Source organism: Actinomadura xylanilytica, from assembly GCF_030283145.1.
GTDB lineage: Bacteria > Actinomycetota > Actinomycetes > Streptosporangiales > Streptosporangiaceae > Spirillospora > Spirillospora xylanilytica.
Genome location: NZ_JASNWE010000001.1, coordinates 799,121 through 855,697 on the forward strand (window position 1 = coordinate 799,121; position 56,577 = coordinate 855,697).

A 56,577-nucleotide genomic window follows, 5' to 3' on the forward strand; every position below is an offset into this window, starting at 1 on the left:
CACGTCCAGGTCGTCGCCGCGCGCGGTGAGCAGGATGACCGGCAGCGTGTCGTCGCGGCGGATCCGGCGGCACACCTCGATGCCGTCCATGCCGGGCAGCATCACGTCCAGGATGGCGATCTCCGGGCGGCGGGCGCGCAGCGCGTCGAGGCCGTCCTCGCCGGTCGCCCGCGAGGTCACGCGGTGGCCCTGGCGGGAGAGCGCGAGCTCCAGCGCGGTACGGGCCGAGGGGTCGTCCTCGACGAAGAGAATGCTCGCCACCGCACCAGTATCGGACATTTCGCGATCATGCTCGGCTGTGTCACAGGATCCGGACATTTCCCGGACCGAACCGGCATCGCGCGTCACCACGGTGGACCCATGACGACAGTGATCGCTTCTCCCCGGCGGGCGGCGGTACCGGCTCCCCCGCGCCCCGCCCGGCGGCATCGCGCGCTGCCGTGGCTGCTGGCGGCGGGCTGGCTCGCCCAGGTGCTGGTCCGGCTCTGGTTCGCCCGCGCGCGGACGGGTCCGGTCGCCGACCCCGACGAGACCGGCTACCTCGCCGCGGCACGCTGGCTCGCCGGCGGGCCGGGCGCGGACCTGTCGGGCAACACCTTCTACCAGGGCGGATACCCGCTGCTGCTGACCCCGGCGTACTGGGCGAGCCACGATCCCGCGGTCGTCTACACGCTGGTCATCGTGATCAACGCGCTGATCGGCGCGACGCTGTTCCCGCTCGCCTACGCGGCGGCGCGGCGCCTCGGGCTCGGCCGGCGGGCCGCGCTGCCGTCGGCCTGGGCGGGTTCGCTGCTCCCGGCGGCGACGCTCTTCGGGTCGTTCGCCCTAGCGGACGCGGTGCTGCCGGTGCTGGTGCTCGGATGGCTGCTGGCCCTGGATCGGTTCGTCCGGCGCGGGAGAGCGGCCGACGCGGTCATCGCGAGCCTCGCCGTCACGTACGCGACGGCCGTCCACACGCGGGGCGAGGTGCTGCTCGCCGTGCACGCCGCCACCTTCGCCGCGCTCGCCGCGGTGGGGCCGTGCGCGCGGATGACGCGGCCACTGGCGCAGCGGACCCTCTCCGGAGAGCCGGCAGGACGGCCGGCCAGGCTTCGCGCGCGCTTCGCCGGTACGAGGCGTTCGCTGCCCGGTGCGCGCGCGTGCCTGATCGGGATGGCGGTGACGCTTGCGGGCTACGCGGCGGGATCGGCGCTCAACGACGCGGTGCGGGACGAGCTGTACCCGGGCGGCGTCCGCGATCTGGCGGGCATCCTCGGCGAGCGGCTGACCACGGCGGACGGGCAGCAGTGGGCGCTGTCGGGGGCCGCCGGGCAGATCTGGTACCTGGTCGTGTCGAGCTGGGGCCTGGCGGGCGCCGGGCTGGTGGCCGTGGCGGCCGTCCTGGTGCGGCGCCGGACCCGGGCGGGAACGCGGATCATGGCGGCGGTGCTGCTCGCGTCGACGTTCGGCGTCGCGTACGCCTCGTCCGCCGCGCTCCCCGACGAGCACCGGGTGGGGAACTTCGCCTACGGCCGCTACCTGGCGTGCCTGGCCCTGGCGTACACGCTGGCCGGCGCGGCGGCGCTGCTGCGCGGCGGCCTGCGGGCCGCCGCCGGGTACGCCGCGGGCGCCGCCGCCGTGACCGCCGGGACGGCGCTCTGCGTCACCGGCTACGCGGGCGAGCGGCTGCGCACGCACACGTTCATCGCGTTCGACTTCCCGGAGACCATCTTCCTCACCGGCGACGGGACGGCGCTGCGCCTCACCGTCGCGTCGTGCGCCGCGCTCGGGCTGCTCGCAGGGTTCCTGCTGCTGGGACGCGGCGCGATGGCGCTCGGGTGGACGCGCCGGTACGCGCCGGCCGCCCTCGCCGCCGCGCTGGCCGCGGTCTGCCTGGCGGCGCTCACCTCGGCCGCCGGGCCGTCGCCGCGGCGGGCGAAGCCCGTCTCGCCCCTGGCCGGCGTCCCGGAGCGGGGCGGGGTGGTCACCGACCTCTCGCTCGCCTGGCCGATCCAGGTGTGGATGACGCACCCGGTGTGGTGGACCCGGATCGGGCGGATCGACACCCGCTCGCAGCTCCCGGCGCCGGGCGTGTGCACGGTGGTGGTGAATCTGCCCGCCGAAACCGCGCCCGCCGCGACCTGGCCGCAGCACCCCGCCGGGTGGCTCCCGCGGGCGAGCGGGTCCCGGACGCCGCGCTGGGTCGCGTGGTACGACCCGTCCTGCGCCGCCGGACCCGGCTGACCGGCGCGGCTGACCGGCGCGGCTGACCGGGGCGGCTGACGGGCCTGGCCGACACGTCCGGCGCGGCCGGCTGACCGGGGCCGCGCCCCGGTCCCGGTCAGCCGGCCCGGCATCGGGTCAGAAGCGGGTCACCAAGGCGATCCGGTCGTGGTCGATCAGGAAGCCGTCGGAGACGAAGGTCACCTCGCCGCCGTACTCCAGCGTGGTCTCGATGATGTTGTCGACCACGTCGTCGACGACGTCGGCGCCCTTGAGCACGCCCGGCCTGCCGTCCACCGGGACGAGCTCGCCCTCGGTCCGGACCGCGGGCGCGTAGTAGCCGCGCTCGACCACCAGGTGCTCGCCGCGGCCCTCCTCCACCAGCCCGAGCACCTCGCAGAGGCCGCCCGCGTAGCGCTGGATGCTGCGCGCCGCCTCCAGCTCGGCGAGGACGGCGACCTCCCGCAGGTCCTCGTAGGCGTGCAGGACCGGCCGGGCCAGCTCGGCGAGGGTGCTCGCCGCGGCGCCGTCGTAGCTGCCGTCGATGCGGCCCGCGATGGTCACGTGCGGCCCGGCCAGCTCGTCGAAGAACGCCTGGTGCCGGGTGACGCCCGCGACGATCACCGGCCGCCGGTCCCGGGCCAGCACCCGGTCCAGGGCCGACAGCACCTCGCGCAGGAGCTGGCGGTGCCGCTCGTCGCCGTGCTGGCCGCCGCGCGGGCTGTGCCGGCCCACCCCCTCCTCGTCGATCGGCTCGGGCGCGACCGGGAAGCCCTGGCCGGTGAACTCGGTGAGGTCCTCCCCCCGCCCGTCCCACAGCCGGGTCTGCTGGTCCGACAGCGACAGCAGCCAGAAGCGCGAGGCGCGGGTGTAGGCGGCGACCAGGTCGCGGGTGGCGAAGCTGGTGTCGACGATCACCCGCTCGTCGACCGGCTGGTCGATGGCGAAGGCGTGGTGCTCGCCGCCCGGCGCGGCGAACAGCACCAGGCCGTCGGCGACATGCCGGGGGTCGATCTCCCGCACGGCCTCCTCCAGGCCGCGCACCACCTGGTCGGCGGCGTCCGGCGCCACCCGCGTGTCCTCGTTCAGCCGGCGCCGTGCCTCGGCCAGCAGGTTGCGCAGCCGGATCGGGTCCTGCTTGTTGTCCGGCGCGCGGCGGAAGGTCGGCATCAGCACCGAGACCGCCGGATACGTTCGCGGCTTGCGCAGTTCGGACAGGGTGGTGGCGTCCATGATCCCCCGATCGGTCGACCTGTTTTGCGTGCTGCCTCTTTTGTAACGAACCGCAGGTAAACGAGGTGTAAGTGGGGCTTGAGGATCCGTCCGGCAAAGCCCCGGGCGGACTCCGGCCAAAAGGGCGGCGCACCCGCGTGCCCCGCTGGCAGGGCGGTCCCGGAGCGGGGAGAACGATTTCGGGGGGTGGGCGCTCATGAACATGAGATGCGACACAGGCGTGCGGGCGGGCGCGGCCGGGGCCGCCGGGACGCTGGCACTGGCGCTGGCGCTGGCGGGATGCGGCAACGAGGACACCGGAACCGGCAAGTCGGGCGGATCACCGCCCGTCCGGCCCGCCTCGTCCGCCCCCGCGTCCCCCTCCGCCGCGAGCACCTCGTCCACCTCGTCCGGGCCGGACGCGGCGGCGGCCGGCGAGGTGGAGCAGCAGTTCGAGAAGGTCGTCGACGCCGTGCTGCCCTCGGTGGTGAAGATCCAGACCGATCAGGGCGAGGGCTCGGGGGTGGTGTTCGACGGCGCGGGCCACGTGGTCACCAACGCGCACGTGGTGGCCGGGGCCAAGCGGATCGAGGTGACCGCGGCCAGCGGCGGGGCTCCGCTCAAGGCCGCGCTGGTGGGCGATTTCGCCGCCGACGACCTGGCCGTGGTCGAGGTCACCGGCGGATCGCTCAAACCCGCCGCGTTCGCCGACTCCAGCAAGGTCAGGGTCGGCCGGATGGTGCTGGCGATGGGCAACCCGCTCGGCCTGTCGGGCAGCGTTACCAACGGCATCGTCTCGGCGCTGAACCGCACGGTGTCGACCAAGCGCGAGGGCGCCTTCCCCGGCGCGACGATCGGCAACGTGATCCAGACCAGCGCGGCGATCAACCCGGGGAACAGCGGGGGCGCGCTGGTCACGCTGGACGGGCAGGTGATCGGCATCCCGACCGCCGCCGCCTCGGACCCGCAGATGGGCGGCGCGGCGGTCGGCATCGGGTTCGCCACACCGAGCAACACCGTCAAGCAGATCGTCCCGCAGCTGATCAGGAGCGGGAAGGTCACCGACTCCGGTCGTGCGGCGCTGGGCGTGGTGGTCCGGACCGTCATCGATCCGCGGAGCGGCGCGGAGAGCGCGGTCGCGGTGGTCGAGGTGACCCGGGGCGGCGGCGCGGCGAAGGCCGGCGTCGTGCCGGGCGACCTGATCATGTCGGTGGACGGCACTCCCACGCCGAGCCAGACCGAGCTGGCCGAGGTGCTCGCCGGCCTGAAGCCGGGCGGCCGGGCCAAGCTGGAGATCCAGACGGCGGACGGCGCGCGGAAGACCGTCGAGGTCGCGCTGGGGCAGCTCCCCGGCGGCGGCTGAGCGACCCGTGGCTTTTTTAGCACGGCCGTGTTATTTTCACCTTACTAGCACGGTCGTGCTACATAACCTGCCCCGGAGGCAGCAGCCATGAACCAGACCAGGTCCGCCGCGCCGCGCCCCCCGCACCGCCCCTGGCCCCTCCGGCTGCTCCGCGAGCGCAGCGTGAAGCTGGCGGTGCTCTGCTGGATCGCCGCCAACGCGCTGGTGCTGGCGCTCGCCGGCAAGGCCCTCCCCTTCGACTGGCCGGGCGACGCCGAGGGGACGCCGGCGGACCGGCTGGTGGAGTTCAACCTCCGCCTCCTGGAGGTCCTGATCCTGATGGGGGTGGTGTACTGGCTGACCCGCAAGCGCCCCCGCCTCGACCTCGCCGAACGGTCCCCCGAACGGTCCCTGGCCCTGCGCGAGACGCTCTGGCTCGTGGCGTACGGCGTGGCCGGGCTGATCGTCGGCAACCTGCTGGCGCGCGCGTTCGGCTGGCACCCGTTCGCCCTGCACCTGGCCGGCACCCTGTACGGGACGCACCTGCACGTCACCGCCGCCGAAGCGGTCACGTGGGCCGGCTACAACCTGGTGGTCTACGCGGCCGTCCCGCTGCTGTACTTCCGCCGGCGCTACTCGTCCACCGCGCTCAACCTCAGGTCCGCGGACCGGCTGGGCGACACCAAGGTCATCATCGTCGTGCTGGTGATCGAGTCGGTGGTCCAGTACACCGCGATGCACCCGGAGACGTTCGACCTGGAGGGCCGCCAACTCCTGCTCGGGCTGCCGCTGACGTTCGTCCTCTACCTGGCCGGGGCGGTGCTCCCGGCGATGGTGTTCATCTACTGCATCCTGGTACCGCGCTTCCTGCGCCTCACCGGGTCGACCGCGACGACCGTCATCCTGGGCGGGCTGGCCTACACGGCGCTGCACGTATGGGACGCGTGGACGGTGTTCGACTCCCCCGGCCGGGCGGTGCTGTCGCTGGTCTTCCTGCTGGCCACCTACTTCGCGCCCGGGATGATCAAGACCTGGCTGACCGTGCGGACCGGCAACGCCTGGGTGCACGTGTGGGCCTACCACGCGTTCGCGCCGCACACCCTCCACGACACCCCGAACATCGTGCGCATCTTCGGCATCCGCTGAATCCGCCGGGCGGGCGGGCCGCAGCGTTCAGGGCCCGCCGCCCGGACGGCGGTCCTCAGGCTCGGAGGCCGTCCAGCATGACCCGGGTCATGGCGTCGCCCGGACGGGCACCGGGGCGGCAGACCGTCGCGCTGAACAGCTCGATCACCTCGCCGGGCGTGATGTCGCCGCGTACCGCGCCCTCCCGCTGGGCCCGCCCGGCGATCTCCTCCAGCAGGCCGGTGACCTCGCGCTGGAGCTCGATACGCTCGCGCGCGCCCACCGTACAGGTCCCCGCGCCGTCCTCCGCGGTGTCCTCCGCCAGCGACTTGAGCAGGGCCAGCGGCTGTCCGGTGCAGTAGCCGACGAGGAGGTTCAGCACCTCCCAGCCCGGCAGCTCGCGTCCGACCAGCGAACGCACCTCGGCGCGGAGCCGGTGCAGCACGTCCATCCCGATCTCCTCCAGCAGCCCGCGCCGGTCGGGAAAGTGCCGGTAGAGCGTCCCCACGCCGAGCCCGGCCGCGCGCGCGATCTCCTCCATCGACACGCCCGGTCCGCGCTCGGCCAGCAGGTCGAGCGCCGTCTGGACGATGCGATCGCGGTTGCGCCGCGCGTCGGCCCGCATCGTTCCCTCCCCGAGGTCAACCGGAATCGTAGATTCAGGTTACCCTAGGCGAGTAAACGGAACCGGAAGATCCGATTCATCTTGGAGGAGCCATGCGCATCGGCACGTTCTCGGTCGCCGCGGCGGCGACGCTGGAGGAGCTGACCGCCGAGGTCCAGGCCGCCGCGGCGGCCGGGCTCGACAGCGCGTTCTTCGGCCAGACCACCGCGTGGGACGCGATCACCGTGGCGGCGATCGCGGGCCGGGCCGCGCCCGGGATCGAGACCGGCACCGCGATCACGACGACCTACCCCCGGCACCCGATCGCGCTGGCCAGCCAGGCGGTCACGGCCCAGGCGCTCACCGGCGGCCGGTTCACGCTCGGCATCGGGCCGAGCCACCGGTCGATCGTCCAGGACGCGTTCGGCTACTCCTACGACCGCCCGGCCCGGCACACCGAGGAGTACCTGACCGCCCTGCGGCCCCTGCTGCGTGGCGAGGAGGTCGACTTCCACGGCGAGACGCTGACCGCCGTCGGGCAGGTCGACGCCCCCGGCGCCACCCCGCCGTCGGTGCTGATCTCGGCGCTCGGCCCGGTGATGCTCCGGATCGCGGGCGAGCTGGCCGACGGCACGGTCACCACCTGGGTCACGGCGCAGGGCGTCGCCGAGCACATCGTGCCCGGGCTCACCAAGGCCGCCGAGGCCGCGGGCCGCCCGGCGCCGCGCGTCGCGGTCGGCACCGTCATGGCCCTCACCGGCGACCCGGACGGCGCGCGGGAGCGGCTCGCCGAGCAGCTCGGCTTCGCCGGCGAGTTCCCCGGCTACCGGGCGATGCTCGACCGGCAGGGGCTGTCCGGCGTGCACGAGACGATCATCGCGGGCGACGAGGCGGAGATCGAGCGGGCCGTCCGCCGCTTCGCCGCCGCCGGGGCCACCGACCTGCTGGTCAGCGCCCTCGGCGACGACGCCGAGCGGGCCCGCACGATCGAGCTGCTCGGCGCCCTGCGCGGCTGACGGCCGCGCCCGGCCGGGCACGGCGCGGGCCGGCGGCGCACCGGGTCAGCCCGGGACGATGAACCCGGTCTCGTACGCGCGGATGACCGCCTGCGTGCGGTCGCGGGCCTGGAGCTTGGCCAGCACGTTGCCGACATGGGTCTTGACGGTCTGCGGGCTGACGAACAGCTCCTGGGCGATCTCGGCGTTGGAGTGCCCCTTGGCCATCAGCCTCAGCACATCCGCCTCGCGCTCGGTGAGCCGCCGGTGCCAGCGCGCGCCGCCGTCCGCGCCGCCGGGGCCGGGGCCGGACGGGCCGTGCGCGGCGGCCAGCGCCCGGATCGCGGCCGGGAACAGCAGGGTGTCGCCGTGCGCCACCATCCGGACGGCCTGGAGGATCTCCTCCGGCCGGGTCCGCTTGAGCAGGAAGCCGTGGGCGCCCGCCTTGAGCGCGTCGTAGACGTACTCGTCGTTCTCGAACGTGGTGACGACGATGATCCGGGGCGGCTCGGCCATCGTCTCCAGCAGGTGCCGGGTGGCCTGGATCCCGTCCAGCTTCGGCATCCGGACGTCCATCAGCACCACGTCGGGCCGCAGCCGCGACACCTCGCCGGGGACCTCGGCGCCGTCGGCGGCCTCGCCGACCACGGTGAGGTCCGGCTCGGCGTTGATGATCGCGGCCAGCCCGGCCCGGATCAGCCGCTCGTCGTCCACCAGCAGCACCTTGATCGTCATGCCCGGGACCCTACCGGCCGGGGCCGGCGTCCCGGCGGGCCCGCTCATCCGTGGCCCAGCGGCAGCGAGACGTCCATCCGCCAGCGGCCCTCGGCCGGGCCCGCCGTCATCCGCCCGCGCAGCACGGTGACACGCTCGCGGATGCCGCCCAGCCCCCGACCGCCGCCGTGGCCGGCCCCCTCGGCGGGGGCCCCGAGCGGGTTGCTCATATCGATCTCCAGCCTGTCGTCGCGGATGCCGACGCGCAGCCGCACCGGCACCTTGCCCGCGTGCCGGAGGGCGTTGGTCAGCCCCTCCTGCACGATCCGGTACGCCTCACGCGACACGGCGGCGGGCACGTGCGCCACCTCCGGGTCGACCTCGGCGTCGAGCCGGACCCCGGCGATCCGGGTCTGCTCCAGGAGCCGGCCCAGGTCGGCGAGGGTGAGCTGCGGGGCCGTGCGGGGTGTGGAGTCCTCGCGCAGCAGCCCGAGCACATGGTCCAGGTCCTCCAGCGCGGACCGGGCCGAGTCCTCGATCGCGCCGAGCGCCTCCCGGGCGAACGCGGGATCGGTGTCGAGCACCCGTCCCGCCGCGCCGGCCTGGAGTGTCACCACGCTGAGCGCGTGCCCCACCGAGTCGTGCAGCTCGCGGGCCAGTCGGTTGCGCTCGGCCAGCCGGACGGCCCGCGCCTCCGACTCGGCCAGCCTCTCGTCGGCCGACGGACCGAGGAAGCGCGGCGCGAGCCGGGCCATCACCCGGCCCGCCGCGACGATCCAGGCGAGCAGCGCGGCCAGCGCCAGCAGCCCACCGGCCGGCCCGAACCACTGCTGCCAGGACACCTGCCATCCCCAGGCGTCCAGGAAGCTCTCGTCCCAGCGGACGAGCGGGGCGGCGAGCAGCACGAAGGCGAGCGGCGGCACCGCCAGGCTCGGCCCGCTGACCAGCACCCCAGTGAGCAGGTGCAGGCTGAACCAGGCGCCGGTGCGGGACCGGCTCTCCCACGAGCGGGACGGCCCTGGGCCGAGCGCCGCGGCCGGGCCGCCGAGCAGCTCCCGGGCCATCGAGCCCTCCAGCACCCGTACGATCGGCACCAGCCCGGTGATGAACGTGCCGACCGTCGGCAGGACCAGCATGGCCGTGACGGTGACGGCGACGGAATCGCCGTACGGGAGCAGCGGGAGCACGAGCATCCCGAGGAACCAGTAGGGCATGAGCAGCCCGCCGCCCACGACCATGAAGGACCACCGGCGCCAGGTGGCGTGGTCGGTCAGCGGCTGGAAGATTCTGGACACACCGTCGATCCTGGCAGAGCGTCGGGGGCGTTCCCCTCCCCCTCGGGGCGGTCCCCCTCCCCCGTGCGGGGGAGAAGGACCCGCGCTCAAGGTTTCCGGGCCTTGCCGTCGCCCCCGCCGCCGTCCTCGGCGGCGTCATCAGCGATCTTCGCGCTCTGCCCGGTCTGCTCGGTCTGCTCGGTCTGCTCGGTCTGCCCAACCTTGGTCGGGCCGGCCTGCGTTTCCTCGGCGTCCTTGGCGGCCAGCTTGGCGAGCCGGGCGTTGTAGAGGGCCAGCTCGTCGTCCTCGGGACGTCCCCCGTCGCGCTCGGCCCGGTCGGCCTTGCGGTCCTCGCGCCGGGCCTGCCGCTGGTCGTCGAAGTACCACTGGAAGGCCAGCACGAGCAGGACGATGAACGTGGGGATCTCACCGAACGCCCAGGCGATGGCGCCGCCGGTGTGCTGGTCCTTGATGATCGAGGTGCCCCACGGCGGGTCGACCGCGGTGTACCAGCCGCGGGCGAGCGGCTGCCCGAGGCTCATCAGCGCGATCCCGAAGAACGCGTGGAACGGCATGGTGACGAACAGCAGCAGGATCCGGCCCGGGTAGGGCAGCTTCCTGGGCGCCGGGTCGACCCCGACCAGCACCCAGAAGAACAGCGTGCCCGAGAGCAGGAAGTGCACCATCATCGCGATGTGCCCGAGATGGCTGCGCATCGACGCCTCGAACAGCGGCGTGAAGTACAGCGCGAACGTGCTCGCCACGAAGATGATCGTGGCCACCGCGGGGTGCGCGACCAGCGCGGTGAAGCGGCTGTGCAGCGCGGCGGTCAGCCACTCGCGCGGGCCCCGGTCGCCGCGCACCCGGGCGGGTTTGAACGCGCGCAGCGCCAGCGTCACCGGGGCGCCCAGCACCAGGAAGATCGGGGTCAGCATGGACAGCACCATGTGCTGCACCATGTGCACGCTGAACAGGATCGGCGCGTACCGGGCGGCGCCCGTCTCGGTCACGATCACGATGGTGGCCAGCCCGATGAACCAGGCGGCCGTGCGTCCCGCCGGCCAGGCGTGGCCGCGCCGCCGCAGCCGGACCACGCCCGCCACGTAGAGCGCGGCGAGCACCGCGACCAGCACCGCGAAGAAGAAGTCGAACTGCCACAGCGTCGCCAGCCGGGCCGGGGTGAGCGCCGGCGGCAGGTCGTAGCCGATGAGCGCCTTGATCGGGCTCTCCTCGGTGGTGGGCGCGGGCGGCGCGGTGCGCGCCAGCGCCACCGCCAGGCCCATGGTGCCGGCCATGACCGCGACCTCGACACTCGCCAGCCGGGCGAACAGCCAGGACGCGCGCCGCCCCGGAGCGCCGGACGGGGCACCGGACGGCGCGCCACCGGACTCGGCGGCGGCGAGGGCGGGCACGGTGCGGCCCCGGTGCCACCAGCCGAACCAGCCCAGCGCCGCGAACGCGATGATCTTGCCGAGGGCGAGCCGGCCGTAGTCGGTGCCGAGCATCTCGGCCGGGTCGGGCAGCCGGGCGATCACGTTGACCAGCCCGCTGACGCCGACGGTGACGTAGCACCACAGCGCCATCCGGCTGAACCGCCCGGCCATCACCCCGAGGCCGGGCCGGCCGCGCAGCGCGTGCGCACCGACGATGGCGAGGCCGCCGACCCAGGGGGCGACCGCGGCGACGTGCAGGGCGACGCCGGTGACCGCGACCGAGTGGTTGGCCGCGGACGCGGAGTGCCCGGTGAGCGGCGCGGGCAGCAGCGCCACCCCGGCCATCGCCAGCAGCCCGAACGCGGCGGCGGGGGTGGTGGTGGTGCGGGCCAGCAGCGCGACGACGACGGTGAGCAGCACCACCAGCATCAGCGCGGTGCCCTGCGGGAGCTGGCCGACGTAGCTGCTCAGCTCGCTGCCGGTGAGCACCTCGCCGACCGGCTGGCCCAGCACGTCGGCGACGGTGAAGATCAGGGTGGCCGCGGCGGCGGCGGCCCAGGCGGCGGCCAGCCAGGACGCGGCCCGCAGGTAACCGATCGCGTCCGCCGACAGCCGGGGCGCGCCCCGGCCGCCCTCCAGCGGGAGCAGCGCCGCCGCGGCGAGCAGCGCGCCGACCGTCAGGGCGCCGCCGAGGTCCATCACCAGGCGGGACACCGGCAGTCCCCAGCGGGTGACCGCGCCGGCGTCGCTCAGCCCGGGGATGACCTGCTCGGCGACCGACCCGCCGAGGAGCAGGCCGGCCGCCAGGACCGCGATCGCCACGGCCGCGGCGACCGCCGCGGTCCGCAGGATGCGCAGGCCGGTCCTACTCACCGCTGCCGGCCGCCGGCCGCTGCCTGCGCTTGGCCCGGAGCACCAGCGCGCCGCCGATGCCGATGCCGATCAGCACCCCGCCGCCGATCATGATCCAGGTGACCATCCCCGACCCCGAGTCGTCGGTGGCCTTCGCGGGCTCCTGGTCGGCCTTGAGCGGCTGCTCGTCGGCGGTCGCGGCGGCGCCGGTCTGCTCGGCGGCGGCGACCCCGCCGGTCGTCGGCTCCTCGCCACCGCCGCCGCCCTCGCCCGCGGTGGCGGTGAACTTGAGGTCGGCCTTCTGGATCCGGTGCCCGTCCTCGCCCACCACCCCGTAGGCCACGGTGTAGGTGCCGGCGGGCAGCGCGGCGGACAGCTTCTGGGTGACCTTCGGGCCCTCGTGCTCGGCCTTGCCCTGCTGGAACGCCTTGCCCGCGGCGTCCTTGACCACCACCTCCGCGAAGCTGATCTTGTCGCTGAAGACCAGCTCGACCTCGGTGACCGAGGCGGCCGAGGCGTCCTTGCCGGGGGTGCTGCTCACCAGCCGGGTGTGCGCGAGCGCCGGCGTGGCCAGCGCCCCGCCGAACGCGACGACGAGGGCGGCGACGACGCCGAGGCGGCGCATCGGCGGAAGGGGCATGAAGGTCTTCATGGGAGGTGGATCTCCAGTCAGGGGTGGATGCCGCCCACTAGCCTACTGAGCCCCGCCCGTGCGGACGCCCCGGGTGGATCGGCGGCCGTTCAGAGGGCCGTCAGGACGTGCGCGCGGCCGTGCGCCGCGAACTCGGCGCGCAGCTCCCCGGCCCGCGCGTGCGTCAGCGGCTCGTAGGCGAGGTCGCGGCCGGGCCGCCACCAGACCGGGTCGCCGGCCTCCCAGCGGGTGCGGCGCAGCGGGCGCTTGTCGACCTTGCCGGTCGCGGTCAGCGGCATCGCCCGGACGAGGCGGACGAAGCGGGGCGCCCACTTGGTGCCGAGATCGGGCTGGGCCGCCAGGAACGCCGCGAACGCCCCGGGGTCGAAGCCCCCCGTCCCGCCGGGGTCGCCGTGCAGTTCCAGGGCGGCCATGACCTGGTCGCCGGTGCGCGGATCGGGGACGGGGTAGACCGCGCACATCACCACCGGCGCCCAGCGGGCCAGGATCCGCTCGACCGGGGCGGCGGCGAAGTTCTCGCTGTCGACCCGGAGCCGGTCGGCGCCGCGTCCGGCGAAGTAGAAGAAGCCGTCCTCGTCGCGGTAGCCGAGGTCGCCGCTCCAGTACTTGCCGTCGCGGACCCGCTCGGCGTCGGCGGCGGGGTCGTTGTAGTAGCCCTCGAACGCGGCGGCGACGTTCAGCCCGACGATCTCGCCGATGGCCTCGCCGGGGTTGGCGAGGCCGCCGGAGCCGTCGAAGCGCGCGCGGGCGCACTCGGCGCCGGTCTCCGGGTCGAGGACGGCGATCCGGATGTCGCGCTGCGGCACGCCGAGCGCGTCGGGCGGCGTCTCCGGGGTCTTCTGCATGGCGATCGCGCCCTCGCTGGACCCGTACCCCTCGATGATCCGGCAGCCGAACCGGGCGGCGAACCTGGTCATGTCCTGCGCGGACGCCTCGGTCCCGAACGCGGCCCGGAGGGTGTTGGCGGCGTCGCCGGGGTCCTCGGGGGTGGCCAGGATGTAGGCCAGGGCCCGTCCGACGTAGTTGAAGTAGGTCACGCCGTACCGGCGCACGTCGGGGAGGAACCCGGACGCCGAGAACCTGCGGCGCAGCGCGACGGTCGCGCCCGCGTGGGCCGCCATCGCCAGGTTCGCCATGACCGCGTTGCCGTGGAACAGCGGCATCGCGGCGTAGGTGACCGAGTCGCGGGTGATGCCCATCTGCGCGGACCGTCCGGCGATGGACGCCAGGCGGCCCTGGCTGCACGCCACCGCCTTCGGCGTCCCGGTCGAGCCGGAGGTGAACAGCAGGAGCAGCCGGTCGTCCGCCCGCGGCTCGCGGCCCGGCCCGGCACCCACGCCCGCCTCCGGCTCCGGGACGGCGTGGAGCCGGTCGCGGTAGGCCGGGGAGTCCACCACGTGGACGCGTCCGGCGGGGAACGGCTCGGGGAACTCGGCCAGCAGCGGGACGTGCGCGGCGTCGGTGATGATCAGGTCGCAGTCGGTGTGCCGGACGTCGGCGGCCAGCTCCGCCCCGCGCCGGGTCGGGTTGATCCCCACCACCGTGGCCCCCGCGAGCGCGGCGGCGCCGATCCAGTAGACGTACTCGGGGACGTTCTCCAGCAGCACCCCGACGTGGCGCGGCCGGCCCGCCGGCGCGGGGCACGCCCCGGCCAGCATCCGGGCGCGCGCCCGGGAGGCCGCCACCATCTGGGCCCAGGTGCGGGTCTCATCCTCGAACCGCAGCCCGGGGTGCTCGTCGTCGGTCCGTTCCAGCAGCACTCTCGCGAAGGTCTCGCTCGCCACGCGGCGAGACTGTCACCCAAACGATCGCTTGGTCAAGTCCTAGCAGTCGATGCAGCAGCAGCCACAGCATTCGCACCCGCAGCCGTCACATCCGCAGCCGTCACAGCCTGAGCAGCCTGAGCAGTCGGGGCAGTCGCAGCCGCCATCGCAGGCACGGCTGCACCAGCAGCGGTCCGAGCAGTCCTGGCCGTGGTGCTTGCTCCACTCCGGCTGGAAGACCCCGCACGTCATGCAGACCACGGTGCCGGTGAAGCACGGAAGCGGGAATCCCGGCCGCTGGCCGGAAGGCCCATGCCCGGAGCCCCCACCGCCCGGACCTCCCCAGCCGCCGCCTCCGCCGCCCCAGCCGCCATCGCCGCCGCCCCAGCCGCTTCCGTCGCCTCCGGGCGGCGGCTGCGCCCCCTGCTGGGGCTGCTGCGGGTAGGGCCCCTGCGGCGGGTACGGGCCCTGCTGGGGATACGGGCTGTGCTGCGGGTACTGGCCGGGCGGGGGGCCTCCCGGGTATCCGGCGAAGACGCGGTCGACCGAGCGGCGCACCTCGCGTCCGAGCAGCGCCCGGACGAGCGCCGGGCTCTCCAGCTCGAGGTCGGCGAGCGCGAGCCGCAGCCCGTGCAGCGCGTCGTCGCAGTGCCGGCGCGCCTCGGCCGGGCCGGTGCCGGTGGCCACGAGCGGGTTGAACGCGCCCGCCGCCAGGTCGGGCCGGACGTCCTCGACCGCGTCGATCAGGTGCGCGAGGCGGCCGAAGAAGCGGCCCGCCTCGGCCAGGGACTCGGCGTTGTGCTCCTTGCCCGCCAGCACCGCGGTGTGCGCGAACACCGCGGCGACCGCCGTCTCGGTCGGCTCGGTCAGCTCCAGCAGCCCGAGCCCGCCCGCCGCCTCCAGCGCGCCCTGCCGCGCGATCGCCGCGCGCAGCACGGCCGGGTCGAAGCCCACCGCCGCGCCCGTCCGGCCGCCGGCGGCGTCCCAGCGCCCGGCCATCCGCCCGGCCGCCGAGGCGACGAGCCGGCGCGCGTACGGGCCGTCGCCGTCGGCCACGTGGTCCCGCGTCTTGCCCGCCGCGAGCAGCAGGGACGTCGCGGCGGCGAGCTGGGCGCCCTCGGCGCGGGCCGTGACCACCTCGGCACCCTTCATCCCGCGCAGCGCGCAGCGCCCGGCCTTGCGGCGCGGCGACCGGTCCGGGCGCTGCGCCTCGACCAGGACCGACACCAGCAGCCCGTCGTAGTTGGTGACCAGCCGGGCCGCCTGCCCGTGCTCGTCGCGCAGCGTCAGGCACAGCCCGCACAGGTGCGCCATCCAGTCCTTGAAGAGCGTCCCGCACAGGCCGTGCCGGCACGGCCTGACGACTCCGAACACGTCCCGTCCCTCAGACGCCGGCGCAGGTCAGCGCGCGCCGGTACGCCGACAGCCGCGGCCCCTCGTCGCCACCGGTCTCGGCGAGCACCTCGGCGAGGTCGAACCACGCCTGCGCCGCCTCCCGCGACGACTCCATCTTCTCCAGATGGGTCGCGGCCCCGGCGAGCGCCTCGACGGCGCGGTCGCGGCGGCCGAGCCGCACCGACGCCTCACCGAGGACGGTCAGCGCACCGGCGGTGGCCCGCCGCGGCGCGCCGCCGAGCAGGTCCATCGCCTCCTCGGCGAGCCGGACCGCCTCGGCCGGGCGGCCGAGCGCGTTCTCGGCGCGGGCCAGCTCGGTCAGGCACCGGGCGACGTCGATCTCTCCGGCCGCGCTCGCGTCGGCCTCGCCGCGCACCCGGGCCAGCAGCTCGCGGGCGCGTCCGGACTGGTCGGGACGGGCGCGCAGCAGCAGCCCCGCGTAACCGACGCGCAGCCGGTTCAAGCCCCGCGGGTCGGCCCCGCCCTCATCAAACGGCTCCCCGGCCCCGGCCCCGGCGGGCCCGACCGCCTCCTCCGCCGCCCCGACGACGTCGTCGCCGGCCAGCGCCAGCGCGCGTTCGGCGAGCGCGACGCCCTCCTCGTACTCGCCGCGGACCTCCGCGACGTAGGCGGCCTCCCAGTACGCAGCCATCCGCGCGCGGTCGCTGCCGATCCGCTCGGCCCGTTCGACGAGCTGCGCCGCGAGCTGCCGGGCCCGCACCAGGTCGCCCCGGCCGATGAACGCGGCCAGCAGCGCCGCGCCGAGGTCGATCGCCGCGTCGGTGGCGTCGGCGCCCGTCGCGATGAGGTGGCGCAGCGCCCCCTCGGCCACCTGGACGGCGGCGCTGATGTCGCCGCGCTCGCGCAGGCAGCGGCTCAGCGCGACGTGCACCTTGGCCCAGTGGTCCAGGTCGGCCTCGGCGGAGGCCGCCTCGGTCAGCTCGCGCAGGCCGCCGATCGCGTCCTCCAGCTCGCCGGCCGCCTCCTGCGCGAGCGCGTAGCCCCACCGCGCCTGGTGCAGCATCTCGGGCAGCGCGACCGCGTCGGCGCTGGCGAGCACCTCGGCGTACCTGGCGCGGGCCTCGCCGGCCGCGCCGTTGCGCAGCGCGATCTCGGCGTAGTCCAGGGTCACCCGCAGCTCGTCCACGACGTCCTCGCTGACGCCGCTGACCAGGTACGTCGCCGAGCAGTTCAGCTTGACCGCGAGCAGGTCCACCACGCTCGGCGCGGGCACCCGCTTGTCGCTCTCGATCAGTGAGATATAGCTGTCGGACAGCTCGGGGAAGGCGAGCTGGGCCTGGCTCACACCCTGCCGGATGCGCAGGGCCCTGATCCGCTGCCCCAGTGTCTCCCGGTCCATCGTTTGACCACCCGCCTACGAGGTTCTCGCCGGGCGCACGGCGCGCAGGGCGAGGAAGAAGTCGACTCGATCTTCCAGTGTGCCGAGGTCGCGGCCCGTTAGGTCCTCGATCCGGCGAATTCGGTACCTAAGCGTGTTCACGTGGACGTGCAGCCTGGCCGCGGTCGTGCTCCAGGACCCGGAGCAGGACAGGAAGACCTCCAGCGTGTGCAGCAGCGCGGCGCGGCGCGCGCTGTCGTACTCCTCCAGCGGCCCGAGCATCCGGTCGCGGAACGACGAGCGCGTCCCCTCGGGCACCGAGGCCAGCAGCGACGCGTACGAGTCGGCGCCCGGCACGCCGCGCGGAAGCCCCTCGTCACCGCTCGCGCCCGCCGAGTCTCGCATTCGCACCAAGGCAGGCTATAGCGGTTCGATCTCGGCACGGGGCGCAGGCCTGGCGAACCCGCCGGGCGGACGGGCTGGTGTACTTGCGCCATGACCGTATCCACGCACGTTCTCGACACGCATCGCGGGAGCCCGGCGCCGGCGGTCCCGGTGCGGCTCGACCGTCACGACGGGGAGTCCTGGCGCCCGGTCCAGGAGGGGGAGACCGACGGGCGCGGGCGCTGGACGGCCGCCGGCGGCGCGGGCTCCGAGCCCGGGACCTACCGGCTCCGGTTCGGCACCGGCCCCTACTTCTCCGGAATCGGGACCGACACTTACTACCCCGAGGTCGTCGTCGTCTTCACCGTCCCGGCGGGCAGCGGGCACCACCACGTCCCCCTGCTGCTCAGTCCGTTCGGCTACTCCACCTACCGGGGCGACTGAGCGGGCGGCCGAGCAGCGCCATAAAGCTCCACGAACCAGCACGGATCCGACACGACGGCCCCTGGAGGGCCGTTTCGACCACAACGGGTCATGGGCAGCTAATCTGTGCACGCCTTTTTCGAGATCACCGCCTGTGCGTGATCATGCTGCTGGATTCGGAGCGCGCGTCATGTCGCACGTCACTACCGCCGAGCCCGGGGACGCCCCACCGCCTCAGGGCCCTCGCAACCCCCTGGACCGGTTCTTCGACCTGACCGGGCGCCGGACCAGCGTCGGGCGGGAGGTGCGCGGCGGCGTCACGACGTTCTTCGCGATGGCCTACATCATCCTGCTGAACCCGATCATCTTGGGCGGGGCCAAGGACGTCAACGAGGCGACGCTGTCGATCCCGCAGCTCACCACGATGACGGCGCTGTCGGCGGCGATCACCACGATCATCATGGGCCTGGTCGGGAACGTGCCGCTCGCGCTGGCCGCGGGGCTCGGCATCAACGCGGTCGTCGCCTTCCAGGCGGCGCCGGTGATGACCTGGCCGCAGGCGATGGGGCTGGTGGTGATCGAGGGGTTCGTGATCGTCCTGCTGGCCCTCACCGGGGTGCGCGAACGGATCATGAACGCGATCCCGCTGGCGCTCAAGCACGCGATCGCGGTCGGCATCGGCTGCTTCATCGCGCTGGTCGGGCTGGTGGACGCGGGCTTCGTGACCTCCAAGACGGAGAGCCCGCCGCTCGCCCTCGGCACCGGCGGCCACCTGGAGACCTGGCCGGCGCTGGTGTTCGCGGTCACGCTGCTGCTGATGATCGTGCTGTACGTGCGGCGGGTGCCCGGCGCGATCCTGATCAGCATCGTGGTCGGCACCGTCCTGGCAGTGATCATCGAGAGCACGGCCTCGCTCCCCGACAACGGCTGGGGCGTGGTGACGCCCGCGATGCCGGAGAAGCTGTTCGCCGCCCCCGACTTCGGGCTGCTCGGCGAGGTCGACCTGTTCGGCGGGTTCGGCCGGGCCGGGGTCGTCACCGCGCTGGTCGTGCTGTTCACCCTGGTGCTGTCGGGGTTCTTCGACGCGATGGGCACCATCCTCGGCGTCAGCGACGAGGCCGGCCTGGTGGACGAGCGCGGGCAGGTGCCCCGGCTCGGCCGGATCCTGTCGGTGGACGGCGTCTCGGCCGCGCTCGGCGGCGTGACCAGCTCCTCGGCCAACACTGTGTTCGTGGAATCGGCGGCCGGCGTGGGCGAGGGCGCCCGCACCGGGCTGGCCAACCTCGCGACCGGCGCGCTGTTCACGGTCACCCTGTTCCTCACCCCGCTCGCCGAGGTGGTGCCGGCGCAGGCCGCCGCCCCCGCGCTGGTCGTGGTCGGCGCGCTGATGATGGCGCAGGTCGCCAAGCTCGACTGGAGCGACCTCGGGATCGCGATCCCGGCGTTCCTCACCATCGTGTTCATGCCGTTCACCTACTCGATCACCAACGGGATCGGCGCCGGGCTGATCGCCTACAGCGTGATCCAGGCGGCCCGCGGCCGGTGGCGGCAGACGCACTGGCTGCTGTGGATCATCTCGGTGGTGTTCGTCCTGTACTTCGGGCTGAACGTGGTCGAGCGGGCCCTCGGCGTGAAGTAGTCCCGGATCGCGGCGCCCGCTCTCGCGGAATGGGAAGTCTCGGGGGCCGTTCGGGTGTCAAATAGTGCCGTCATGGCGTAAGCAGAAGGTAGGACCTTACCTCCCGGCGTGAAAGGCGTGGCTGTGGTGTCCGCGGACTCTCCCCCCGACCGGCCCCCGCCGCCGGTCCCGGCCCCCCCGGTCCCGGCGCCGCGCGGTCACGTCCTGCTCGCGCCCGACCGGTTCGAGGGCGCGCTGACCGCGGCGCAGGTCGCCCGGCACCTCGCCGCCGGGCTGCGCCGGGCCCGGCCCGGCGTCCCGCTGGTGGAGCTGCCGGTGGCCGATGGCGGCGACGGCACCGCCGAGGCCGCGATCGCAGCGGGCTGGCGGCGGGTCGAGGTGGAGGTGTGCGGGCCGATCGGCCGCCCGGTCACCGCGGCGCTGGCGCTGAACGGCCGCAGCGCGGTGGTGGAGCTGGCCGAGGCGTCCGGCGTGCGCCGGCTCCCGGACGGCCGGCCCCGCCCGATGGTCGCCTCCAGCGTCGGCACCGGGCAGCTCATCGCGCACGCGGTGCGGCTCGGCGCCCGGCGGATCGTGCTGGGCCTCGGCGGCGGCGCCTGCGCCGACGGCGGCGCGGGCCTGGTGCAGGGCCTCGGCGGCCGGCTGCTGGACGCCCTCGGCAAGGACCTGCCGCCCGGCGGCGCGGCGCTCCGCTCGCTGCACCGGCTCGACCTGCGCGGGCTGCCCGACCTGTCGGGCGTCCGGGTGGTGGTGGCCGGCGACGCCGCCGGGCCGCTGCTCGGCCGCGCCGGGGCCGCCGCGGCCGGCGCGCGGCGGGGCACCACCCGCGAGGAGGCGCGCGCACTGGAGGCGGGGCTGCGCCGGTGGGCCGACCTCGCCGAGGCCGCCTCCCGCCGGACGGCCCGCGACCTGCCGGGGGCCGGGACGGCGGGCGGGGTCGGGTTCGCCGCGCTGGCGTTCCTCGGTGCCACGGTGGAGCCCGGCGCGTCCCTCATGCTCGACCTGCTCGGCTTCGCCGACAAGGCGCGCGGCGCGCTGCTGGTGGTCACCGGCGAGGGCGTGCTGGACGCCCAGTCGCTGCGCGGCCGGGCGCCGATCGGGGTGGCGCGCGCCGCCGCGCGGGCGGGCGCGCCGGTCGTCGCGGTGACGGCGCGGCGCGGGCTGACCGGCGAGCAGCTCCGCAAGGCCCGCATCCAGGCCGTCTACACGCTGGCCGACATCGAGCGCGACCCCGACCGCAGCGGGCGGCGCGCGGGCCCGCTGCTCGAGCAGCTCACCGTGGCGATCGCCGACGAATGGCTGCCGCCGGCGCGGCACTGACCCCGGCGGGATCGTTCCACCAAAGATCGCCTGGTTTCCGGCCTTCCGGCTGTCCATCCGAGTACGATTCGGCCCCAAAGGCACCGGCCCCCCGGGCGCGGACGACTCCAGAGCGGCACCACGCGGAGGACCGACATGGCGGACGAGCGGTACAACTGGGCCTCACTCGGGATCGACACCACCAAGCCGAGCATCGCCCGCACCTACGACGTCGTGCTGCGCGGCAAGGACAACTTCGAGGTCGACCGGGCGTTCGTCGACCAGATCGTCAAGGTCGTCCCCGAGATCTACGACGTGGCCGCCTACAACCGCCAGGTGCTCGGCCGCGGGGTGCGGTACCTCACCGAGGAGGCCGGGCTCCGGCAGTTCCTCGACCTCGGCTCCGGGCTGCCCACCGTGCAGAACACCCACCAGGTCGCACAGGCGTCCGCCGCCGACGTGCGGGTGGTGTACGTCGACAACGACCCGATCGTGCTGGCGCACGGCCGCGCACTGCTGGCCGAGAACGACCGGACCACGGTGGTCACCGCCGACGTCCGCAGGCCCGAGGAGATCCTCGCCGACCCCGAGGTCCGCCGCCTGATCGACTTCGACCGGCCGGTCGGGCTGATGCTGGTCGGCATCCTGCACCACCTGCACGACGACGAGGGACCGCAGCGCATCGTCGACACCCTGATGGACGCGGTGCCGTCCGGCAGCCACCTTTTCGTCACCTGCTTCTGCGCGTCCGGCCAGGAGTCGCGGGACGCCGAGCAGCAGTACCTGGCGATGCTCGGCACCGGCCGCTTCCGCACCCCCGACGAGATCACCGCCTACTTCGACGGGCTGGAGCTGCTGGAGCCGGGCGTGGTCGCGCTGCCGCTGTGGCGGCCCGAGGGCGAGGTGCCCGCGGAGCTGAGCGTCGGCCAGCGGCTGATGTTCGGCGGCATCGCCCGTAAGCCCTGACCCGCCCGCCCGACCGTCCACCTGAGCGGCCTTACATAGTGTCAGCGGAACGGGGAACACCAATACACGCTGCGCATGGCCGCGAGGGACGCGCGGGCCGCACGCTGTAGGCGTACATCCTGGTCAGCGTTGACGGAGGACACCGTGAAGATCGGCGTTCCGCGGGAGATCAAGAATCACGAGTACCGGGTGGCGATCACCCCGGCGGGGGCGCACGAGCTCACCCGCCACGGACATGAGGTGTTCGTCGAACGGGGCGCCGGGCTCGGGTCGGCCATCCCCGACGAGGACTTCACCGACGCGGGCGCCAAGATCCTGGACGGCCCGGACGAGGTCTGGGCCGAGGGCGACCTGATCCTCAAGGTCAAGGAGCCCATCGCCGCCGAGTACCACCGGATGCGCCGGGGCCAGACCCTGTTCACCTACCTGCATCTGGCCGCGTCCCGCGAGTGCACCGACGCGCTGCTGTCGGCCGGCGTCACCGCGATCGCGTACGAGACCGTCCAGCTCCCGAGCGGGGCACTGCCGCTGCTGGCGCCGATGTCGGAGGTGGCCGGGCGGCTCGCGCCGCAGGTCGGCGCGTACAACCTGATGGCCTCCAACGGCGGTCGCGGCGTGCTGCCGGGCGGCGTGCCCGGCGTCGCGCCGGCCCGGGTGCTGGTGATCGGCGGGGGCGTGTCCGGGCTCAACGCGGCGCAGGTCGCGGTGGGCATGGGCGCGGCGGTGACCGTCCTGGACGTCAGCGTCGACCGGCTGCGGCAGATCGACGCGATCTACCAGGGCCGGCTGCGGACCGCGGTGTCCAACGCCTACGCCCTCGACCAGGAGGCGCGCGCCGCCGACCTGGTGATCGGCGCGGTGCTGATCCCCGGCGCGCGGGCGCCCAAGCTGGTCTCCAACGACCTGGTGGCGCGGATGCGGGCCGGCTCAGTGCTGGTCGACATCGCCATCGACCAGGGCGGCTGCTTCGAGGACTCGCGGCCGACCACGCACGCCGCGCCCACCTACCGGGTGCACGAGTCGATCTTCTACTGCGTGGCCAACATGCCCGGCTCGGTGCCCACCACCTCCACCCAGGCGCTCACCAACGTCACCCTCCCCTACGCCGCCGCGATCGCGGGCCGGGGCTGGCGGGACGCGCTGCGCGCCGACCCGGCGCTCGCGCTCGGCCTCAACACCCACGGCGGCGACCTGGTCTACGACCACGTGGCCGAGGCGCACGGGCTCCCGCACGTCCCCCTGGCGGCCGTCCTCGCCGCATGATCGGGCCGCCCTTAGGGTGAGGGCATGGGGCAACTGATCATCCTGCGGCACGGCGAGACCGAGTGGAGCCGGGCGCGCAGGCACACCGGCCGGACCGACCTGCCGCTGACCGGACGCGGCGAAAGGCAGGCCCGCTCGCTGGCCGCGCCCATGGCGGCGCGCCGGGTCGTGCGGGTGGTGTGCAGCCCGGCCGAGCGCGCCCGCCGCACCGCCGCGCTGGCCGGGCTGAGGGTGGACGAGGCCGACCCCAACCTGTGGGAGTGGGACTACGGCGGCTACGAGGGCGTGACCAGCGAGGCCATCCGCGAGGGGCGCCCCGGCTGGCTCCTGTGGGACGACGGGGTCGTGCCCGGCGACGCCGAGCACCCGGGCGAGCCGGTGGAGCGGGTCGGCGAGCGGGTGGACGCGGTGCTCGCGCGGGTACGGCCGTACCTCGCCGAGGGCGATGTGGCCCTGGTCGCGCACGGGCACGTGCTGCGCGTCCTCACCGCGCGCTGGCTCGGGCTGGAGCCCGCCGCGGGACGGCTGTTCGCGCTCGACACCGGTACCCTGTCCACGCTCGGCACCGAGCACGACCGGCCGGTGATCACCTCGTGGAACCTGCCGCCCGGCTGAGCGCGCGGGCCGGGCGGGACCGCGGGATACCATACCCCTCGGGGGTCGGCCCCCGTGCGGCGGCCCGCCGACCGCGGCCCCGGACCGATTGCGAGGACGACGATGGCGACCAGCGACACCCCCACCCGCGGCTACACCGCCAGCAAGGACCAGCTCCAGACCCGGCTGCGCCGGATCGAGGGCCAGGTCCGCGGGATCGAGCGGATGGTCGAGGACGATCGCTACTGCATCGACATCCTCACCCAGATCAGCGCCATCCAGGCGGCCCTCGACAAGGTCGCGCTCGGCCTGCTCGACGGGCATGTGCGGCACTGCGTGGCCGAGGGCGCTGAAGAGGGCAAGTCCGAGGCCATGTCCACCGAGCTGATGGCCGCGGTCGGCCGCCTCATGCGCCGCGGCTGACTCCCCCCCCTCTCCCGAACGGGCGGGGTCAGGCGTTCAGGTCGTCGAGATCGTCCAGGCGAGGCGCGCCCTGGCACGCGCGGCGGGCCGGGCAGTGCGCGGACCAGCCGGTCCCGTTCGGCCCGTCCGGTCCGTCAGGTCCATCCGGTCCGTCAGGCTCGGCGCGGGCCGCGTCGTCCCGGTGGGCATCGTCCTGCTGGTGATCGGCACCGTCCCGTTCGCGCTGGTCGGCCCGGACACCTCGTACTGGCTGCTCGGCGCCGCGCTGTACGTGCGGGGGCTCGGGCTCGGCAGCACGATGATGCCGACGATGTCGGCCGCGGTCACCACGCTCAGCCGGACGGCGGTGTCGCGCGCCAGCAGCTCGCTGAACATCATCGTGCAGCTCGGCGGATCGGTCGGGACGGCGCTGCTGGCGGTCATCCTGTCCCGCGAGATCAGCTCGGGGATCCCCCGGCGGGGCGGCGGAGGCGGCGGCACCGACCAGATGGGCGGGCTGCCGGACCAGGTCCGCGAGCAGATCGCGCCGAAGCTGGCGGACGCCTTCGGCACCACGTTCTGGGTCGCGCTCGGCCTCACCGCCGTGCTCGTCCTGCCTGTGCTGCTCCTGCCGCGGAACGCCCCGGCGGGCGGCGCGGGCGAGGCCCCTCCCCCGGCGCTCTGACTCAGGACGCGATGGACCAGCCGGCCGGGTCGGACGCGTGCTCGCGCGTGAGCCGCCTGGCCCGCTGGGCGTCCGGGGAGTAGCGGTACCGCTCGGGGATGACGTGGACGGTGCGGTGCAGGCCCTTGAGGGCGAGCGTCGCGGCGAGGTCGGAGGTGGGCAGGCCGGGCAGCCCGTACATCCGGCGGGCCCAGCGCGGCAGCGTCGAGACCACCAGCATCCCGAGGCCGGGCGCGGCCAGCTTGAGCGGCAGGAGCCGGTTCGGCACGTCCGGGCTGAACATCCGGCGCAGCCCGTCGCGGGCCTCGTCGCAGGCCCAGATCCGCGGGCGCATCCCCGCGTAGTAGTCCTTCAGCTCGGCGACGGAGGCGGGGACGTCGGCGGGGTCGAGCCCGACCACGGCGGCGGCGCGGCGCTGCTCGTCGACGAACGCGTCGGCGTCGGCGGCGCTCAGCCCGACGCCGGCGCGGCGGGCGACGTCGAGGTAGGAGTCGACCTCGCCGAGGTGCACCCAGAGCAGGTTCTCGGGGTCGTCCACCGGGAAGGTCTCGCCGGTGCGCAGATCGAGGCCGGTCAGCTTGGAGTGCAGCCTGCGGACGCGGCGGCCGATCCGGTCGACCTCGGCGTGCGTGCCGTAGGTGCGGACGCGGACGAACTCGACGGTGCGGGCGAGCCTGGACCACGCGGCGTCGCGGTCCATCAGCTCGGAGTTCTGCGCGGTGCCCCACATCGACCTGGGGTGCAGCGCCTGGAGCAGCAGGGCGCGGATGCCGCCGATCATCAGCACCGGCTCGCCCATCACCCGCCAGGTCACCGAGCCGGGCCCGAACAGGCCGTGATCGTCGAGCAGCTCCTCACGCGGTCCCTCGCGCACGCGACCGCCCCCTCTCTCCGCGGCCGAGGAAACCACGCCCGGCGGGGTAATCACAGACTTATTTCCCCGTTATGACCTGAGTCACACCACAAAACGGACATCGCCCCGGTCCGCGCGGACGGGCGCGGACCGGAGCGGGACCGGAGCGGGACCGGAGCGGGACCGGGCGTCAGGCGTCGCCGGTCCCCGCGTCGTCGGCGTCGTCGTCGCCGGGCTCGGGCGACTCGGTCTGCTCGGCGATCCACGCGAGGTAGTCCATGCTGCCCGCCACCACCGGGGACGCGATGATCTCCGGGGTGTCATAGGAGTGGCCCTCGGTGATCAGCGAGGCCAGTTCGTCGAACCGGTCGGCGGTGGTCTTGAAGACGATCAGCCATTCCTCGGCCGACTCGATCTCGCCCTCCCACCAATAGGTGCTGGCGACCGGGCCGACGAGCTGGGCGCACGCCGCGAGCCGCTCGGCCACCGCCGACCGGGCCAGCCCGGCCGCCTCCAGCCGCGAGTCGGTGGTGGTGGTCACCTGGACGTAAGCCTGCGCCATCGCATGCTCCTTCCCCCATGACGATCGTAACCGTGCGTCTCTCCGGCGTTCCTCCCGGTCACTTGCCCGGTCACCTGCCCGGCCGTACGACCATGGCGCTGCCCCCGCCCCGGCGGACCGGTTCGGCGACGGCCTGGACCAGTCCGGGCCGCAGGATCTCCAGCGCGGTGGCGGCTCCGATCACGCCCGCGGGCGGTCCGGGGAACAGCTCGAGGCGGTGCCCGCGCGCGGCCAGCTCCCTGCCGTAGCCGTCGATGAACGCCTTCTCGGCGAAGACCTGCGGAGTGTTGCGCTGGGTGGCGCGCGGCGCGGCGAGCGCGGCGGGCAGGTCCATGCCGAGGTCGAGCCGGTTCAGCAGGATCTGGAGCACGGTGGTGATGATGGTGGACCCGCCCGGCGTGCCGAGGGCGAGCTTGGGCCGTCCGTCCTGGAGGACGAGCGTCGGCGCCATGCTGCTGCGCGGGCGCTTCCCGGGGCCGGGCAGGTTCGGGTCGGGGCTCGCGCCGGGGGCGGGCGGCTGCTGGGTGAAGTCGGTCAGCTCGTTGTTGAGCAGGAACCCGCGGCCGGGGACGGTGATCCCGCTGCCGCCGAACTGCTCGATCGAGACGTTGTAGGCGACGACGTTGCCCATCTTGTCGGCGACGACGAGGTGGGTGGTCTGCGGTCCCTCGTAGGCCAGCGTCCGGGTGGCGCCGCCGGGCGGGACGCACGGGGTGTAGCGGCCGTCCGGGGAGCCGGGCGCCACCGGCGCCGTGGCGGCCTCGCCCGGCTTGATGAGGCAGGCGCGCTCGCGGGCGAACCCGGTCGACAGCAGCTCGCCGAGCGGGACCTTCACCTTGGCGGGATCGCCGACGTAGCGTCCCCGGTCGGCGTAGGCGAGCTTGGACGCCTCCAGGTAGTAGTGCAGCGCCTTGACCGGGTCGCGGGAGTCGAACCGGAAGTCGCCGAGGATGCCGAGGGCCTCGCCGACCGTCGAGCCGCCGGACGAGGACGGCGGCGCCCCGTACACCTCCGTGCCCCGGTAGGACGTGCGGGTGGGGCGCTTCGACAGCGCCCGGTAGGCGGCCAGGTCGCGTGGCTCCATCAGCCCCGCGCGGACGTTGCGGGTAGAGGACGGGTCGAGCGGCGGCTTGCGCACCGTCTTGGCGACCTCCTTGCCCAGCCCTCCCCCGTACAGCCAGCCGGGGCCGCGCTCGGCCAGCTCGCGGTAGGTGGCGGCGAGATCGGGGTTGCGGAACACCGAGCCGACCGCCGGGAGCCTCCCGCCGGGCAGGAACAGCTCGCGGGTCGGCCCGAAGTCGCGGAAGCGCGCCTCGTTCACCGCGGTCTGGTCGCGGAACTCCTGGTCGACGACGAAGCCCTTGTCGGCGACGCGGATCGCGGGCCGCAGCAGCGTGCCGAGGTCGCGGGTGCCGAAGCGGCGCAGCGCGAGGTCCCACTGGGCCAGGGTGCCGGGCACGCCGACGCCGAGCCCGCTGGTGACCGCCTCGTCGAACGGAATCGCCTTGCCGGTCGCGGGGTCGACGAAGGACGAGGCGCGCATCCTCGCCGGCGCGGTCTCACGGCCGTCGATCGCGTGGACGCGGCGCGTCTTGGCGTCGTAGTAGGTCAGGTAGCCGCCACCGCCGATCGCGGCCACGTACGGCTCGGTCACCCCGAGGGTGGCGCCGGCCGCGACCGCGGCGTCCATCGCGTTGCCGCCGCGCTTGAGCACCTCCAGGGCCGTGCGGCTGGCATCAGGGTCGACGGTGGAGACGGCGCCCCCGTACCCGGTGGCCACGGGCCGCCGGTCGGACGGCGCGGACGGCGCGGCGGGGCCCGCTCCCGGGGCGCGCGCGGCGGCGGCGCCGGGCTGGAGGGGGGCGGCGAGGGAGAGGGCGACGACGAGCCCGGCCACCGGTGCGGTGCGGCGGCGCAGGGCGCTCCGGGGCGATGTGTTTCGGGACACCGAACCTCCTGGGGACGCGGCGTCACCACCGTGCCACCGATCTTGCCGCGGCGCCAGCGTCCGGGCGGCCGGGGCCCGGCTGGGCCCGGTCGCGCAACGGGGGTTCCGTTCCGCGCCCATCCCGTGCCTTTCCGTGGACGGGCAACGGCAAAATCACATCAATTCGCGAGAAAACATTGCGAATGGCTCATTCCTGGTGAATTCTGAGGGACTTCGACCAGTACCAGCACTGTCTCGCGAACAGCGGCGCGGGGTCAGGCCAGGGGGGGACACCTATGACCTGGGACGGCCGCACGCGCAACACCATGTTCCGGCGCCTGCCCGTCGAGCGGGCCACCGGCCGGCTGTACGGGGGCCGGCACCGGTTGCGCGTGGTCTACCGGACCCGCGATCTGATCGTGCTCGGACTCGGCGTGATGGTCGGTTCCGGCATTTTCAAGATCGCCGGGGAGCAGGCCGTGCACACCGCCGGCCCGGCGGTGATCATTTCTTTTCTGATCGCCGGCGGCGTGTGCCTGCTGGCCGCGCTCGCCTATGCGGAGTTATCCTCGATCGTCCCGGTCGCGGGGAGCGCCTATTCCTTCAGCTACGTCGCCTTCGGCGAGGTCTGGGCCTGGGTGGTCGGCTGGGCGCTGGTGCTGGAGCTGCTGCTCGCCGCGTCGGTGGTCGCGCGGGCGTGGTCGCTGTACGCGGCCCAGGCACTGAGCGACTTCGGCGTCCCGGTGCCGTCCGGGCTCGCCGGGGTGATCGGCCAGGAGCGCGGCTTCGACGTGTTCGCCCTCGGCATCCTGGTGCTGCTGGTGGTGCTGCTGGCGGTGGGCGGCCGGATGAGCCTGCGCACCCTGTGGTTCATGGTGGTGGCCAAGCTGATCGTGGTCGCGCTGGTGGTCGCCACCGGGCTGAAGTTCTTCAGCCCCGGCAACCTCACCCCGTTCGTGCCGCCGCCCGCCGAGCAGCCCGGCGGCGAGGCCCGCACGGTGCTGGACGTGCTGTCCGGGCTGGCCGGCGGCGGCGCCCCGCACGCGTTCGGCGTCTGGGGGGTCTTCGCCGCCGCGCCCGCGATCGCGTTCGCCTACATCGGCTTCGACCTGATCGCGACCGCCTCGGAGGAGACCGACGACGCCCCACGCAAGGTGCCGCGCGGGATGCTCACCAGCCTGGTCGTCGCGGTCGTGCTCTACGCCGCGGTGGCGGTGGCGATGGTCGGCATGGCCGGGCTGGACGGGCTGGCCGGCCTCGGCACGGACCGGCCGCTGCTCGCCGCCGCGTTCGCCTCGGCCGGCGCCGGGGCGATGGGCCGGGTCATCGACGTCGGCGCGGTGCTCGCGCTGAGCACCGTCATCCTGGTGGTGCTGATCAGCCTGACCCGGGTGCTGTTCTCGATGGCGCGCGACGGCCTGCTGCCGCGCCCGATCGCGGGGATGAGCCGGTTCCGGGTGCCGTCCCGGGCGACGCTGGTGGCGGGCGGCGCGGCGGTGCTGATGTCGCAGGTCTTCGACGTGCTCACGCTGGAGCAGATGGTGGTCATCGGCACCCTGTTCGCGTTCCTGTTCGTCTCCGCCGCGGTGCCCGCGCTGCGCCGCGGGCGGCCCGACCTGCACCGCCCGTTCCGCGTCCCGGCGGCCCCGCTCACCGCCGCGCTGAGCATCCTGGCGACCGGCTGGATGATGCTGAACCTGAAGGTCGAGACGTGGCGCAACTTCGCCCTCTGGATGGCCGCGGGGGTGCTGCTCTACCTGCTGTACGGACGGCGCAAGAGCCAGATGAGGCTGCTCCTGGACCAGCCCCCGCCGCAGCACCCGGCCGCGGCGGGGCGGCAGCCACCGCCCGGCGCCGTCCCGGTGCAGGCCCCCGTCCCTCCTCCGCCCGCACGCCGGCTGCCGCCCGGCGTCGCGCCGCTCGACGGCCCAGTGCCGTCCGGCAGACCGGCGGCGTCCGGCGGACCGGCGGCGTCCGGCGGACCGGCGGCGTCCGGCGGACCCGCCCCGGACGGCGCCCAGCCCGATCCGCCGCGGCCCGGGGGCGGCAGGCACCGCCGCTGACCTGTGAAGGCGCCGCTCTCCCGGACCGGGGGGCGGCGCCTTCGCCGTGCCGTCAGGAGTGGCGGACGGTCACTTCGCCGCGAGCGGCGTCAGGTACTTCTGGAGGTCGTCCAGGATGCGGCCGGCGGCGGTGACGCCGATGCCGGTCATCCAGGTCTCGTCGTCCACCACCTGGGCGTGCCCGGCCTTGACCGCGCCGAGCTTCTGCCACAGCGGGCCGGCGGTGACCTCGGCCTGCTCCTGCGCGGCCTTCTCGCCGTACGCCGCCACGAAGATCATGTCGCCGTCGGCCTGGTCGACCCGCTCGGGGCTGAGCGCGGCGAACCGCTTGTCGGCCTTGTCCGCGAGCCGCTGCCGCTCGGGCCGGCCGAGGCCGGTGTCGCCGAGGACGATCCCGGCGAACGACTCGGGCCCGTACACGCGCAGCTCGTCCGGCATGAACCTGACCAGGCTGACCTTCAGCCCGGACGGGTCGCCGAGCTTCTCACCGAGCCGCTTGGCACGGTCCTGGTACGCCTGGAGCTTCTGCTCCCCCTCGGCCTTCTTGCCCACCGCCTCGGCGTCGAGCAGGAAGTTCTGCTTCCAGGTCACCCCGACCTTGTCGGTGAAGACGGTCGGCGCGATCTTCGACAGCTCGCCGTAGAACTTCTCCTGGCGGAACCTGGAGCCGAGGATCAGGTCCGGCTCGAGCGCGGCGATGGCCTCGGTGTCGGGCTCCTGGAGCGTGCCGACGCTCTTGATCTTCGCGTACCCGTCGCCCAGGTACTTCGGCATCCCGGCGGCCTGGTCCGGCAGCGCCGTCCCGACCGGGGTCAGCCCGAGGCTGTAGAGGGTGTCGAGCTTGTCGCTGTCGAGCACCACGATCCGCTTCGGGGCCTCGGGGACCTTGCTCTCCCCCATCGCGTGCTTGACCACGCGGGTCGGCCCGTCGGCCTGCCCCGAGTCGCCGCCGCCGCACGCGGTCAGCGCCAGGGCGGCCGTCGCGAGCACCGCGATCCCCTGCGCGAGCCGCCCGCCTCTTCCGTGGAGCTTCACTGCCTTTCCCTTCATCGAACTGTCGGTCAGGCCGGGGCATCCGGCACGATCATCGGTGCGCCCGTCACCGGGCACGGCACGACCACGCCGCCGAGGCCGAACACCCCGGCCAGGCAGGCCGCGTCCATGACCTCGTCCGGCGGGCCCTGCGCGGTCACCCGGCCGTCCTTCATCACCACGAGGTGGTCGGCGTAGCGGCATGCCTGGTTGAGGTCGTGCAGGACGGCGAGCACGGTCCGGCCGCCGTCCCGGTTGAGCCGCCGCAGCAGATCGAGCACCTCGACCTGGTGGGCGAGGTCGAGGAAGGTGGTGGGCTCGTCCAGCAGCAGCGCGTCGGTGTCCTGGGCGAGGGTCAGCGCGATCCACACCCGCTGCCGCTGCCCGCCCGACAGCGCGTCCACCGGCCGGTCCCGCAGGTCGCCGAGCCCGGTGAGCCGGAGCGCCCGCTCGACGGCGGCCGAGTCCTCGCCGCTCCACTGCCGGAACCAGCGCTGGTACGGCTGCCGTCCGCGCGCGACCAGGTCGGCGACGGTCAGCCCCTCGGGGGTGACCGGGCTCTGCGGCAGCACGCCGAGCCGCCGGGCCAGCTCGCGGGTCGGCTGCGCGTGCAGCTCGGCGCCGTCGATCAGGACGGTGCCGGAGCGCGGCGCCAGGAGCCGCGCGAGGGTGCGCAGCAGCGTGGACTTGCCGCAGGCGTTGGGGCCGACGATCACGGTGAACGCGCCGCCGGGCAGCTCCAGGTCCAGGCCGTCGATGACGGTGCGGTCGCCGTACCCGACGGTGAGGCCGCGGGTCGCCAGCCTCACCGGGGGCCGGTCTGCGGCGTCGGTCGTCATCGGTTCCTCCTCCGTACGAGCAGCCACAGCAGGTAGGGACCGCCGAGGGCCGCGGTGAGCACCCCGACGGGGAGCTGGACGGGCGCGAACGCGGTGCGGGCGATCAGGTCGGCGACGACGGTGAGCAGGGCGCCGGTGAGCGCGGCGCAGGCCAGCGGGGGCCGCTCGGCGCGGACCAGGCGGCGGGCGAGCTGCGGCGCGGCGAGCGCGACGAAGTCGACCGCGCCGGCCTGCGAGGTCGCCAGGGCGGCCAGCACCACCGCGACGCCGGCCAGCGCGAGGCGGCGGCGGACGACGCGGACGCCGAGGCCGCGGGCGACGTCGTCGTCCAGCGCGGTGGTGTCCATGGCCCGGCCCGCCCACACCAGCACCGGCGCGAGCAGCAGCACCGGGACCAGCAGCGTCAGCGTCTCCCGGTGGCCGAGCCCGGCCAGGCTCCCGGCCAGCCAGATCCGGGCCCGCTGGCCCTCGATCGGGTCGGCGCCGACGATGAACACCTCGGTCAGCGCCTTGAGCGCGAGCGCGACCGCGACGCCGCCGAGGACGAAGCGGTGCGCGGCCAGCCCGTGCCGGCCCGAGACCGCGAACACCGCCGCGGCGGCGGCGAGCCCGCCGAGCAGGGCGAACGGGCCGAGCCAGGCCGAGCCGAGGCCGGCGCTCATCACCAGCGTCGCGGCGAGCCCGGCGCCCTGGCTCACCCCGACGACGTCCGGGCTGGCCAGCGGGTTGCGGCTGACCGCCTGGAGCAGCGCGCCGGACAGCCCGAGGACGGCACCGACGGCGAGGCCGAGCACGATCCGGGGCAGCCGCAGATCCTGGACGACGACGGTGGACGGCCCGTCCCCCGCGAGCGCCCGGACCACGTCCAGGGGGGCGATGAAGGTGCTGCCCACACCGAGGGAGACCAGCGTCGCGGCGGCGGTGAGCACGATGAGGAGCAGGCCGGCCGCGGCCGCGCGGCGCCGGACGACGAACGCGAGCGGGCCGGCGCGGACGACCGTCCGGCCCGCGGCGGGGTGGGACCGCGCGGAGGGGCGGAACGGCACGGCGGCGCTGGTCTTCACGCGGTCACCGTCCGGGCCCGGCGGACGAGCATGATGAGGAAGGGGGCGCCGATCAGCGCGGTGACGACGCCCGCGCGGACCTCGGCGGGCGGGGTGACCAGCCGTCCGATCACGTCGGCGGCGAGCAGCAGCGCGGGCCCGAGCAGCACCGAGACCGCCAGGACCCAGCGGTGCCCGGCGCCGACCAGGCCGCGGGCCAGGTGCGGCACGGCGAGGCCGACGAACCCGATCGGGCCGGCGGCGGCGACGGCGGCGCCGGTCAGCATGATCGCGGCGACCGCCGCGGCGAGCCGCACCATGCCGACGTTGCGGCCGAGGCCGCGGGCCAGGTCGTCGCCGAGGGCGAGCGCGTCCAGGCCGCGGGCCGCGCCGAAGGCGAGCACCACGCCGGCCGCGACGAACGGCAGCAGCCACAGCGCGACCTCGGGCGGCCGGCCGGCCAGCGACCCGACGGCCCAGAACCGGTACTGGTCGAAGGTCTGGGAGTCGACGGTCAGCACGCCGACCACCACGCCGCTGAGCGAGGCGTCCAGCGCGGTGCCGGCCAGCGCGAGCGTGACGGGCGAGGCGCCGTCGCGGGTGCGCGCGGCCAGGGCGTAGACGAACGTGCCGGACAGCGCGGCGCCCGCGATGCCGAACCAGATGTAGGCGGGCAGCGCGGTCAGCCCGAACACGCTGATCGCCAGGACCACGCCGAGTGAGGCGCCGGAGGTGACGCCCATGATCCGCGGGTCGGCGAGCGGGTTGCGGGTGAGCGCCTGCATCAGCACCCCGGAGAGGGCGAGCGCGGCGCCGGCCGCGACGCCGGTGACGGTGCGCGGCAGCCGCAGCGAGCGGACGATCGTGCTCTCCTCGCCGCCGTCCGGGTGCAGCAGCGCGTCCAGGACGTGGCCGGGGGCGATCCCGCGGCTCCCGGCGGCGAGGCTCGCGAGGACGGCCGCGGCGAGCAGCAGCGCGCTCAGCGCGAGGACGACCGGGCGCCGGGCGCGTCCGCCTCGATCGGTCACCCGCGCCACCCCTGCGTTCCGGCCCACCTGCCGAACACAGGTAAGGCTTGCCTAAATCCCCGGGAAGATTAGGCGACGACCACGGAAAACGACAAATCCGGACTAACCGCTGGACGGAACGCACCACCCGGCGCTATGTTCTTCTCATAACGAGTTCAACTCACCTTGAGATTTACTCATAAGGAGAACAACACCGATGAGCCCGGACCAGCGGCCCGCCGACGAGAGCGGCTTCCTCGCCGCCTACGACCCCCGGGACTACGACCCGGTCTCGGTGACCGTCGACGTGGTCGCGCTCACCATCCGCGACGGCGGCCTGCACGTGCTGCTGGTTCGGCGCGGCGCGGCGCCCTTCGCGGGCATGTGGGCGCTGCCCGGCGGATTCGTGCGCGGCGTGCGCGACGCTGAGGACCTCCCCGACGCGGCGGTCCGGGAGCTGGCCGAGGAGACCGGGCTCAGCACCGAGGGCGGCGCCCTCGACCGGGTCCACCTGGAGCAGCTCGGCACCTACGGCGCCCCCGGCCGGGATCCCCGGATGCGCGTCGTCTCCGTCGCCTACCTGGCGTTCGCGCCCGAGCTGCCCGATCCGGAGGCGGGCGGCGACGCCGCCGACGCGGGCTGGGTGCCGGTCGGCGCGCTCGGCCTGACCGAAGCCGGGGGCCAGCTGCCCGGCACCACCCGCCGGCTCGCCTTCGACCACGCGCGGGTCCTGTCGGACGGGCTGGAGCGGGCCCGCGCCAAGCTCGAGTACACCCCGCTCGCCACGGCGTTCTGCGACGGCACGTTCACCATCCCCGAACTGCGCGCCGTCTACGAGGCGGTGTGGGGCGAGGAGCTGCACGCCGGGAACTTCCACCGCAAGGTCCTGTCGGTGCCCGGGTTCGTCGAGAGCACCGGGGACACCGCGGACCGCGGCGGCCGGCGCGGCGGCCCGCGCCCCCGCCTCTACCGGACGGGCGACGCCCGCCTCCTGCACCCGGCGCTGCTCCGGCCCGGCCGCGAGGAGCAGATCCGGTGAACGCCGCCGCGGCGCCGTCCCGGGGACGCGGCGCGGCTGCCGGAAGAGACCGAGATGAGAGAGAAAGGTGACCCCCATGGGAAGCGGACACTGGTCCACCGACGTCTACACATCCGCGGCGAGGTACCGCGCCGCCAGGGGAACCAGCCCCTTCGCCTACAACGACGGCGGCGCCACCGCCGTCCACCCCGACCTCGACCCGAAGGGCGTGACCGTCCGGGAGAGCCGCGACTCCGACGACCACCCCGAGTCCCTCGGCATCGGCGTGCTGTTCGACGTCACCGGGTCGATGGGCGGCGTGCCGCGCACGCTCCAGACCAAGCTGCCCGACCTGCTCGGCCTGCTGCTGCGCAAGGGCTACGTCGCGCACCCGCAGATCCTGTTCGGCGCCGTCGGCGACGCGACCTGCGACCGGGCGCCGCTCCAGGTCGGCCAGTTCGAGGCCGACAACCGGATGGACGACGACCTCGGCAAGATCCTGCTGGAGGGCGGCGGCGGCGGCCAGTTCACCGAGTCGTACGAGCTGGCGATGTACTTCATGGCCCGGCACACCGCGCTCGACTGCTGGGAGAGGCGGGGCCGCCGCGGCTACCTGTTCATGATCGGCGACGAGCTGGCCTACCCGGCGGTCAAGCGCGCCGAGGCGGCCAGGGTCATCGGCGCCGGGCCGGACGAGGACGTCCCGGTCGCGGCGCTCGTCCGCGAGTTGCAGCGGATGTACGACGTGTACTTCATCATCCCCGAGGGCGCGCACCACTCCCGCGACGCCCGGCTGCGGGAGTTCTGGCGCGGGCTGCTCGGCCAGAACGTCCTGTACCTGGACGACCTCGGCGCGGTCTGCGAGACGATCGCGCTGACCATCGGCCTGGCCGAGGACGCGATCGACCTCGCCGAGGGGCTCGGCCACCTGGCCGAGACCGGGTCGGGCGCGGGCGCCTCGGTGTCGCGGGCGCTCGCCGCGCTGGACGGCCCCCGTCCCCCGGCTCCGGCGTCCCCGAACCCGCGGTCCGGCCCATCCTCCGCCCCGTCGCGGCGGAACCGCGGCGGGCCCTCCAGGACCGCCTGGCTGTGACCCGGCACATGGTCGTGGCGGACCTCGGGTTCGGGGACGCCGGCAAGGGCACCGTCGTCGACTGGCTCTGCCTGCGGGGGCCTGAACCGGTCGGCGCCGTGGTGCGGTTCAACGGGGGCGCGCAGGCGGCGCACAACGTGGTCGCGGCGGACGGGCGGCACCACACGTTCGCCCAGTTCGGCTCGGGGAGCCTGACGGCGGGGGTGCGGACGCACCTGTCCCGGTTCATGCTCGTCGATCCGCTGGCGCTGGGCGCCGAGGCCGCGCACCTGCGCTCCCTCGGCGTAGCCCAGCCGCTCGGCCTGCTGACCGCCGACCGCGACGCGCCGCTGACCACGCCGTACCACCGGGCCGCCAACCGTGCGCGGGAGGCGGCCCGGGGCGCGGGACGGCACGGATCGTGCGGGATGGGCGTCGGCGAGACCGCCGCATACGCGCTCGCGCACGAGGACGCGCCGCGCGTGGGCGACTGCCTCTCGCGCGCGCGTCTGCGGCGGACCTTGACCGCTGTACACGACCACTACCGCGACACGTTCCCCAGCGTCTTCCCCGGCGACGAGATGCCGCCGGTCGACGACTGCGTGGAGGCGTTCCTGGCCTTCGGCGAGAACGTCCGGATCGTCGACGGCCGGTACCTTCCCGGGCTGCTGCGGTCCACGAACGTGGTGTTCGAAGGCGCCCAAGGTGTGCTGCTGGACGAATGGCACGGCTTCCACCCGTACACGACCTGGTCGACCACCACGTTCGCCAACGCCGAGACCCTCCTCGCGGAGGCGGGCGCGCACGCGACCCGGCTCGGCGTGCTGCGTGCGTACGCGACGCGCCACGGCCCGGGACCGTTCGTCACCGAAGACCCGGCCCTCACAGCGGAGCTGCCCGACCGGCACAACGGCACGGGACCCTGGCAGGGCGCATTTCGGACCGGACACCTTGACGCGGTGGCCCTCCGGTACGCGCTCGACGTGACTGGCGGGGTGGACGCCCTGGCGGTCACCCACCTGGACGTGGCGAACGCCCGCAGCGACCTTCGTCTGTGCAGCGCGTACGACATGGACGGCGAACTCGTCCACCGCCTACCCACTGGGCCTCCGGGCGGGGCGCCGGGCGGCCTGGAGCGGCAAGCCGCCCTGACCGATCGCCTGATGAGGGCACGTCCCGTCTACAGACCGCTCCCCGATCCCGTGCAGGCGATCGAAGAGGAGGCGGGCGCTCCGGTGGTGCTGCGCTCCTACGGGCCGACGGCGGGAGACAAGGTCCACGTCCCCCAAGGGACTCGCATCGCGCGCCCCGGGGCCGCAACCGGCCCCGTGCCCGCCGGCCATTGACCGCGGCGGCCGATGCGATCATGATCTCGCTGTACGCACGACGGCCGGACCGGGGGACCGCGCGTGGTGCGCCTCTGCGATCCGGGAGGTCGGCCTTGCGTTCCTCTGTCCTGCGCGCGACGGCCTCGGCCGCCGGCGCCCTGCTGGCCCTGGCGCTGCTCGCCGCGCCCCCGCCGGCCACCGCCGCCGGGCCGTCCGCCCCCGCGCGGCCCGCCGCGGCGTCGCCGGCCGAGGGGGACGGCTGCGACCCGATCGATCCGGCCGCGTGCCTGCTCCCGTTCCCGAGCGACTGGTACACCCGTCCCGATCCGTCCACGCCGACCGGCCGCCGGGTCGCCCTGCGCACGACGCTGCGCAACTCGATCGGGATCCCGGTCGACCCCGCCGAGTGGAACCGGTCGGACGGCTTCTCGCCCGGCTCCATGCTGCTCGCCCGGGTGCCCGGCGTGGACGTCGGCCGCAGCGGCGTCGCGCCGATCACCGACATCGGCTCCTCGCTGCGCCCGGACGCCCCGGTCGTCATCGTCGACACCGCGACCGGGGAGCGGGTGCCGTACTGGGCCGAGCTGGACGCGAACGCCGACACGGCCGACCGGCGGGCGCTGATCGTCCGGCCCGCGCGCAACCTCCGCGAGGGGCACCACTACGCCGTCGCGTTCCGGAACCTGCGCGGCGCGGACGGCGCGGCCATCGCGCCCGGCGCCGCGTTCGCCAGGATCCTCGGTCCGGATCTGCCGGCCGCCGACCCGCTGCGCGCGCGGCAGCGCGCCGAGCGGGCGGTGCTGGCGGGCCTCGCCCGGCACGGGGTGGGACGCGCCGGGCTGTACCTCGCCTGGGACTTCACGGTGGCGAGCCGGCAGGGCCTGTCCGGGCGGATGCTGAAGATCCGCGACGACGCGCTCGCCGGGCTCGGCGACGGCTCCCCCGGCTTCGCGGTCACCCAGGTCGCCGACGACGTGGACGAGCAGATCGGCCGCGAGGTGAAGGGCTTCCTCCTCGCGCCGAGCTATCTGGACCAGCCCGGCGGCCCGCCCGGCTCGGCGTTCCGGTACGGCGCCGACGGGCTCCCGTCCCGGCTGCCGGGCAACCTCCAGCTCGTCGCCTTCCAGTGCGAGATCCCGAAGTCGGCGTTCACCAAGGCGGCCCGGCCCGCGCTGTACGGGCACGGGCTGCTCGGCAAGGAGAGCGAGGTCGGCGCCGGCAACGTCAAGGCGATGGCGGCCGAGCACGGCTTCGCGTTCTGCGCGACCAAGTGGTCGGGGATGGCCGACGAGGACATCCCGAACGTCCTCACCGCGCTCGCCGACATCTCCCGCTTCCGGACGGTCGCCGACCGGCTCCAGCAGGGCATGCTGAACTTCATCGTGCTCGGCCGCGCGATGACCCGCGGCTTCGCGCGCGACAAGGCGTTCCAGGACGGCGCCGGCAAGCCGCTGATCGACCCGTCCGCCGGCCTGGCCTACGACGGCAACAGCCAGGGCGGCATCATGGGCGGCGCGCTGACCGCGGTGTCGCCCGACCTCCGCCGGTCCGTGCTCGGCGTCCCGGCGATGAACTACAGCACGCTACTCAACCGCAGCGCCGACTTCCCCACCTACGAGCAGGTCCTCTCCCGGTTCTACCCCGACAAGCTCGACCAGCAGATCGGGCTGGGCCTGATCCAGATGCTCTGGGACCGGGGCGAGGCCAACGGCTACGCCTGGCACATGACCGACCGGCCGCTCCCGGGCACACCGAAGCACCGGGTGCTGATGCACGTCGCGTTCGGCGACCACCAGGTCGCCCCGGTGGCCGCGGAGGTCGAGGCCCGCACGATCGGCGCCCGCGTGCACGCCCCGGCGCTGACGCCCGGCCGCAGCCCCGACAAGGTCCCGTTCTGGGACCTCCCGGCCCTCGGCGCCGACCCCTACGACGGCTCCGCGCTGGTGCTGTGGGACAGCGGCTCGCCCGCTCCCCCGCTGACCAACACCCCGCCGACGGAGGGCCGCGACCCGCACTCGGACCCGCGCGGCGCCGCCCTCGCGCGGCGGCAGAAGGCGGTCTTCCTGTCGACCGGCCAGGTCGTCGACGTCTGCGGCGGCGCCCCCTGCGTGATCACCCCGTAGCCGCCCTCCCGCGCGAGGACGTCCCCGCTACCATGGCGCCCGCGCCGTCCCGGACCACCGGAGTCACGCCGAACGCGCCCGCAGAATCCCGGTCCACAGGGTTGGCAACCTTGCGTGTCCGCGCGATGATTCTGTGTCACCGTCCCCGATGCGAAGGTCACCCATGAAGGACACCGCGGTCGATGTGCTCGTGATCGACGGCAGGCGGCACACCACGGTGCTGCTCAGCGGCGAGCTCGACCGGCTCACCGCCCCGGAGGCACGGCGCCGGCTGCGCGCCGTGGTGCGCGCCGCCGACCGGCCGCTGGTGCTCGACCTGTCGGGGGTCTCGTTCTTCGACGCGGCGGGCATGCGCACCGTCTCGGCCGCCGCCGAGCACTGCGCGGCGCGCGGCACCGGCCTCGCCGTGACGGGCGTGCGGCCGTTCGCGGCCAAGATGTTCCGCATCCTCGGCATGCACGAGCGGATCACGCTGTGCGGCTCGCTAGACGAGGCGCTGTGGTGCCTGTTCCCGCCCACCGACGAGGAGATCGAGGACTGGCTCCGCGACGGCTGACCGCACGCGGCCACCGCACGCCGGGTACCGGGTGCCGGGTGCCCCACGCCGGGTGCCGGGTGCCAGGTGCCGGAGTCAGCCGGCCAGGTGGCGTTCGATCGTCTCGACCTTGGCCTCGAGTGCCCCGGTCGTGCCGGGCCGCAGGTCGGCCTTGACGACGAGGCTGACCCGGGGCGCGCGGGCCGCGACGGCGTCGGTGGCCTCCTTGACCACCGCCATCACCTCGTCCCACTCGCCCTCGATGGTGGTGAACATGGCGTCGGTGCGGTTGGGCAGGCCGCTGGCCCGCACCACCCGGACCGCCTCCGCGACGAGCTCACCGACGTCCGTACCGGTTCCGAGCGGGGTCACCGAGAACGCGACCAGCATGAGCGCACCTCCTGGCTAGGGTTGGACGACCTGCCTGACCACAATCTCATCGAGCCGCCGCTCGACGATCACCCCCTCCGGCCAGTCGCGCACCAGGCAGCGCAGCATCGCCGCCTCGTGCTCGGCGTAGGTGGGGTCGTGGCCCTGCTGCTCCAGGCTGGACCGGATCGCCTCGACGTAGTCGCCGGCGGTGAACCCGGGGACCTCGCGGACCATCGCGGTGGTGGTGGCGCGGTGCGAGTTGAGCCCGGCGAACGCCCGGCCGCAGCCGCAGCCGCCGTCGGGGTCGCCGCGGTCGCGGGCGCACACCACGCCGATGTGGACCAGCTCGCCCTCGACGCACCAGTCGAAGTCGTTGTCGCGGTATCCCTGGCTGACGTCGGTCGCGGTGAGCAGCTTCACGGCCGGACCCCCTCGGCGCATCCGTGGACCCGCCCACGGTACGCCGGGGGTCCGACATCCGGCACGGGTTCGCCCGTCACGGCCGCACGTACAGTGCGTACGCCAGGTCGGGCACCATGCCCGGGAGCTCGTGCACCAGGCCCGCCACCACCCGTGTGTACACCACCGAGTAGAGCCCGCCGATGGTCAGCTCGGCGGTCAGCGCCGGGGCGCGGTAGCCCGGCGAGAGCCGCCGCACCTCCAGCTCGGCGAGCCCCGCGAAGGTGCGCAGCATCTCGTCCCGCCGGGCGGTCGCGCGCCGCCCGGCGGGCAGCACCTCCACGATGCACATGCGGGCGGCGGCCGGATCGGCGGCCAGCCCCTCCAGGAACGCGCGCAGCCCCGCCTGGAACCGGTCGGGGATGCCGGTCTCCCGCTGGTACGCCTCGGCGGTGCGCTCCAGCAGGCCGTTCATCACGTGGTCGTAGGCGGCGAGGAACGCCTCCTCCTTGTTGCCGAAGTGCTCGTAGAAGGTCCGGCGGGACACCTGGGCCCGGCCGATGACGGCCTCCACGCTCATCCGCGAGTAGCCGATCTCCCCGGCGGCGGCGACGACGGCCGACAGGATCCGGCCGCGCTGGTTGTCCCGTACGTAGTCGCGCGACAGCCCGTGCCGGCCGCCGTGCAGCTTGCCGGGCCCCCCGTCAGCGGACCCGACCACCGTCGGCCCTCCCGGAACGCCCGTCCGGCGGGACGGGCGGAGGCGATCCGGGTCGGGTCCGGGGTGGGTCCGGGATCGATGCCGTCGTCGCTCGCGCCATGCCGCCAGCCTAGGGACCGTGCCCCCCGTGCGACAGGGACGGCGCTGACGTAGCGTCACGGTCATGAGCGATGTCCTTGTCCAGCGCGACGGCGCCTTCACCACCATCACCATGAACCGGCCGCGGCGGCGCAACGCGCTGTCCCGCGCGTTCCTGCTGTCCCTCACCGAGGCGTTCCGCGAGGTGGCGGACACCGACGCCCGCGGGATCGTCCTGGCGGCGGAGGGGCCAGTGTTCTCGGCCGGCCACGACTTCGCCGACCTGGCCGGCGCGTCCCACGCCGAGGTGCGGAGCCTGCTCCAGACCTGCACCGAGCTGATGCGGACGATCCAGTCCGTGCCGCAGGTCGTGGTCGCCCGCGTCCACGCACTGGCCACCGCCGCGGGCTGCCAGCTCGTCGCGAGCTGCGACCTGGCGGTGGCCGCCGAGAGCGCCGGGTTCGCCGCCCCCGGCGGCAAGGGCGGCTGGTTCTGCCACACCCCGATGGTCCCGATCGCGCGCGGCGTCGGCCGGAAGCGGGCGGTGGAGATGGCCCTCACCGGCGAGGTGGTGGACGCCCGCACCGCCGCCGCGTGGGGCCTGATCAACTACGCGGTACCGGACGCCGAGCTCGGCGAGGCCACCCTCGCCCTGCTGACCCGGGCCACCCAGGGCAGCCCGAGCAGCAAGGCCCTCGGCAAGCAGGCGCTGTACGCCCAGCTCGACCGTCCCGAGGCCGACGCCTACACCTACGCCATCGAGGTCATGGCCGCCGCCAGCCAGACCCCGGAGGCGCAGGAGGGCATGCGCGCGTTCCTGGACAAGCGCCGCCCCGACTGGCCCGCCTGACGCGGGCCCGCCGGGACGGCGCCAGGATCTCGGCGCGGCGCCGCGCGCGGGACGGGCTCCCGGGGATGTCGAGACCGGGGCCTCCGCTCCGACCTCTGCTGTGAGGGCCCGCACCCGGGGCCGCGAACGTGAGGAGCCGAACGTGAAGTACATGCTGCTGATCTACGGAAACCCGGAGAACTGGGGGCACCCGATGTTCCTGAACGTGCCCGAGAGCCTGGCGCTGCCGGCGGCCGAGCGCGCCGGGATGACCGCGCGGTTCGAGGAGCTGATCAAAGAGATCACCGAGTCCGGCGAGCTGGTCGGCGCGGAACCGCTGGCCGACCCGCTGAACACCCGGACCGTCCGGGTGCGCGGGGGCGTCGCGGCGACCACCGACGGGCCGTTCGTCGAGGCCAAGGAGCAGCTCGCCGGGTACTTCGTGGTCGACTGCGAGAGCCCCGGCCGGGCCGCCGAGATCGCGGCGCGGCTGCCCGACGCCCGGTTCGCCGCGGTCGAGGTGCGTCCGGTCATGGGCCCGTCCGGCCAGGAGATGTGACGACCGGGGCCGGGGTCGAGGACCTGCTGCGCCGGCTGGCGCCGCGGGTCCTCGGTGCGCTGGTGCGGCGGTTCGGGAACTTCGAGACCGCCGAGGACGCGATGCAGGAGGCGCTGCTGGCCGCCGCGACACGGTGGCCCGTGGACGGGACGCCCGTCGACCCGCGCGGCTGGCTGATCACGGTCGCGTCCCGCCGGATGGCCGACCAGCTCCGCAGCGAGGGCGCGCGCAGGCGGCGGGAGGAGGAGGCGGCGTCCCGGACGCCGCCGGACGACCTCCTCGCGCCCGCCGCCGACGCGGGCGGCCCGCGGGACCGGGACGACACCCTGACCCTGCTGACGCTGTGCTGCCACCCCGCCCTCACCCCGGCCTCGCAGATCGCGCTCACCCTCCGCGCGGTCGGCGGTCTGAGCACGGCCCAGATCGCCCGCGCGTTCCTGGTGCCCGAGGCGACTATGGCGCAGCGCGTCAGCCGCGCCAAGCAGCGGGTCAGGGCCGCGGGCGCCCGATTCCGGCCGCCGCCCGAGCACGAGCGGGGCGACCGGCTGCGGGCCGTCCTGCACGTGCTCTACCTGATCTTCACCGAGGGCCACACCGCCACGTCCGGCCCGGACCTGCACCGCGGCGAGCTGACCGCCGAGGCGATCCGGCTCGCCCGCGCCGTGCACCGGCGGCTGCCCGGCGACGGCGAGGTCGCCGGACTCCTCGCGCTGATGCTGCTGACCGACGCGCGCCGTCCGGCCCGCACCGGACCGGACGGCGCGCTGGTCCCGCTCGCCGAGCAGGACCGCGGCCGGTGGCACCGGGAGTCGGTGGACGAGGGCGTCGCCCTGGTCGCCCGCGCCCTGGACCGCACGCCGCTCGGCCCGTACCAGCTCCAGGCCGCCATCGCCGCCGTCCACGCGGAGGCCGCGCGCGCCGAGGACACCGACTGGCCGCAGATCCTCGCCCTGTACGGGCTGCTCGAGCGGCTCGCCCCCAACCCCATGGTCACCCTCAACCACGCCGTCGCGGTCGCCATGGTGCGGGGGCCGCGGGCCGGGCTGGACCTGCTCGTCCCGCTCGGCTCCGACGACCGGATGAGCGGGCACCACCGCCTCCACGCGGTACGGGCGCACCTGCTGGAGATGGCGGGCGACCACCGGGGCGCGCTGGGGTCCTACCGGACGGCGGCGCGCCTGACCACCAGCATCCCCGAGCAGCGCTACCTTCGGAGCCGGGCGCGACGCCTCCCGGGCGGGGTCCTGCGGCCCCCGCCGGACGGTCGTACGTAGGGCGGGCGGGACTCGAACCCGCGGCCCAGGAATTATGAGTTCCCTGCTCTAACCAGCTGAGCTACCGCCCCCGGGCAGCCCCCGCGAAGTGAGAGAAGAGATAGGGGCGCGCCGTAGGTCATCTTAGCGGCGGGGTCTCGGCCGGGGCCACCGCGAAGGAGATCTCCACCTTTGGTCGGACGATGTCATACCTCCAGGCGAGTGACGCCCGAGGTGACCGGTCGGTAGGGTCCGCCTATGCCACGACTCCGCGCTCGCCTCGTCCCCCTCGTACCTGCGATGTTCGCCCTGGTCATGGCCGGTGCGTGCGACGGAGGGGGCGGCGGCGGGTCGGACCGGCCCAGAGCCGCGGCGTTCGACGGCGCCGCGACGCTGCGCGAGGCGTCGGCCGCGATGGCCCGGCTGAAGAGCGTCAACGTCCGGATGTCGACGGCGGACAAACCCCCGATCATGGTGCAGGGCGCCGACATCAAGCTGCTCAAGAGCGGGGACGCCGAGGGCACGCTGACCGTCGCGCAGTCCGGGCAGACCGTCGAGATGAAGATCGTCGCGCTGGGCGAGAGCATCTACCTCGACGCCGGGACGGGCGGCTGGCGCAAGGTGTCCAAGACGCTCGCGGCGGCGATGTACGACCCGTCCGCGGCGCTCGACCCGGACCGGGGCATCGCCAAGCTGCTGGCCTCGGCGACGGGGGCCAAGGCCGAGGCCGAGGAGAGGATCGGCGGCAAGGACGCCTACCGGGTGCGCGCGACGCTGGCCAAGGACGACCTCGGCCGGCTGGTGCCGGGCATCGGCGAGGACGTCGCCGGGCAGGTGTGGGTGGGCAAGGCCGACCACCGGCTGCTCAAGGTCAAGGGCAACGTCCCGAGTAACGGGAAGGGCACGGTGACCATCGACTTCACCGAGTTCGACGCCCCGTACAAGATCAGCGCGCCGAAGTGACCCGGCGCCGCCTCGCGGTCGGGGTCGGCGGCACCGTGGTGCTGCTGGCCGCGCTCGACGCCTACGTCGTCACCACGATCCTGGTGGCGGTGGTCGAGGACCTCGGCATCCCGGTGAACCGGCTGGAGCGGGTGACGCCCGTCCTGACCGGGTTCCTCCTCGGGTACGTGGCGGCGATGCCGCTGCTCGGGCAGCTCTCCGACCGGTTCGGGCGGCGGCCCGTACTCCAGGCGTGCCTGTTCTTCTTCGCGGTCGGGTCGGCGGTCACCGCACTGGCGCACGGGGTGCCCGTGCTGACCGCCGGGCGGGTGGTCCAGGGCATCGCCGGCGGCGCGCTGCTGCCGGTGACGATGGCCCTCGCGAGCGACCTGTGGGACGAGCGGCAGCGTCCGGTGGTGCTGGGCGGGGTCGGGGCCGCGCAGGAACTCGGCAGCGTCCTCGGACCGCTCTACGGGGCGGGGATCGCGGCGGCGCTCGACTGGCGCTGGATCTTCTGGATCAACCTTCCGCTGGCCGCCGCGGCGATGGTCGCGGTGCACCTCTCGGTGCCGGGCGGCCGGAAGGAGGGGCCGCGCGGCGGCGTGGACGTGGTGGGCGGCCTGCTGCTCGCGCTCGGCCTCGGGCTCCTGGTCTGCGGCGTCTACAACCCCGAGCCGGAGAGGTCGGCGCTGCCGCCGTGGGGCGTCCCGGTGATCGCGGCCGGGCTGGTGGCGCTGGCGGCGTTCGTGCTGTGGGAGGTCCGGACGCGGACGCGGCTGCTCGACCTCGGCGGCGTGCGGCGCGGGCCGCTGCTGGCGACGCTGGGGGTGAGCCTGCTGTCGGGCGCGGCGCTGATGGTGACGCTGGTCGACGTGGTGCTGGTCGCGCAGACGCTGCTCGGCAGGGACGCGTTCGGCGGCGCGCTGCTGCTGACCCGGTTCCTGGTGGCACTGCCGGTCGCGGCGGTGCTGGGCGGGGTGGCCGCGCGCCGGTTCGGCGAGCGGTGGCCGATGGCCGCCGGGCTCGCGCTGGCCGCCGGCGGCTACCTGCTGATCGCGGGCTGGCCCGCCGACCTGGAGGCCGCCTCGTACGGGGCGCTGCCCCGGCTGGACGTCGACCTGGTGGTGACGGGCTTCGGCCTCGGGCTGGTGATCGCGCCGGTGTCGTCGGCGGCGCTGCGGTTCGTCCCGGCGACGCAGCACGGCGTGGCGTCGGCGGCGGTGGTGGTGGCGCGGATGATGGGGATGCTGCTCGGCATCTCGGCGTTGTCGGCGTGGGGCTTCCACCGGTTCCACGCGCTGACCGCCGAGCTGAGGCCGCCGCTGCCGTTCCTGATGTCCAAGGCGGAGTTCAAGCACGAGATGGCGGCCTACACGGCGGCGGTGCAGGACGCGCTGCGGGCCGAGTACCAGGAGATCTTCTGGATCACCGCCGGCCTGTGCGCGCTCGGGGCGGTGCTGGCGCTGGCGGTGCGCGGGCCCGCTGATGAGCCCGGTTCCTCCCCCTCGTCCCGGGAACGACACTTGACACACTGATCTCCCGATACGAGGCTGTCCCGGACCGGCTTAGTGACCGCTTGGTCAGTAGGCCGGCCCGCCGGCACCGCGTGGGAGGTCGCAGATGGACCCCGTGATCGAATCCCGTCCGGGCGCCACCGTGCGCGCGCGGCTGACCGCGCGCGGCCTGAGGCTCACGGCCCGCCCGCTGCTGTCATGGTGGCCGCTCGGCCCGCGCGGGCTGCGCCCGGCGTTCGCGATCGACCTGGCCGCGCCGCTGGCGCTCCCGGCGCCGCGGTGGGCGCGGGTCGAGCCGGTCCCGTTCGGCGACTTCCGGGCCGAGTGGGTCTCGGCGCCGGACCCGTCCGGCACGGGCACCTCGGATGCGGGCGGGCGGGCGGTGCTGTACTTCCACGGCGGCGGGTTCTTCTCCTGCGGGCTCCGGACGCACCGGCGGCTGGTCGCGCGGATCTCGGCGACGTCGGGCGCGCCGGTCCTGTCGGTGGCGTACCGGCAGCTTCCCGCCGCGCCGCTCGCGGTGTCGGTGGCCGACTGCGTGCGCGCCTACCGGTGGCTGCTCGACCGGGGGTACGCGCCCGGACGGATCGTCGTCGCGGGCGACTCCGCCGGCGGCTTCCTGGCGTTCGCCGCGACGATGCAGGCGCTGGCCGAGGGGCTGCCGTCGCCGGGCGGCATCGTGGCGCTGGCCCCGCTGACCGACCTGGACCACACCAGCAAGGTCGCGCACGAGAACGCGCGGCTGGACGCCTACCTGCCGGCGCGGCGGGTGGAGCGGCTGGCGGGCCTGCTGACCGAGGGCGCGGTACCACTCGATCCGATGGCGTCGCCGGTGAACGGGCCGCTGGAGGGACTCCCGCCGGTGCTCATCCAGGTGGGATCGACCGAGATGCTGCTGCCGGACGCCGAACTGATGGCGGGACGGCTGGCACGGGCCGGGGTGCCGTGCCGGCTCCAGGTCTGGGAAGGGCAGGTCCACGTGTTCCAGGTCTTCGCGGACCTGGTGCCGGAGGGGCTGGCCGCGCTGCACGAGGTGGGCGCGTTCGTCCGCGAGCACACGGCGGCGAAGGCGGCCCCGGTGCGGCGCCGCACCCGCCGCCGCGCGAAGGACGTCGCCGCGTAGCACCGCGCCACCGCGTAGCACCGCGCCACCGCGTAGCACCGCGTCACCGCGTAGCACCGCGTCACCGCACAGGGCCCCGAATGGGCCCCACACAAAGGACATCGCGGACATAAGTCGCCGCTCGCCGGGTAGCGGCGGGAACGGATGGCCGTATGCGGCCGGACCCGGACGGCACCCCGTCCCCACCGCCCGCGTTCCCCCTGCGACCCCCAACGGAAAAGAGATGGTGAGGCCGTGCAACGGATGAGCGGACTGGACGCCAGCTTCTACCTCCTGGAGGACGAGAACACCCCCCTGCACGTGGCGTCGGTGGTCGTGTTCGAGGGGCCCGCCCCTTCCTACGGCGACCTGATCCGGACGATCGTCGGCAAGCTCCCCCAAGTCCCGCGCTACCGGCAGCGCGTCCACCCGGTGCCCCTGCACCTGGGGCGGCCCGTCTGGGCCGACGACCCCCACTTCCAGATCCTCTACCACGTCCGGCACACCGCGCTTCCGGCGCCGGGCAACGACGAGCAGTTGCGCAACCTGGCCGGGCGGATCCTCGCGCAGCGGCTCGACCCCGCCAAGCCGCTCTGGGAGATCTGGCTGGTCGAGGGGCTGACCGGCGGGCGCTGGGCGATGATCGTCAAGGTGCACCACTGCATGGTGGACGGCGTCGCCGGGATGGACCTGGCGACCGTGCTGTTCGACCTGTCCCCCGAGCACGAGCCGCCCGCCGAGACCGCCCGCTGGGAGCCGGAGGCCCCGCCGTCCGGGCTCGACCTGCTGGTCGACTCGGCCCAGCGCGGGCTCACCTCGCCCGTCCGGCAGCTCGGCGACGTCGCGCGCAGCACCGTGATGCCGGAGGCGCGGCAGCTCCGCGACTTCGCGGCCGGGCTGCGCCGGGCCGCCGCCCGGTTCGCCCGCCCGTCGGCGGGGTCGCTGAACGGGCCGATCGGCCCGCACCGCCGCTGGTGCTGGCAGCAGGTGCCGCTCGGCGAGGCCAAGGCGATCCGCGCGGCGCTCGGCGGGACGATCAACGACGTCGTCCTGGCCTCGGTCACCGCCGGGTACCGTGACCTGCTGAACGGGCGCGGCGACCTCGCCGGGGACACCGTGGTGCGGTCGGCGGTGCCGGTCTCACTGCGCGCCGCCGACGAGCACGGCGTGCTCGACAACCGGGTCGCGGCGGTGTTCGTGAACCTGCCGGTGGGCGTCGATGATCCGCTGGAGCGGCTGCGCCGCGTCCGCGAGCAGACCGACGACGTCAAGCGCAGCAACCAGGCGGCCGGGACCCAGACCCTCACCCGGCTGACCGACACGGCCGTGGCGCCCGCCCTGCTGTCGCTCGGCGCCCGCCTCCCGATCCGGCTGCGGCAGGATCTCGTGCAGACGGTGACGACGAACGTGCCGGGCCCGAACTTCCCGCTGTACGTACTCGGCCGCAGGGTGCTGGAGATGCACCCGTACGTGCCGCTGACCGGCGGCATCCGGGCGGCGACGGCGATCGTGTCGTACTGCGGGTCGCTGCACTTCGGCATCACGGGCGATTTCGACGCCATGCCCGATCTGGACGTGCTGGCCAAGGGCGTCCAGGGCGGTTTCGACGAGCTGGCAAGGGCCGCCGGGGGCTGAGAATCGCCGGCCGCGGGCCCTGTGCCGATCGGCGGCCCCGGGAATATCCTGGAATCCGATGGCCAACGGCCTCTCACCGGGAAGGTATCCCCGGGGAGGTGACGCGTGATGAGCAGGTTCGGTGCCGGTCCGGCGGTCCGGCCGTCCGATCGGCTGCGGCGCCGGCTCGGCCTGGAGCGCAACGATCTGCGCCGCCGGGTCGACCGGTTCCAGCGGCTGATCGCGCTCGTCCTGCTGCTGGTCCTGCTGGCCGCGGCGCCGCCGCTGGCCGCCTGGGCGGCCGGCTGGTCCTACCGGCAGGGCTCGCGGGCCGAGCGGGCCGAGCGGGCCGACCGGCACCAGGTGGTCGCGACCGTGCAGAGCACCGGCGGCATCGGCTCGGTCGGCGACCGCTACGTCCATGAGACCGTGCGGGCGCAGTGGCCGGGCCCCGGCGGCAAGGTGAAGTCCGGGTCACTGCCGAGTTGGCAGGACGCCAAGGACGGCGCGCGGCGGCAGATCTGGATCGACCGGGAGGGCGAGCCGACCGTCCGGCCGCGCGCGCACAACCGGACGCTCACCGACGCCGCGTACGCGGGCTTCGCGGGCGTCCTGGTGGCGGGGCTCCCGCTGCTGCTGGCGTACGGAGTGCTGCGGCGGCGCTGCGACCGGTACCGCGACGCCCTGTGGGAGGCCGACTGGGCCCGGATGGACGCCGACGCGGGGCGCAACCGCCCGTCCTGAACCGCCCGTCCCGAACCGCCCGCCGGTCCACAGCGTCAGCTTGACGCGACGAGGCGGGCGGCGATCCGGTCGAGCGCGGCCAGGTCGCCCCCCGGGAGGTCGTGGAGGGCCGGGAGCGGGGTGTCCAGGATGCGCTCGGCCTCGTCCGCCGCGGCCCGCCCGGCCGCGGTGACCGACACGATCTTGGACCGGCGGTCGCCGGGGTTCGGCGCCCGCTCGGCCAGGCCGCGCTTGACCAGGTCCTCCACCACCAGCGTGGTGTAGGGACGGTCGGTCAGCAGCCCCTCCGCCAGCTCGCCGAGCGTGGTCGGGCCGGCGGCGATGCGGCGCAGGGCCTTGACCCGGAAGAAGCTCAGGCCGAGCGCCTCGGTCACCTCCCGCCGCCGGTCGCCGCGCTCGTGCATCAGGATGCGCAGGTTGCGCCACGCCCGCCCGGCGGCGTCCGCGTCGGGCGGGCCGCCCCGCGCGGGTGCGGGGTCGGCGGTGGCGTCGGGCGGGGATGCGGTCATGCGCTCACCGGAGTCCGGGTCGGTTCGGTCTCGAAGAGGGCGGCGGTCCGCTCCGCGCTGCGCGCGGCCCGGCGGCCGGTGGTGACGGTGCCGAGGACGAGCACGGCCGCCGCGCAGCCCGCCATGATCCAGTATGCCGGGCGGGCGGCGGACACGAAGGTGGCGGGCGAGCCCGTGTCCGTCCCGGCGGCGAGCACCGCGCCGATCACCGCGACGCCGAGCACCTGCCCCACCTGCCTGCTGGTGGAGGCGACCGCCGCCGCCACGCCTGCCTGGGCGCGCGGCATCCCGGCCACGGCGGTGTTGGTGATGGGCGCGTTGACCATGCCGAACCCGATGCCGAACAGCACGTACGAGGCGAACAGCAGCACGTTGCCGGTCTCGGCGTCGAACACGGCGAACAGCAGGGCGCTGGCCAGCATCGCCGCACCGGCGATCTGCAACGGCAGGCGTGCTCCCCGGCTGCCGACCAGGCGGCCCGACAGCGGCGCGAGGACGGCGGTCATCGCGGCCATCGGCAGCAGGTAGAGCCCCGCGTGCAGCGCCGACAGGCCCCGGACGTTCTGGAGGTAGAGCGCGTTCAGGAACAGGAACCCGGCCAGCCCGGCGAACGCGCACACCGCGATCAGCGTCGCCCCGCCGAACGGGACGCTGCGGAAGAAGCGCAGGTCGATCAGCGGTTCGGGATGCCGGCGCGCGTGCCACAGGAACAGCGCGAGGCCGACGGCGGCGGCGGCCGCGCATCCGGCGATCGCCGGGGAGGCCCAGCCGAGCGCGGGTCCCTCGATGATCGCGTAGGTCACCGCGGCGAGCGTCACGATCATCAGCGCCTGGCCCGCCGGGTCGGGACGGCGCGGCCTCGGGGCGCGCGACTCGGGCACCAGCCGGGCGGTCAGCACCAGCGCGGCCAGCCCGATCGGCAGGTTCAGCCAGAAGATCGCGCGCCAGCCGACGCCGTCCACCAGCAGCCCGCCGACCACCGGCCCGGCGGCCATGCTGACCCCGACGACCGCGCCCCACACCCCGATGGCGCGGGCCCGCTCGCGCGGCTCGGGGAAGGTGTTGGTGATGATCGACATCGCCACCGGGTTGAGCATCGAGCCACCGACCGCCTGCACCACCCGGGCCGCGACCAGCCAGCCGAGCGTCGGCGCGAGGCTGCACAGCACCGAGCCCGCGGTGAACAGCGCCAGCCCGATCTGGAACACCTTGCGGCGGCCGATCCGGTCGGCGGTGGACCCGGCCAGGAGCAGCAGCGAGGCGAGCACGATCAGGTAGGCGTCGATCGTCCACTGGAGGCCGGACAGCGAGGTGTGCAGGTCGCGCTGCATGGCGGGCAGGGCGACGTTCAGGACGGTGTTGTCCAGACTGACGATCAGCAGGCTCATGCAGCACACGGCCAGCACGGCCAGCCGCCGCCGGTGGGTGGGTTCGGGCAAGGGGCTCCCGTCGTTGTACTCATATAACGGTTTTAAGAGTACAACTAACTACCCGGGGGGCCTCCGCCGAGGGCCGGCCGGCGTCACCCGCCGGGCGCCGCGCCGTCGGCGGGCAGGACGCGGGTCAGCCCGAACGGGCCGCCCCTCCGGCGCCACTCGCGCGGGTAGCCGAGGGAGACCTCCTCGAACCGCACCCCGTCCTGCCACATGGTCCGGTGGATGTGCAGGTGCCCGTAGACGACCGCCGCCGCGTCGTACTTCACGTGCCAGTCCGCGGTCAGCTCGGTGCCGCACCACTGCGCGAACTCGGGGTAGTGCAGGACGAGGGTGGGTTCGCGCACCATCGGGAAGTGGTTGACCAGCACGGTCGGCAGCGCGGGGTCGCGCTCGGCCAGGCGCCGCTCGGTCACCGCGATCCGGGCGCGGCACCAGGCGTCCCGGCTCGGATGCGGATCGGGGTGCAGCAGCATCTCGTCCGTGCAGACCACCCCGGCCTTGTACGCGATGGCCAGGGCCTCCTCCTTGGTGGAGGCGCCCGCGGGGCGGAACGTGTAGTCGTACAGCAGGAACATCGGCACGATCGTCGCGGGCCCGCCACCGCCCCGCCACACCGGGTACGGGTCCTCGGGCGTCACCACGTCGAGGCCGCGGCACATCTCGACCAGGCCCCGGTAGCGGGCCTCGCCGCGCAGCGCGACCGGGTCGTCCTTCGTCGTCCACAGCTCGTGGTTGCCCGGCACCCAGACGACCTTGGCGAACCGCTCGCTGAGGACGCGCAGCCCCCATTCGACGTCGGCGAACCGCTCGGCCATGTCGCCAGCCACGATCAGCCAGTCGGCGTCCGATTCCGGGCGCAGCTCCTCGACGACCGCCCGGTTCTCGGCGAACGCCACGTGCAGGTCGCTGACGGCGAACAGCGCGCCGTCACCCTCGTGCGTCATGAGGCCCCTCTCCGACGGCCGGCGTGGGCACCGGCCCTTCGCATCCTAGGAACCGAAATGTCCGACGGCGACCTCGTGACGGCTCCATACCGATCCGCCATCGAACCCGAAACACGCCTACCGAGCGGAGTTTTTCGGTAACTTAACGCGACATGCCATCCTCCCGCCACGACGCCCTCAACCAGCTCTTCCGCGACCGGCCCGAGTTCGCCGTGGAACTCCTCAACGACGTCCTCGGCCTCGCCCTCCCCACCGGCACGCAGGTCAAGCTGGAGGCCAACGACTTCAACGACCGCCCCTCCAACGGCTTCCGCCCCGACACCGTCATCACCCTCGGCGCCCCCCACGCGCCCGCGCACGGCATCATCGTCGAGATCCAGCAGGACAGGACCGAGTCCAAACGGCGCCAGCTCCCCCGCTACGCCGCGGCCCTCTGGCTCATGCTCCGCTGCCCCGTCACCGTCCTGGTCATCTGCCCCGACGCCCGGACCGCGGCCGGCTTCACCGGCCCCATCACGACCGAGCTCCCCGGGTACACCTTCCAGGCCGCCGTCCTCAGCCCCGACCAGATCCCCGTGATGACCGACCCGAAGGAGATCGCGACCCACCCCGACCTCGCCGTCCTGTCCGTCATGGCCTACGGGAAAGACCCCGCGGTGACCCGGGCGTTCATCACGTCCCTGGGAGCACTGAACCGCGATAACGCTGCGCAGTACTATGAACACGCATACAGCATGGCCTCGTTCGCCGTGCAGAAGCTCATGGAGGAGATCGTGTCCACCACCTGGCCCGTCCACAGCCCCTTCGCCCGCGAGCACTTCGGCCGCGGCGTAACCAAGGGTGAGTCAGAGATGCTGCTGTTCGTCCTCTCCAAGCGCGGTTTGAAGCCCTCAGAGGCGCAGCGGGCACAGATCACCTCCTGCACCGACGTCGACCAGCTCCACCGCTGGGCCGAACGCGCCCTCCACGCGACCACCGCCGACGACCTCTTCGCCTGACGGCGTCGCCCTCTCACCGTCGCGCGGGAAGCCGGACCGGTCCGGTGGTGACGGCGGTGACGTCGGCGGACGACGGCAGGATCATGTTGACGACCATCAGCGGCTGGTGGCAGTTCGGGCAACTGTGCGCCTCGCCCGCCTGCCCGGCCGCGTCCACCACCGCCAGGCCCGAGGACGCGGCCGGGAGCGTCCGCGTGCCCGGCACGGTCAGGGTCTCGCGCGCCGGAGTCTCGGGTGCGGCGGGTGCGCAGGTCTCCTCGGGTGCCCGGCCGGCGGGGCGGCCGGGCCGGCGACCTGCTCAGCACGCTGGTCGCCGTCCGCGACGAGGACGACGGCCGGCTCAGCGACAACGACCTGTTCGTGACCGTGATGACCCTGCTCGTCGCCGGCTACAAGACGACCGCCGCGCAGATCGGCAAGGGCCTGCTCACCCTCTTCCGGCACCCCGGGGCGCTGGCCGCCGCACAGGCGGGCACCGATGACGCGCACCTGCGCGCGGTGTCGGAGGAGCTGCTCCGCTACGCGCCGCCCGGCGCCGGCTACGGCATCGCCCGGTACGCCGTCGAGGACGTGGAGGTCGGCGGCGTGACGATCCCCGCCGGGTCGACCGTCTTCGTCGCCCGCCACTCCGGCAACCGCGACGACGCGCACTTCCCGGACGCCGGGACGCTCGACATCGCCCGCGGCACCGCCAACCAGCACCTCACCTTCGGCGCCGGCCCCGCCTTCTGCCTCGGCGCGCCGGTCGCGCGGATCGAGCTGGAGCTCGCCTTCGACGCCCTGCTGCACCGGCTGCCCGGCCTGGCACTGGCCGTCCCCGAGTCGGACATCCCCTGGAGCAGCGACAACGCGGCCCAGGCCCCCGCCGCGATCCCGATCATCTGGGACGGCCCCGCCGCCGAACGGCTCCGAGCGACCGGAGGACCCCGATGACCGTCGGACTGGGAATGCCCAAGCTTCGGACCGAGGACCCCGTGCCGTCCCCGGCGCCGCGTCGGGTGTCGCGGCGGATCATGGTGGGTGGTGTGCCGGTGGGTGGGGATGCGCCGGTGTCGGTGCAGTCGATGACGACGACGTTGACGGCGGATGTGAATGCGACGCTTCAGCAGATTGCTGAGTTGACGGCGTCGGGTTGTCAGATCGTGCGGGTGGCGGTTCCGTCTCAGGATGATGCGGAGGCGTTGCCGGCGATCGCGCGGAAGTCGCCGAAGTCGCCGATCCCGGTGATCGCTGATATTCATTTTCAGCCGAAGTATGTGTTCGCTGCGATCGAGGCGGGTTGTGCGGCGGTGCGGGTGAATCCGGGGAATATCAAGAGGTTCGATGACAGGGTGGGTGAGATCGCTCGGGCGGCGTCGGGGGCGGGGGTGCCGATCCGGATCGGTGTGAACGCGGGGTCGCTCGACAAGCGGTTGTTGGAGAAGTATGGGAGGGCGACGCCTGAGGCGTTGGTGGAGTCGGCGTTGTGGGAGTGCTCTTTGTTTGAGGAGCATGGGTTTGGTGATATCAAGATCTCGGTGAAGCACAACGATCCGGTGGTGATGATCGAGGCGTATCGGTTGCTTGGGGCGGCGTGTGATTATCCGTTGCATCTGGGTGTGACGGAGGCGGGGCCGGCGTTCCAGGGGACGATTAAGTCTTCGGTGGCGTTTGGTGCGTTGTTGGCTCAGGGGATCGGTGACACGATCCGGGTGTCGTTGTCGGCGCCGCCGGTTGAGGAGGTCAAGGTCGGTACGGCGATCTTGGAGTCGCTGGGGTTGCGGCAGCGGGGTCTGGAGATTGTGTCCTGTCCGTCGTGCGGTCGGGCTCAGGTTGATGTGTACACGCTGGCTGAGCAGGTCACTGCGGGTCTGAAGGATTTCCCGGTGCCGTTGCGGGTGGCGGTGATGGGGTGTGTGGTCAATGGTCCGGGTGAGGCTCGTGAGGCCGATCTCGGTGTCGCCTCGGGCAACGGCAAGGGCCAGATCTTCGTCAAGGGCCAGGTCGTCAAGACCGTCCCCGAGGCCCAGATCGTCGAGACCCTCATCGAAGAGGCCATGCGCATCGCCGAGGAGATGGGCGTCGACGTGGACGCCCTGGACACCGAGCCGCTGGAGTCCATCGCCCCTGACCCGACGGGGCGGACGGCCGGAGGTGCTCCGGCCGTCCGTCGTCTCAGTCGAGGGCGGTGGCGACGGGCTGCTCCCGGATCACCCAGCCCGCCACGTTGACGCGCGAGGTGCAGTTGAGCTTGCGCATGACGTTGCGGACGTGGTTGACCGCCGTCCATTCGGCGATGCCGAGTCGGCGCGCGATCTGCCGGTTGGTCATGCCCTGCGCCACCAGCATCGCCACCTCCTGCTCCCGCGGCGTCAGCGGCTGCGTGTGCGGCGCCGTCCTGGGCTCCTCGGCCGGTTCGGGCGAGTGCAGGTCGCGGCTGAACGACCGCACTGCGTTCAGCATCCGGAACCGCGGCTCGTCGCCGGGCGAGGCGACGGGGACCAGCAGGTTCTTGTCCACCAGCGTCTCGACGATCTCGGGCGCGATCCCGGTGCCGGCCATCGGCGAGAACGCGTCCTCATGGACCGCCAGCCTGCGGAAGACCGCCTGCTCGGGCCCGGTGAG

53 protein-coding genes, 1 tRNA gene and 2 pseudogenes (2 of these 56 only partly in view) are annotated in these 56,577 nt (G+C 74.3%); 29 read left to right on the forward strand and 27 right to left on the reverse strand.

Going from position 1 to position 56,577, the window contains the following annotated elements; all coding sequences use genetic code 11:
* Positions 1–261: the 5' end (the start) of a response regulator transcription factor gene (locus QP090_RS03770; protein WP_285937031.1), read on the reverse strand. It extends 414 nt beyond the left edge of the window; the window shows 261 of its 675 coding nt (coding positions 1–261); its start codon is at positions 259–261; its stop codon lies beyond the left edge, outside the window.
* Positions 262–360: 99 nt separating this feature from the next.
* Here QP090_RS03770 and QP090_RS03775 point away from each other — a divergent pair, with 99 nt between their 5' ends.
* On the forward strand, positions 361–2,223 hold the full coding sequence (locus QP090_RS03775) for a hypothetical protein (protein WP_285937032.1): 1,863 nt from the start codon (positions 361–363) through the stop codon (positions 2,221–2,223).
* Positions 2,224–2,340: 117 nt separating this feature from the next.
* Here QP090_RS03775 and QP090_RS03780 read toward each other — a convergent pair whose 3' ends face one another.
* Entirely contained in the window at positions 2,341–3,435 is a 1,095-nt protein-coding gene (locus tag QP090_RS03780; protein WP_285937033.1) for a baeRF3 domain-containing protein, read from the reverse strand.
* A gap of 202 nt (positions 3,436–3,637) precedes the next feature.
* Between QP090_RS03780 and QP090_RS03785 the strand changes: the two genes are divergently transcribed.
* Positions 3,638–4,777, forward strand: a complete 1,140-nt coding sequence (locus QP090_RS03785; protein ID WP_285937034.1) for a S1C family serine protease — start codon at positions 3,638–3,640, stop codon at positions 4,775–4,777.
* Between the two features lie 87 nt (positions 4,778–4,864).
* Positions 4,865–5,902 (forward strand): hypothetical protein, encoded by a 1,038-nt coding sequence (locus tag QP090_RS03790; protein WP_285937035.1) that lies wholly within the window; start codon positions 4,865–4,867, stop codon positions 5,900–5,902.
* Between the two features lie 55 nt (positions 5,903–5,957).
* On the opposite strand, the gene QP090_RS03795 is transcribed toward QP090_RS03790, so the two are convergent.
* The gene (locus QP090_RS03795) at positions 5,958–6,506 is read right to left on the reverse strand and encodes a TetR/AcrR family transcriptional regulator (RefSeq protein WP_285937036.1); all 549 of its coding nucleotides are present in this window, start codon (positions 6,504–6,506) and stop codon (positions 5,958–5,960) included.
* 92 nt (positions 6,507–6,598) lie between these two features.
* Here QP090_RS03795 and QP090_RS03800 point away from each other — a divergent pair, with 92 nt between their 5' ends.
* Positions 6,599–7,501 carry a TIGR03564 family F420-dependent LLM class oxidoreductase gene (locus QP090_RS03800; protein WP_285937037.1) on the forward strand — a complete coding sequence of 301 codons (903 nt, stop codon included), beginning with the start codon at positions 6,599–6,601 and terminating at the stop codon, positions 7,499–7,501.
* Between the two features lie 45 nt (positions 7,502–7,546).
* Here the strand turns inward: QP090_RS03800 and QP090_RS03805 are convergent, their stop codons facing one another.
* From QP090_RS03805 to QP090_RS03840, 8 genes and pseudogenes are all read right to left on the reverse strand, one after another.
* Positions 7,547–8,215, reverse strand: coding sequence for a response regulator transcription factor (locus QP090_RS03805; RefSeq protein ID WP_285937038.1), 669 nt, complete (start codon positions 8,213–8,215; stop codon positions 7,547–7,549).
* A 44-nt stretch (positions 8,216–8,259) separates the two neighbouring features.
* Complete coding sequence (locus QP090_RS03810) at positions 8,260–9,489, reverse strand: sensor histidine kinase (RefSeq protein WP_285937039.1); 1,230 nt, start codon at positions 9,487–9,489, stop codon at positions 8,260–8,262.
* A gap of 86 nt (positions 9,490–9,575) precedes the next feature.
* Positions 9,576–11,774: a bifunctional copper resistance protein CopD/cytochrome c oxidase assembly protein gene (locus QP090_RS03815; protein ID WP_285937040.1), complete on the reverse strand. Its 2,199-nt coding sequence runs from the start codon at positions 11,772–11,774 to the stop codon at positions 9,576–9,578.
* Positions 11,767–12,393, reverse strand: a complete 627-nt coding sequence (locus QP090_RS03820) for a copper resistance CopC family protein (RefSeq protein WP_285937041.1) — start codon at positions 12,391–12,393, stop codon at positions 11,767–11,769. The genes QP090_RS03815 and QP090_RS03820 overlap by 8 nt, the downstream gene beginning before the upstream one ends.
* Positions 12,394–12,494: 101 nt before the next feature.
* Positions 12,495–14,189 carry an AMP-binding protein gene (locus tag QP090_RS03825; RefSeq protein ID WP_285937042.1) on the reverse strand — a complete coding sequence of 565 codons (1,695 nt, stop codon included), beginning with the start codon at positions 14,187–14,189 and terminating at the stop codon, positions 12,495–12,497.
* Between the two features lie 39 nt (positions 14,190–14,228).
* Positions 14,229–15,542: a DUF5685 family protein gene (locus QP090_RS03830; RefSeq protein WP_285937043.1), complete on the reverse strand. Its 1,314-nt coding sequence runs from the start codon at positions 15,540–15,542 to the stop codon at positions 14,229–14,231.
* A gap of 10 nt (positions 15,543–15,552) precedes the next feature.
* Positions 15,553–16,923, reverse strand: a complete 1,371-nt coding sequence (locus QP090_RS03835) for a helix-turn-helix domain-containing protein (RefSeq protein ID WP_285937044.1) — start codon at positions 16,921–16,923, stop codon at positions 15,553–15,555.
* A 15-nt stretch (positions 16,924–16,938) separates the two neighbouring features.
* Positions 16,939–17,274 (reverse strand): annotated as a pseudogene (locus QP090_RS03840) (PucR family transcriptional regulator); the annotation flags it as partial.
* A 123-nt stretch (positions 17,275–17,397) separates the two neighbouring features.
* Here QP090_RS03840 and uraH point away from each other — a divergent pair.
* The 8 genes from uraH (at position 17,398) to QP090_RS03880 (ending at position 24,557) form a co-directional block, all read left to right on the forward strand.
* Positions 17,398–17,730 carry a hydroxyisourate hydrolase gene (uraH, locus tag QP090_RS03845; protein WP_285937045.1) on the forward strand — a complete coding sequence of 111 codons (333 nt, stop codon included), beginning with the start codon at positions 17,398–17,400 and terminating at the stop codon, positions 17,728–17,730.
* 169 nt (positions 17,731–17,899) lie between these two features.
* A complete protein-coding gene (locus QP090_RS03850) occupies positions 17,900–19,348 on the forward strand; it encodes an NCS2 family permease (RefSeq protein ID WP_285937046.1) in 1,449 nt (482 codons plus the stop codon).
* Positions 19,349–19,474: 126 nt separating this feature from the next.
* Positions 19,475–20,668: a glycerate kinase gene (locus tag QP090_RS03855; protein ID WP_329520040.1), complete on the forward strand. Its 1,194-nt coding sequence runs from the start codon at positions 19,475–19,477 to the stop codon at positions 20,666–20,668.
* A gap of 135 nt (positions 20,669–20,803) precedes the next feature.
* Positions 20,804–21,613 carry an SAM-dependent methyltransferase gene (locus QP090_RS03860; protein ID WP_285937047.1) on the forward strand — a complete coding sequence of 270 codons (810 nt, stop codon included), beginning with the start codon at positions 20,804–20,806 and terminating at the stop codon, positions 21,611–21,613.
* A gap of 144 nt (positions 21,614–21,757) precedes the next feature.
* Complete coding sequence (gene ald / locus QP090_RS03865) at positions 21,758–22,876, forward strand: alanine dehydrogenase (protein ID WP_285938562.1); 1,119 nt, start codon at positions 21,758–21,760, stop codon at positions 22,874–22,876.
* Positions 22,877–22,900: 24 nt separating this feature from the next.
* Positions 22,901–23,491 carry a histidine phosphatase family protein gene (locus QP090_RS03870; protein WP_285937048.1) on the forward strand — a complete coding sequence of 197 codons (591 nt, stop codon included), beginning with the start codon at positions 22,901–22,903 and terminating at the stop codon, positions 23,489–23,491.
* Between the two features lie 102 nt (positions 23,492–23,593).
* Entirely contained in the window at positions 23,594–23,893 is a 300-nt protein-coding gene (locus QP090_RS03875) for a metal-sensitive transcriptional regulator (RefSeq protein ID WP_285937049.1), read from the forward strand.
* 181 nt (positions 23,894–24,074) lie between these two features.
* A complete protein-coding gene (locus QP090_RS03880) occupies positions 24,075–24,557 on the forward strand; it encodes an MFS transporter (protein ID WP_285937050.1) in 483 nt (160 codons plus the stop codon).
* A 1-nt stretch (position 24,558) separates the two neighbouring features.
* Here the strand turns inward: QP090_RS03880 and QP090_RS03885 are convergent, their stop codons facing one another.
* The 3 genes from QP090_RS03885 to ggt all read right to left on the reverse strand — a co-directional run bounded on the left by QP090_RS03885 (position 24,559) and on the right by ggt (position 27,920).
* Positions 24,559–25,431: an oxygenase MpaB family protein gene (locus QP090_RS03885; RefSeq protein WP_285937052.1), complete on the reverse strand. Its 873-nt coding sequence runs from the start codon at positions 25,429–25,431 to the stop codon at positions 24,559–24,561.
* A gap of 169 nt (positions 25,432–25,600) precedes the next feature.
* Complete coding sequence (cutA, locus tag QP090_RS03890; protein WP_285937053.1) at positions 25,601–25,972, reverse strand: divalent-cation tolerance protein CutA; 372 nt, start codon at positions 25,970–25,972, stop codon at positions 25,601–25,603.
* A 70-nt stretch (positions 25,973–26,042) separates the two neighbouring features.
* Positions 26,043–27,920, reverse strand: coding sequence for a gamma-glutamyltransferase (ggt, locus tag QP090_RS03895; RefSeq protein ID WP_285937054.1), 1,878 nt, complete (start codon positions 27,918–27,920; stop codon positions 26,043–26,045).
* Positions 27,921–28,195: 275 nt separating this feature from the next.
* On the opposite strand from ggt, the gene QP090_RS03900 reads away from it, so the two are divergent.
* Positions 28,196–29,962, forward strand: a complete 1,767-nt coding sequence (locus QP090_RS03900; protein ID WP_285937055.1) for an APC family permease — start codon at positions 28,196–28,198, stop codon at positions 29,960–29,962.
* A 69-nt stretch (positions 29,963–30,031) separates the two neighbouring features.
* Here the strand turns inward: QP090_RS03900 and QP090_RS03905 are convergent, their stop codons facing one another.
* From QP090_RS03905 to QP090_RS03920, 4 genes are read right to left on the reverse strand one after another with little or no spacing between them, the layout of a single operon-like run.
* Positions 30,032–30,997, reverse strand: coding sequence for an ABC transporter substrate-binding protein (locus QP090_RS03905; protein WP_285937056.1), 966 nt, complete (start codon positions 30,995–30,997; stop codon positions 30,032–30,034).
* Between the two features lie 26 nt (positions 30,998–31,023).
* Positions 31,024–31,833: an ABC transporter ATP-binding protein gene (locus tag QP090_RS03910; RefSeq protein WP_285937057.1), complete on the reverse strand. Its 810-nt coding sequence runs from the start codon at positions 31,831–31,833 to the stop codon at positions 31,024–31,026.
* On the reverse strand, positions 31,830–32,897 hold the full coding sequence (locus tag QP090_RS03915; RefSeq protein WP_285937058.1) for a FecCD family ABC transporter permease: 1,068 nt from the start codon (positions 32,895–32,897) through the stop codon (positions 31,830–31,832). The genes QP090_RS03910 and QP090_RS03915 overlap by 4 nt, the downstream gene beginning before the upstream one ends.
* Positions 32,894–33,904: a FecCD family ABC transporter permease gene (locus QP090_RS03920; protein ID WP_285937059.1), complete on the reverse strand. Its 1,011-nt coding sequence runs from the start codon at positions 33,902–33,904 to the stop codon at positions 32,894–32,896. Before QP090_RS03920 ends, QP090_RS03915 begins: the two co-directional genes overlap by 4 nt.
* 196 nt (positions 33,905–34,100) lie before the next feature.
* Between QP090_RS03920 and QP090_RS03925 the strand changes: the two genes are divergently transcribed.
* The 5 genes from QP090_RS03925 to QP090_RS03945 all read left to right on the forward strand — a co-directional run bounded on the left by QP090_RS03925 (position 34,101) and on the right by QP090_RS03945 (position 39,980).
* Positions 34,101–34,922, forward strand: coding sequence for an NUDIX hydrolase (locus QP090_RS03925; RefSeq protein WP_285937061.1), 822 nt, complete (start codon positions 34,101–34,103; stop codon positions 34,920–34,922).
* 76 nt (positions 34,923–34,998) lie between these two features.
* A complete protein-coding gene (locus QP090_RS03930) occupies positions 34,999–35,994 on the forward strand; it encodes a hypothetical protein (protein WP_285937062.1) in 996 nt (331 codons plus the stop codon).
* 8 nt (positions 35,995–36,002) lie between these two features.
* A complete protein-coding gene (locus tag QP090_RS03935; protein WP_285938563.1) occupies positions 36,003–37,319 on the forward strand; it encodes an adenylosuccinate synthetase in 1,317 nt (438 codons plus the stop codon).
* 95 nt (positions 37,320–37,414) lie between these two features.
* Complete coding sequence (locus QP090_RS03940) at positions 37,415–39,424, forward strand: hypothetical protein (protein ID WP_285937063.1); 2,010 nt, start codon at positions 37,415–37,417, stop codon at positions 39,422–39,424.
* Between the two features lie 163 nt (positions 39,425–39,587).
* On the forward strand, positions 39,588–39,980 hold the full coding sequence (locus tag QP090_RS03945) for an STAS domain-containing protein (RefSeq protein ID WP_285937064.1): 393 nt from the start codon (positions 39,588–39,590) through the stop codon (positions 39,978–39,980).
* A 75-nt stretch (positions 39,981–40,055) separates the two neighbouring features.
* Here the strand turns inward: QP090_RS03945 and QP090_RS03950 are convergent, their stop codons facing one another.
* From QP090_RS03950 to QP090_RS03960, 3 genes are all read right to left on the reverse strand, one after another.
* A complete protein-coding gene (locus QP090_RS03950; RefSeq protein WP_285937065.1) occupies positions 40,056–40,349 on the reverse strand; it encodes an MTH1187 family thiamine-binding protein in 294 nt (97 codons plus the stop codon).
* A 15-nt stretch (positions 40,350–40,364) separates the two neighbouring features.
* Positions 40,365–40,751, reverse strand: a complete 387-nt coding sequence (locus QP090_RS03955) for a DUF7715 family protein (protein ID WP_285937066.1) — start codon at positions 40,749–40,751, stop codon at positions 40,365–40,367.
* Between the two features lie 76 nt (positions 40,752–40,827).
* Entirely contained in the window at positions 40,828–41,451 is a 624-nt protein-coding gene (locus QP090_RS03960; protein ID WP_285937067.1) for a TetR/AcrR family transcriptional regulator, read from the reverse strand.
* A 163-nt stretch (positions 41,452–41,614) separates the two neighbouring features.
* On the opposite strand from QP090_RS03960, the gene QP090_RS03965 reads away from it, so the two are divergent.
* The 3 genes from QP090_RS03965 to QP090_RS03975 all read left to right on the forward strand — a co-directional run bounded on the left by QP090_RS03965 (position 41,615) and on the right by QP090_RS03975 (position 44,191).
* Positions 41,615–42,379: an enoyl-CoA hydratase-related protein gene (locus QP090_RS03965; protein ID WP_285937068.1), complete on the forward strand. Its 765-nt coding sequence runs from the start codon at positions 41,615–41,617 to the stop codon at positions 42,377–42,379.
* A 151-nt stretch (positions 42,380–42,530) separates the two neighbouring features.
* On the forward strand, positions 42,531–42,917 hold the full coding sequence (locus tag QP090_RS03970) for a YciI family protein (RefSeq protein WP_285938564.1): 387 nt from the start codon (positions 42,531–42,533) through the stop codon (positions 42,915–42,917).
* Positions 42,914–44,191 carry an RNA polymerase sigma factor gene (locus tag QP090_RS03975; RefSeq protein ID WP_285937069.1) on the forward strand — a complete coding sequence of 426 codons (1,278 nt, stop codon included), beginning with the start codon at positions 42,914–42,916 and terminating at the stop codon, positions 44,189–44,191. Before QP090_RS03970 ends, QP090_RS03975 begins: the two co-directional genes overlap by 4 nt.
* On the opposite strand, the gene QP090_RS03980 is transcribed toward QP090_RS03975, so the two are convergent.
* Positions 44,189–44,262, reverse strand: a tRNA-Ile gene (locus QP090_RS03980). The two genes, QP090_RS03975 and QP090_RS03980, sit on opposite strands and share 3 nt — an antisense overlap.
* Positions 44,263–44,428: 166 nt before the next feature.
* Between QP090_RS03980 and QP090_RS03985 the strand changes: the two genes are divergently transcribed.
* From QP090_RS03985 to QP090_RS04005, 5 genes are all read left to right on the forward strand, one after another.
* Positions 44,429–45,133, forward strand: coding sequence for an LppX_LprAFG lipoprotein (locus tag QP090_RS03985; RefSeq protein WP_285937070.1), 705 nt, complete (start codon positions 44,429–44,431; stop codon positions 45,131–45,133).
* Positions 45,130–46,647 (forward strand): MFS transporter, encoded by a 1,518-nt coding sequence (locus QP090_RS03990; protein ID WP_285937072.1) that lies wholly within the window; start codon positions 45,130–45,132, stop codon positions 46,645–46,647. The genes QP090_RS03985 and QP090_RS03990 overlap by 4 nt, the downstream gene beginning before the upstream one ends.
* A gap of 85 nt (positions 46,648–46,732) precedes the next feature.
* A complete protein-coding gene (locus QP090_RS03995; protein WP_285937073.1) occupies positions 46,733–47,749 on the forward strand; it encodes an alpha/beta hydrolase in 1,017 nt (338 codons plus the stop codon).
* A gap of 243 nt (positions 47,750–47,992) precedes the next feature.
* The gene (locus QP090_RS04000; RefSeq protein ID WP_285937074.1) at positions 47,993–49,363 is read left to right on the forward strand and encodes a WS/DGAT/MGAT family O-acyltransferase; all 1,371 of its coding nucleotides are present in this window, start codon (positions 47,993–47,995) and stop codon (positions 49,361–49,363) included.
* Between the two features lie 108 nt (positions 49,364–49,471).
* Entirely contained in the window at positions 49,472–50,086 is a 615-nt protein-coding gene (locus tag QP090_RS04005; protein WP_285937075.1) for an Rv1733c family protein, read from the forward strand.
* A 35-nt stretch (positions 50,087–50,121) separates the two neighbouring features.
* On the opposite strand, the gene QP090_RS04010 is transcribed toward QP090_RS04005, so the two are convergent.
* From QP090_RS04010 to QP090_RS04020, 3 genes are all read right to left on the reverse strand, one after another.
* A complete protein-coding gene (locus QP090_RS04010) occupies positions 50,122–50,595 on the reverse strand; it encodes a MarR family winged helix-turn-helix transcriptional regulator (RefSeq protein WP_285937076.1) in 474 nt (157 codons plus the stop codon).
* On the reverse strand, positions 50,592–52,034 hold the full coding sequence (locus QP090_RS04015) for an MFS transporter (RefSeq protein WP_285937077.1): 1,443 nt from the start codon (positions 52,032–52,034) through the stop codon (positions 50,592–50,594). Before QP090_RS04015 ends, QP090_RS04010 begins: the two co-directional genes overlap by 4 nt.
* Positions 52,035–52,117: 83 nt before the next feature.
* The gene (locus tag QP090_RS04020) at positions 52,118–52,975 is read right to left on the reverse strand and encodes a metallophosphoesterase family protein (protein WP_285937078.1); all 858 of its coding nucleotides are present in this window, start codon (positions 52,973–52,975) and stop codon (positions 52,118–52,120) included.
* 152 nt (positions 52,976–53,127) lie between these two features.
* On the opposite strand from QP090_RS04020, the gene QP090_RS04025 reads away from it, so the two are divergent.
* Positions 53,128–53,973, forward strand: a complete 846-nt coding sequence (locus QP090_RS04025; protein ID WP_285937079.1) for a hypothetical protein — start codon at positions 53,128–53,130, stop codon at positions 53,971–53,973.
* A gap of 13 nt (positions 53,974–53,986) precedes the next feature.
* Here the strand turns inward: QP090_RS04025 and QP090_RS04030 are convergent, their stop codons facing one another.
* The gene (locus QP090_RS04030; RefSeq protein WP_285937080.1) at positions 53,987–54,178 is read right to left on the reverse strand and encodes a hypothetical protein; all 192 of its coding nucleotides are present in this window, start codon (positions 54,176–54,178) and stop codon (positions 53,987–53,989) included.
* Positions 54,179–54,216: 38 nt separating this feature from the next.
* Here QP090_RS04030 and QP090_RS04035 point away from each other — a divergent pair, with 38 nt between their 5' ends.
* The gene (locus tag QP090_RS04035) at positions 54,217–54,906 is read left to right on the forward strand and encodes a cytochrome P450 (RefSeq protein WP_285937081.1); all 690 of its coding nucleotides are present in this window, start codon (positions 54,217–54,219) and stop codon (positions 54,904–54,906) included.
* Positions 54,903–56,030 (forward strand): annotated as a pseudogene (gene ispG, locus QP090_RS04040) (flavodoxin-dependent (E)-4-hydroxy-3-methylbut-2-enyl-diphosphate synthase); the annotation flags it as partial. The gene QP090_RS04035 and the pseudogene ispG, both read left to right, overlap by 4 nt.
* A 97-nt stretch (positions 56,031–56,127) precedes the next feature.
* Here ispG and QP090_RS04045 read toward each other — a convergent pair.
* On the reverse strand, positions 56,128–56,577 hold the 3' portion of the coding sequence (locus QP090_RS04045; RefSeq protein WP_285937082.1) for a LuxR C-terminal-related transcriptional regulator. 732 nt of this gene lie beyond the right edge of the window; the window shows 450 of its 1,182 coding nt (coding positions 733–1,182); the start codon falls outside the window, past its right edge; its stop codon occupies positions 56,128–56,130.

Bases quoted from the DNA above. Each gene is read 5' to 3' on its own strand.
- QP090_RS03850 (WP_285937046.1), top strand. From the start codon at position 17,900: ATGTCGCACGTCACTACCGCCGAGCCCGGGGACGCCCCACCGCCTCAG.
- QP090_RS03925 (WP_285937061.1), top strand. From the start codon at position 34,101: ATGAGCCCGGACCAGCGGCCCGCCGACGAGAGCGGCTTCCTCGCCGCC.
- QP090_RS03900 (WP_285937055.1), top strand. From the start codon at position 28,196: ATGACCTGGGACGGCCGCACGCGCAACACCATGTTCCGGCGCCTGCCC.
- QP090_RS03995 (WP_285937073.1), top strand. From the start codon at position 46,733: ATGGACCCCGTGATCGAATCCCGTCCGGGCGCCACCGTGCGCGCGCGG.
- QP090_RS03795 (WP_285937036.1), bottom strand. From the start codon at position 6,506: ATGCGGGCCGACGCGCGGCGCAACCGCGATCGCATCGTCCAGACGGCG.
- QP090_RS04010 (WP_285937076.1), bottom strand. From the start codon at position 50,595: ATGACCGCATCCCCGCCCGACGCCACCGCCGACCCCGCACCCGCGCGG.
- QP090_RS03780 (WP_285937033.1), bottom strand. From the start codon at position 3,435: ATGGACGCCACCACCCTGTCCGAACTGCGCAAGCCGCGAACGTATCCG.
- QP090_RS03875 (WP_285937049.1), top strand. From the start codon at position 23,594: ATGGCGACCAGCGACACCCCCACCCGCGGCTACACCGCCAGCAAGGAC.
- QP090_RS04020 (WP_285937078.1), bottom strand. From the start codon at position 52,975: ATGACGCACGAGGGTGACGGCGCGCTGTTCGCCGTCAGCGACCTGCAC.
- QP090_RS03985 (WP_285937070.1), top strand. From the start codon at position 44,429: ATGCCACGACTCCGCGCTCGCCTCGTCCCCCTCGTACCTGCGATGTTC.
- QP090_RS03945 (WP_285937064.1), top strand. From the start codon at position 39,588: ATGAAGGACACCGCGGTCGATGTGCTCGTGATCGACGGCAGGCGGCAC.
- uraH (WP_285937045.1), top strand. From the start codon at position 17,398: ATGACCGTATCCACGCACGTTCTCGACACGCATCGCGGGAGCCCGGCG.
- QP090_RS04000 (WP_285937074.1), top strand. From the start codon at position 47,993: ATGAGCGGACTGGACGCCAGCTTCTACCTCCTGGAGGACGAGAACACC.
- QP090_RS04025 (WP_285937079.1), top strand. From the start codon at position 53,128: ATGCCATCCTCCCGCCACGACGCCCTCAACCAGCTCTTCCGCGACCGG.
- QP090_RS03950 (WP_285937065.1), bottom strand. From the start codon at position 40,349: ATGCTGGTCGCGTTCTCGGTGACCCCGCTCGGAACCGGTACGGACGTC.
- QP090_RS03870 (WP_285937048.1), top strand. From the start codon at position 22,901: ATGGGGCAACTGATCATCCTGCGGCACGGCGAGACCGAGTGGAGCCGG.
- QP090_RS04005 (WP_285937075.1), top strand. From the start codon at position 49,472: ATGAGCAGGTTCGGTGCCGGTCCGGCGGTCCGGCCGTCCGATCGGCTG.
- QP090_RS03805 (WP_285937038.1), bottom strand. From the start codon at position 8,215: ATGACGATCAAGGTGCTGCTGGTGGACGACGAGCGGCTGATCCGGGCC.
- QP090_RS03935 (WP_285938563.1), top strand. From the start codon at position 36,003: ATGGTCGTGGCGGACCTCGGGTTCGGGGACGCCGGCAAGGGCACCGTC.
- QP090_RS03785 (WP_285937034.1), top strand. From the start codon at position 3,638: ATGAGATGCGACACAGGCGTGCGGGCGGGCGCGGCCGGGGCCGCCGGG.
- QP090_RS03835 (WP_285937044.1), bottom strand. From the start codon at position 16,923: ATGGACCGGGAGACACTGGGGCAGCGGATCAGGGCCCTGCGCATCCGG.
- QP090_RS03790 (WP_285937035.1), top strand. From the start codon at position 4,865: ATGAACCAGACCAGGTCCGCCGCGCCGCGCCCCCCGCACCGCCCCTGG.
- QP090_RS03910 (WP_285937057.1), bottom strand. From the start codon at position 31,833: ATGACGACCGACGCCGCAGACCGGCCCCCGGTGAGGCTGGCGACCCGC.
- QP090_RS03965 (WP_285937068.1), top strand. From the start codon at position 41,615: ATGAGCGATGTCCTTGTCCAGCGCGACGGCGCCTTCACCACCATCACC.
- QP090_RS03860 (WP_285937047.1), top strand. From the start codon at position 20,804: ATGGCGGACGAGCGGTACAACTGGGCCTCACTCGGGATCGACACCACC.
- cutA (WP_285937053.1), bottom strand. From the start codon at position 25,972: ATGGCGCAGGCTTACGTCCAGGTGACCACCACCACCGACTCGCGGCTG.
- QP090_RS03930 (WP_285937062.1), top strand. From the start codon at position 34,999: ATGGGAAGCGGACACTGGTCCACCGACGTCTACACATCCGCGGCGAGG.
- QP090_RS03820 (WP_285937041.1), bottom strand. From the start codon at position 12,393: ATGCCCCTTCCGCCGATGCGCCGCCTCGGCGTCGTCGCCGCCCTCGTC.
- QP090_RS03970 (WP_285938564.1), top strand. From the start codon at position 42,531: ATGCTGCTGATCTACGGAAACCCGGAGAACTGGGGGCACCCGATGTTC.
- QP090_RS03775 (WP_285937032.1), top strand. From the start codon at position 361: ATGACGACAGTGATCGCTTCTCCCCGGCGGGCGGCGGTACCGGCTCCC.
- QP090_RS03800 (WP_285937037.1), top strand. From the start codon at position 6,599: ATGCGCATCGGCACGTTCTCGGTCGCCGCGGCGGCGACGCTGGAGGAG.